This window comes from Planomicrobium stackebrandtii (assembly GCF_030814955.1).
GTDB classification, from domain to species: Bacteria; Bacillota; Bacilli; order Bacillales_A; family Planococcaceae; genus Planococcus; species Planococcus stackebrandtii.
In genome coordinates, this window is sequence record NZ_JAUSWB010000006.1 from 56,987 (window position 1) to 113,979 (window position 56,993).

A 56,993-nucleotide genomic window follows, 5' to 3' on the forward strand; every position below is an offset into this window, starting at 1 on the left:
TCGATGTCCGCAAAGAAGGATTGGAAAGCAATGCGTCGAATAGATATACGATACACGGACAATTGTTTTTCGCTTCTTCCCAGGACTTTGTTTCCGCATTCGATAAAGTCGAAGCTTCCGAAGGGATTGTATTGGACTTTTCAGATGCGACTGTCTGGGACGATTCAGGCGTCGGGGCAATCGACCGGGTCATGAACAAACTGCAAGCGCAGGGACAAATTGTTGAAATTGTCGGTTTGAATGCCTCCAGCCAGAAACTCGTCGATAAGTTAGCGACATACGGCCAGGCGGGCAAGAGCACACATTAAGGGGGTTGCTCCATGTACGAAAAAATTTTAGTAGCGGCTGATGGCTCCGATCATTCAAAAAGAGCTGCTCACGAAGCAGTCCGCATGGCCAAAGCCAATCCACAGGCTTTCGTTACTTTGCTGTATGTCATCGATTACGAAAAAGCTCGAACCGAAATTCTTCACAGCCAAAGCAGTGATGAAGTCCACTTCGAACGCCGCAAGCATCTAGTGCCGCTCGAAGAAATCTTTCGTTCTGCGGGCGTTGATTTTGAAACCAAAACACTGCACGGCGTTCCTGGACCGACCATCGTTAAGCACGCCAATGAAACCGGCTATGATGTCGTCTTGATCGGCAGCCGCGGATTGAACGCGCTGCAGGAAATGGTGCTTGGCAGCGTCAGCCATAAAGTGGCCAAACGTGTTCAAGCTCCTGTCATCATCGTCAAATAAACTCAGCCGCTTTTCGTGAATCTGCGAAAGCGGCTGAGTTTTTGGTTTATGGTCGTTCAACGGGATTTGTGGTCGCTCCTTCGGATTTGCAGTCGTTCAGAAAAATTTACTGTCGCTCAGCTGAATTTGCAGTCGCTCAACAGATTTTATCGCCGTCCACGAAAAAACTCCCCCTGCATCGATCACAGGCAGAGTCCAAATCTATTGCATCAAGACGTAACCGAGGCCAAATAATAAAAGCCCACTCGCTAAAGTAGCTAGAATGTAGCTGCCACCCTGCAGCCAGTTGCCGTCTTCAAAATCTTTGACGGCATCCAAGGCCATCGTTGAAAAAGTGGTAAAGGCTCCGAGAAAACCAGTGATCCAGAAAGCCCACAAACTGCCGCTTCCGATAAATGCACCAAGCACCAATGAACCGACGCTGTTGACCAGCCAAGTTGCGGCTTTTGGCTGCCATGACCTGCTTTCAACCAGCAAATAGAACAGATAACGTGTGACGGCGCCCAAAAATCCGCCAATTGCGATACCGATCATGACGCCACCCCTCTTCGGCCAATCCACAGTCCTGCGGCCGCTGAGGCAATACAGGCCACTGTCATGCTCCCGGCAAACGCCAATCCTACCCAAACGGATGACTCCAAGTAATGAAACCAATCAGCGGAGAACGCAGAAAAAGTGGTAAACGAGCCAAGCAGGCCTGTCGATACCAGCAGCCGCAGCTCTGCCGACTTGCGGGCTAAACGGACAGCCGCAACTCCTATCAAAAAACTACCAGCTATGTTAACGAGCCAAAGTCCAAGCCCTCCTGCAACTGCCATATATACTCCTGCACGCAGCAACGCGCCAGCCATTCCGCCAAATCCTACCGCCAATATCCGCTTCATCCCAAACGCCCCGCATCTGTTTTTCTTCAGTATAACTTATTAAAAAGAAACGTGTTTTTCACTTGAAGAGATAGTATTCTTCAATTCTAGGGTTTTTTGCATTAAATTTAAAGGAACCCCTGTCACCTTGGCATAAAAAGGTTACAGGGGTCCCTAAGGTTCATACTCTGTCTATGGTAGCTTTCGATAATAGATTATATGTAAAATACTTAATCCAAAATAGAAGGTGTTGACCTATAAATTTTTATATTCAATGCTGATAATGAAGTATTTAAGTTCAATCTTTAAAATACGCCCATCACAAGAAGAATATTGTCCGGTATGAATTAATGATGACAGCTTCTTGTAATACGAAAGCAGTGAAACTAAAAAAGATGACACTGGTACAGTGGTAAACCCACATTATCAGTGTCATCGTATTGGAATAAAGACTTGAGTGTCCTTTCTTCTTAAATTGTTCAAAAATTAGGGCTCATTTTAAAAATCCATTGTTTTTGTCATGTATTATTCAGCCACCGAACGAAGCAATTTAATAAGCGGTGCTTTCGTTTCAAAACCTATCCCTGGAACGTCAGGCAAACCCACATAGCCATCTACAACCGGAATATCATCGGCAAATCCTCCGAATGGTTCAAAAATTCCCGGATAAGACTCATTGCCTCCTAGACCCAATCCTGCTGCAATATTCAGCGACAATTGATGCCCACCATGTGGAATGCAACGGCGAGAAGACCATCCGTGTTCCTTTAACATATCCAATATTCTCATATACTCCACAAGTCCATAACTCAGTGCACAGTCAAATTGCAGATAATCCCGATCTGGCCTCATGCCCCCGTATCGAATGAGGTTTCTGGCATCCTGCATAGAAAAGAGGTTTTCCCCGGTTGCCATCGGGTGTTTATAATGCTTGGAAAGCTCCGCTTGAAGCTCATAATCCAGCGGATCTCCTACTTCCTCATACCAAAACAAATTATAGGGCTCTAATTTTTCTGCATATCGAATCGCTGTCTCCAGATCAAAACGGCCGTTTACGTCCACCGCCAGAGATTGGCCGGATGGCACCACTTCCAGTACAGCTTCGATTCTTCGAAGATCTTCTTCTAAACCGTTCCCGATTTTCATTTTCACAACTGAATATCCCAGGTTCAAATAGCCTTTCATTTCTTCTTGGAGCATTTTATCGTCTTTTCCTGGCTGATAATAGCCGCCTGCCGCGTAGACAAATACTTTATCGTCCGGCTTTCCATCCCCATAACGTTCAGCCAGCAGTTGATAAAGGGGCTTTTCTTCTATTTTTGCAACGGCGTCCCAAATTGCCATATCAAGCGTTCCCACCGCAACCGATCGTTCCCCGTGGCCGCCTGGCTTTTCGCCCGTCATCAAGATATCCCAGATTTTATGAGGATCAAAATTTGACCCTTCATCATTTAGAATATCATTAGTTTCCGCTTCTAATAAACGAGGGATAAACCGTTCATGAAGAAGTCCGCTTGGAGCATAGCGGCCATTTGAATTGAAGCCATATCCTATAACCCTTTTGCCGTTTTTAAATACATCTGTGACGATTGCTACGACAGAAACAGTCATTTTAGAAAAATCAATATAAGCATTGCTTATACTCGATTTAATAGGTACTGCTTTTTCTTTGATATCGATTATTTTCATCCTTAAACCTCCTATTTGGCATTTGTCATCTATTTATAGAATAATTAATAAATTTATTAATGTCAATATAAAGCTTAATTTTAATTAAAATAACGAAAATAGTTATTTAATAAATTTTTTAAATTTCATATATATAAAAAAGACGCTTCTTGTTAAGAAACGTCTTGCCTTATTTTTTCTTCTTATTCGTAGGCTTGCTTTCGATGATCCCTAAGATTTCCTGTCCTCCACGATGCCTGTGGGAATGCATTAGGAGTTGAGCTGCTTTGCTGTCTTGGGCTCGCATGGCAGCTACTATTGCCTGATGTTCTTTAATCGATCGAACAGGAAGCTTTCGCTCATTAATGGTAAACAACCTAGCCCGATACAATTGATCAGAATGACTATCCATTATATTTTGCAGCCGTTCATTCTGGGAATACTCAACGATTAAATTATGAAATTGATTATCTACATCTATATAGGCCTTTAAATTATTTTCGTTCAGATGCTTTTCTTGAAGCGCAATAAGGGAATCCAGAATTCCGAGATGCTCTTCGTCAATATTTAATGTGGCTAACTCAGCAGCTACTCCATCAAGAGCTTCAGCTATTTGACAAATTTGCTCAATATTTTCTTTTATGATTGGTTCAACACTAAAGCCTTTTCGAGGGGTTAACCGAATCCAGCGATCCATCTCCAATCGAATCAATGCTTCTCGTACGGGTGTGCGGCTCATTTCCAACATGTCGATAATTTCACGTTCCAAAAAAGCTTCATCAGGTTGAAGCTGAAGATTTCGGATCGCTTTTTGAATTATGATATAAGCCTGTTGTGGTAAACGGTCTTCGTTTGCTTCTTCTTTATATAGCAATAAGGTCTTTTTTAAAGCAGTGTTATCGCTGCTTCGTCTATCTTTTTCTTTCATCAGACTCACCAAATTTCAATTTAATAAAAGTGCAGATTTTATATAAATTATAGCAGATGCCGGCCTAAATGACCGCGGTTTTACTAGTAACTCTTGTGTTGTTATAAAACGTTTTATGAAAAATAATTCCGGTTTGGAATCTTCTTTTGCAGTACCTGCGCTAGTATTCGCCTCTTCTCTCTACGTATTCAATAAGCTTCTGATAATCTGATGATATGTAAACTAAGTAGGAATGTATTTATTATGATTATCAATATAGAAGCCCTTTTTCTTGAATTTCGAGAGGGACGCCTGATTCTCTCAGTAAGTTTTTGACGGATTCTCTTGCTACACTCGAAGGCACAATAAACTTATATTGCTTATTGTTATTTAAAATAAACACCAATCTCCCATTGTCTGGTAAGGCGGAATGGAAAGTAGACTTTTCGCTAAATTCAACGTGTTTGATGTCTACTATATTGAGTTGAAAGTTTCTTCTCTTCTGAAGTAGTTCTTGTTGATTGTTTTGAAAGACCTGGTCAATCTTTTTTTCATTACGATTGGCTAGTTCTTTGAAAATCATATCCCGCAACTCGTATACAAGACCTAACATGGGAAACCAAACGTTGTTGTCCTCGTCGAATTTATCTTCAATGTTAATAAAGATAAATTGGTTTTCTGTAATAAACACTTTATAGCTTCTGTCGAATGTAAATGTGCTTGGTTTTTTAGATAAAAGGATTTCTGCATTTTTTTCTCCTTTGATATTTTGTTAATTTATCGCTTTGCTTTTCTAAGATTCCCCATGGTCGTCATTTGCGCTTTTTTCTTTTTTAATAAAGCTGAAAATTTAATAACTGTTTCTTCAAATATACGCAAACAATAGAGAGATAGCTAGATAATTTTGGAAATATTATCTTTCGTAAAAGTACACCTACATAAACGAAAAAAGAAGATGCTTAGGACCAGCATCTTCTTCACTTTGCTTTTTAGACTTCCGATAAATAATCTGCGATATGTAAATTCTTAGCCACTACACGATCTTAAAGCCTTAGAATATAGCCTTTTGAATGTATCATTTTTTCTAACAAATTAACTTTCACATGTAGTACTGCTAACTTCTTTAAAGTGGGAGAAATGAATGTAACTTAATTACACTTATGTTACATTTAGATTCAATAAAAAAGTTGCTTTATTTTACTGGCTGGTTCTCTTTTTTTGGATTTTTGTATAAGTTAATAAAATAATATTAGCAATTATGGTAGCAATAAAAATATTGAAAATATCTCGTGGATCAGCTCCAAATAGAAGGAAAATAGGAAGTGCCACAATCCATACACCGATGAACATTAGAACTAACTTTATCACTAGAAATCGACCTCCTTACACTTTCTTTTCTACCCTCTTTTGCAGTCAATAAGAGTATTAAAGACAAGTTTTTGAATGTAACTTAATTAGACATATGTTACATTCAGATTTAAATTTTACCAACAAAAAATGCCTCTCAAAAAAGGCATTTTTTCAGCGATATTTATGACCATTTTTCTTCATCGTCTACCCATTGTTTATTCTTTAAGTCATACGGTGTGCCTTCGTCGTGAAAAACAAAATATGATGGCAAATCCAATGAAGCCCCACCTGCGGTTTCCCAGCATTGACGGAACCAATCTGCAAATGCTTGTTGTTCTTGTGGAACTAGCGTTTCTTCATTTTGTTCGTAAAAGTCAAAAAACGCTTCCTGCTGATCATTGTCCAACTGATAATATTCCACTTCTGGCAGGACCTCTTCACTTCCAGCAAAAACTGTTTGGTCATTTCCTTCGTTGAAAACTTCATTGGCCTCTTTATCCATGGAGAACATGACTATGGATAGTTCGAATCTTGTAGGTTCGATGGATGGAGAAAAGTCCAATAGCTCTATGTCGGAAGAAAAATTGTATGTAGAAACTTTTTTCATATTCGCTATTACTGAATCGGATTCTTTCTCCAGATTGGCTTTGATCGAACGGATATACTCGTCGACTGAAAACATAAATAACCCCCCTTAAAATTAATTGAAAAGCATCGATTACGACATTGATTTACCGATTTAAACTACTAAATATCATAACACCGGTAATTGGTAAGAACTACTTATTTTATAAATATTCCAATTTTTTAAAAGCTACTGATCAGTGGAAACCGAATGTAACTTATTTGCTAATAAGTTACATTCAAAATCAATAAAAAATAATTTTTAAAGTTATATCAATAATTGAAAATAAATAAGTAACTTTAATGCTTTAGATATGTCTAATCAATCATAAAGGGGGGATTCCGTTGAAAAAATGGTCTCTATTATTTATATTAGTGGTTTTCACTTTGTCTTTTGTTGGTGGGTGTTCTTCAGAAAACATCGAGAAATTAGATGTTTACGAAATGGAAAGCTTTTCGGTTATCAAAAAGGAGTCATTAACTTCATACACAGACTCTCAAGTGGTTAGCCAGTTAGTAAAAGCGTTCAAAAAAGCTAAAAAAGAGCCAGGAATAGTTGACATGGCTGATCCTGACTATAAAGTTGAATTCGGTGAAGAATCATATTATCTCTGGATCAGTAAAGAACAGGGAACGATAATGAATCTAGATGATACTAATTTCATCTACACCCTTTCACAAAGTTCGTCAAAAAAAATTTACGAGCTATTAAATTAACAAGTTTTTCAGTACAGTGAAATCAAAGTTTTGAATGTAACTTAATTCACATTAAGTTACATTCAAATTCGGGTTAGGAATAGTATATTTGCACGTGGTGAAATTAAAAAAGGCCCTTTTTAAAAAGACTTTTTTTGTACTGCTATTTTTTGAAAAAAATCCTACTAACTACTGAAATTATAAATGTCACAGCAATAATGCCTAAAAGAATATTGGTAATCATTAACGTGTCAGTTAATCCTTCGAGCTGGCTTTGAATTCGAAGTAATTGATTCTGAGTCTTATCACCGATCGAACCCACACTACCTACTAAGCTATTCCAATCCTGTGTTGTAATTTCATCCATGATTTCTTCCCCCTTTTTGCTTTAAATAAGTGTAGCATACTTAAATTAAGATGGTTTTAAAAACCTAATAATAGAAATTAATGGATATTATTTAAAATATATTTGAAATAATTGCAACACTTAAACTATTCTAACAGAAAAGGAGTGGTATTATTTTTAAAGTGAAGAAAACCTTGTTTTTGGTAGCCTTAGTTTTTGGATTGTTTTTAGCAGCCCCTTTGTTCTCAGCAGCGAGTACTTCTACAGACAGCGATTCGTTTAAAGAAAGAATTAATGGGGTTGAGTTTGAAATTCCATATAATGAATCCGAAGTCTATGTCGAAAAATCGTTAGAAGGATTGGTTAGTAAGATTGAAGTATTTGAAGAAGGTTCTGGAGAATTGTTAGATACTTTTGCCGTAGAAGATGAAATAGTGGCGAATAAAAACGAATTTTCCGCAATGAGCACTACGGTCTTAAGAAATGTAACAAGATATAGAACAAGCAGTGCTGATAATGGTCTAGAGACTTGGATAAGAAGTGTAATTGAAGTTTATAATTCAACTAGTTTTTCACAAATTCAAAGCGTTCATGACACTAGATGGTTTACTGGTTCAGGAGGACATACGCTAGAAAATGCTTCAGCTTATGCTGTCTCCACTACAGGAGATTTCCCAACAACTAGTATTAATGTTTACGGAGATGTGACCCTCCAAGTGGCTACTTCGGCAACGGTTTCAGGAGGATGGGAAGCAGCAGAGTTCTCAATTGGCGGATCGGTTAGTGGAGATAACTATTACCGTAAAACAGTCGATCTTTCCTTCTCTTACTCACTTTACTAAAATAAAAAGCCGTGTCCTGAAAATCCGGATACGGCTTTTTTGTGCTTCATTTTCTCTTGTCATTTCGGTCTTTTGTGAAGACCATTCCCAGTGCATCAAGCCAGTTCGTTATTTCGCTGTCCGGCTGATGTTTTTCCAGAAGCGTCAAAATCTTGTTCAGTTTAATGGCCGTAAATCCAAGAAATATCTGTCCTTACTAAACAACATCTAGGTTTTGAATGTAACTTAACTGCACATAAGTTACATTCAAATCCTAGTCTTTGCTGGTTATTTTCCGTCTAACTCAGCTGCCCATTCTTTAAACCACTCGGAGGGTAATTCTAATTTCGAAAGGTCCGCTTTCATTAGTTTTTCATGGGAAGAAAAACCGTGGTCATACAAATCCCATTGACACTCAATATCTCGGGCAATTAAAAAGGTTAATTCATCCTGATCATCTAAATCTTCTTCTTCCCAAGCCATTGTTAAATTATCACACCACATGCAAAAATCAACTTGAGAAAATTGGTTTTCTTTCTTGCAAACTTCATCTAAAAGAGTCTTAAGATTTTCATATGAATACGGAAGATTGATGCTAGTGTTATTCCAATTCCACTCCATAAAGTAATCCTCCTCTTTTAGTACGGTTCATCAGCAGTGCAACTTTATGATTTTCATTTTTTACCAATAATAACTTGGCTTTGTTATTGAATCACAGAGCTTTGGAAGTACAATTTTGTTCAGAAATTAACCTTACTACGATATTCCTCTTTGTGCGTCCATTATTCGGGTTCAGTGTTTCGATTGTGTGGCTTTTCTTTAAAAATCACCTCACCATGTTCTATATGAAAGATCCCATCCGATTTCTTCAAGGAAATTATCGAATGGAGGAAGTTTTTTCTTCAATTTCCGGTTTGGCAGAAGAATCTCTTGCCGGAATTCCCCGAATAGGATGGGGTCTATTTCCGGGAATTCTTGATCCAGTCCAAGTTTACTTCTTTCATCAATAACGCCTAGAGAATCGACCGTATAGGCTGTCATGATTGGAAACTCTTGCTGAAGGATATGGAAATTAGAATAAAAAGCACGGATGTAGCCATGTAGCTCGAAATGAGGTTCAAATGGATTGTAATCACCTGAATATTTTCGTTCATGCTGCGGCATGAACGATTGGGCACTCCCAGTCTCCCAAACACCGACCATGATAGCAAAGGCCGCGACTGCTGCTCGCCGGGTTTCATCATTCGAATCCGTGAAATGAACGTCATATCGATCAAACTCGAATACCCACGCGCCGTGGAAATAGGTCGGTTCAAAGACTTTCAATACCGCCTCTACTTTTTCTACAATCGTTTTCCCATCTTCTGAGAGTTCAACTTCTTCAGGAACATTGGGAACAAGACTGCCCGCAATATTTTGAACATCCAGATTGCTTCCGACATAACGAATCACTCGTTGGTTCAAGAAGATTTCCTGATCTTCGGCAGAATCCAAAAGAGCATGTGTCATCCAACGCATCGCCTCTCCTGGGTTCCCCAAGTCGTACATGGTAAACGCATAGAAGGCTTTTAGAAGACCAACATCCCAAAACCGCAGCATCCCTTCCATTAAAATCTTTTCAGATTCCGTAAACTTGCCGAGCTGTCGGTACAATGAGCCGATTTGAACATAAGCATTTACCGCTTCCTTTTTGGGCAAACCAAGCTCGAGTGCCCGTTGGTATAAAGAAATTGCATCCTTTTCTTGTTTTAAAATATCGCAGCTCCATGCGCACTCATGATGCAGCATTGCATGTTCCGGATGCTGTAAAACAAGTTCCTTAAGAAGCTGATTTGACTCCAGCAGGTTACCATCCCGACGAAGTTCCAAAGCAGTTTTCAGCGATTCTTCCATTCGGCTCAATCCCTTCATCGTATCTGAGAACTTCTGTATATTATACACAATTCCCACTGTAATCTTAGCCGCTTACATTCGGTTTATAATTAACGTATATCTAAAAGTCTGTTTAATAGAAATTTAAATTGTGTGTTAACAAGTTTTCTTGATAACCATTAGTAAAAGTACACGATTACAGACAAAATGGAGAGAAGAGAGGCATTGATTAACCTCTCTTCTCTCCATTCGTCTATGAATTTTTTCCGGTAACGTCAGGATATGTGAACTTTCTTTCACCAATAGCATATCCATAGTTTCGATGTTTAATTTAAAAGAAAACCTTATCTTTACTCTCCCTCTAAATTAATGTACAGCTAAGAATAAATAAAGAAGTAAAAAAAGAGGCAAGCCTTCTCCTACTGACCTTAACCTTCAAGTTCTTAGACAATTAAGAGAACCTGTGGTGTTTTTATGTCCATGCTTCATTTAAAAGCTTTACACCTTCCTGGATTTCACCACAGGAAAGATTGCTGAAACCAAGTTTAATCATGGCTTCTGTGGGATGGTTTTTGATGAAATAGATGGAAGTCGGATACACTCTAACCCCATGCATGGAAGCACGCTTTATCAACCATTCTTCCGAACAATTTAGATGCACCTTCACTAAGACGTACAACCCCGACTGTTCCCCGATAATGGATAACTTTTGTTTAAAGTGTTTTGTTAATGCTGAAACCAGGCACTGCATTTTTCGCTTATACACAAGTCGCATGCGTTTAATATGGCGGTTCCATTCACCCTCTTCCATAAATTTGGCCATTGCCAGCTGGCTGAGGAGTGAAGCGGTACTCTCGAACTGAAGAAATTGATTTTTATAATGATTTACTAGGGACTGCGGCAGCACCATATAACTTAGGCGGATTCCCGGAAGAAAGGACTTCGAGAAATTCCCCAGGTAAATGACTCTCGTTGAATCAATGGAAGCCAGTGCTGGGAAGGGTTGTTGCGTATAGCGGAACTCGCTGTCATAATCATCTTCGATAATAAATCCATTTTTGCTGTTCGCCCAATGAATAAGCATCTGCCGCTGCTGAATGGACATGCTTACCCCTAATGGACTTTGATGGGACGGGGTTACATAAATTAAATTCGACTTCAATTCTTCCAAATGCGAAAAATTAGCCCCTGTCTCATAAACCGGTAATGTTTCAATCGTGAAACGATGAAAGCGAAACGCTTCCTTTGCCCCGTCATAACCCGGGTCTTCGATAATAATGCTCTTTCCCTTTTCCTTTAGGATTTTCCCTAGTTGAATCAACAGTTGTTGGGTACTACTGCCGATAACAATCGCACTTGGCTCTATTTTCACGCCGCGCGATTGGAATAAATAAGCGGCGATTTTCTCACGTAAACTCAATTCACCAAAGGGTTCCCCGTATTGAAAGCTCTCCTGCAATGTTAACACTTGATTGGATATTCTTCTCCAAGTTTTCAAGGGGAAATGGGTTTGATCCACGGCTCCTGCTTTGAAATCAATTTTGACTGGCGTTGCTGTCTCTTCCTGCTTTTTATTATGTGCAATGAAGGGGCTTTGAACTAAAATTGGCTCTAATTCATTTACAAAATACCCTTTTCTCCCTTCTCCGCGGACATAGCCTTCCGCTACAAGCTGCTCATAGGCCATCAAGGTCGTATTACGGCTGACTTGCAAGGACTCTGCCAATTGGCGAATGGAAGGCAATTGTTCATTTTCCTGTAGGTCCTCCTGTTCAACCAATACTTTAAATCGCTCGTATATCTGTTTGTATTTAGGAGAGTGACTGTCTAAAGCAAAAATGATATTTTTCATACTAAATCACCCCTGACATGTCTAAATTATTTTATTTGTACCTTTTTATATGTCACGTCTTATCTTACTATGGAGACTAACCGATAGCCATAAGCTTTAAAAGTAATTTGAAAAATATTCAGGGTGAGAATGTAGAGGGATGAGGGGATTCGATGGTAAGTATCGCAGAGTTGAGCGCATTTATTCTGGTTGTCTGCGGATTGTTTTTAATCCCGGGTCCTGCTGTCTTGTTGCTGATCACCCGATCGGCTCATCAAGGAACCAAAACAGGTTTTATAACCGGCCTAGGCATTGCAACGGGAGATTTTCTTCATGTGTTAGTAGCCGCTGTTGGAATCTCGGCTATTCTGTTGACTTCTCCTGCTGCTTTTACGATCATAAAAGTTGCCGGAGCAGCGTATTTGATCTATATGGGCATTCAGGCATTAGTGGTGAAAGCATCATCCATAAAAACAACTGATATTGTACAGGCGTCACTGCTTAAAGTCTACAGGCACGGCATATTAGTAGAAGCTTTGAATCCGAAAACAGCCCTTTTCTTTTTGGCTTTATTTCCGCAATTTGTCCATCCGGAGAGTGGATCAATCATCACGCAATTTTTACTGTTAGGGGTTATTTTTGTGGCCTTAACGGTTGGTTATACAACGATTTTAGCCGTCTTTACAGGAAGCATTGGGCATTTCATCAAACGTGGGAGTGGAATCAACAAGTGGGGCCAAAAAGCTTTGGGTTTGCTTTATATCGGTCTTGGCTTGCAAGTAGTTTTCCTGAATCCATAATCTTTTTATCAAAGTTAGTAGAACCTCTCCGAAATTTTTCAGAACATCAATTTCAGACAAAAAGGAGCATGCCATCATGTACATTCCAAAATATTATAAGGTGAACGATGTTGAAGAGATCCGCGAATTTGTTCAACTGAATTCCTTTGGAACGCTTGTCACAAATAGAAAAGGAAGACCCATTGCGACCCACTTGCCCTTGCAGTTAATAAAGGAAGACGAGGAGTACTATATAACCGGACATATGGCATACGGTAATCCGCAGTGGCGGACATTCGACACCTCTGAAGAAGTCTTGGTTATGTTCCAAGGTCCGCACGCTTACATCTCTTCCTCCTGGTATGAACAGGAAAATGTCCCAACCTGGAACTACCAGGCTGTTCATGTATATGGACCTGCCACCATTTTAGACGAAGAAGCATTGAAACAGGACCTGACAAAGCTGCTGGAAAAATACGAGAAACATCGTGAGAACCCGGTTCTTTGGGATAAACTCTCTACTTCTTTATTGGAAAAAGAAATAAAGGGGATTGTTGGATTTAAGATTAAGATAGGAGAAATTCAGGCTGCCTATAAAATGAGCCAGAACCGGAATGAATCGGATTATCGGAATATCGTTGAGCAATTACAACATGAGAAGAATCCTGATTCAAGTCAAATGGCGGAACTGATGAAAAAAAGATTATAGAGTTACCTGTAAGCCAATCTTAAAAATACAAAAAGCTATTGTTCTAAGAATAATCTTTTTCAGAGCAATAGCTTTTTTGTATTGTCCTGATAGATTGAAAGTAGAATTAATCGTAACTGTTAATCTCAGTTAGTTTATAACTTACAGTAGAACCGTTCGTAAAAGTACACCTTTACGAACGCTTCAAAACATCTGAAAATCGGCACAAAAAAACGTTCGTAAACGTGTAAAAACACTTTACGAACGTTCCCTTATTTGCATACACTTTTACGAACGGTTTTCGGTATAACTTACTGAGCCTTTAAAATTAATGTCGCCCCTTCAATATCCTCCATAATTTCGGTTTCATGGAATCTGCCTTCTGCCCAGTCATCCACTTGGTTGTGGAAGTAATCTGATTTCATATGTCCACTTAGTCCAGGCCCGACAATATGATAGGCACTTGATAAATCAGCAAGATCCGCCACAAAACGCCAGGAGGCTCCGTGATCGACTTCGCCTTCTGGTGTGGATGCTGCGGCCTGAACGGTAATGTTGGATCCCCCGATCGGTACAGGGCTCGGGTTAAGGAACTCGGCAAAAATTGCAGAGGCACCTGCAAGCGGATGCGGGAATGTCAATTGATGGTGGTCTCCCCATGCCCATTTGGCTGTGTCATTTCCCTGTTCTTCTTCAATTTCCGCAATTGCTGCCTCTAGTGAATCGACAAGCCATTTTTCGGCGCCGCCATATTCCGTAACCCAAACGCCTTCTTCCCCGGCAAATGCACTTCGCATCATTTCATCCGTAATGTGATTTTTGCCCGCCAGCATATCGAAAACGTCTTCTGGAAATTCATCTGCCAATAGCGTTTCCGGCAGCTGCTTCATCCATTTATGGAAAACCAGCGGTGCGGCCTGATCTTGACTGTCGACCTGATCCCACCCTTCAAGCATGGTGAGGACCTCATCGTATTCATTGGTTTCATTGCGCACAGTGGAAATCATATCCCCTAAAAACTCAGCTGCATATAAATTTTGCTGGTCCATCTGCAGCTCCATCATATCCTGCGCTGTCAGATCATCCGATGCTTCCAGCACTTCGGCAATCCTCTCGTAGCGATAGGGCTGCGCCCAAAAATCGGTGATGTGATAAGGGTAGGACTCATCAATCACTTCGTTGTTCGCTGTAGCAATAAACCCGCTTTCCGGATTGACCGCAGACGGCAATTCATCAAAAGGCACATAACCTTCCCAGCCGTATTCTGCAGAATCTCCCGGAACCGGCAACTGGCCGTCCCCGGATTTGCGGATTGGGATGCGGCCGTTCGCTTTATAAGCGATTGTGCCATCTGTAGAAGCAAAAACAAAGTTTTGGGCAGGAGCCTGGAAATCTTCCAGCGCCAGTTCAAACTCTTCCCAATTGGATGCTTTATTAAAGTTCAGAACGGCCTGCAGTTCGAGTGTCGGCTCCAGAGCGGTCCACTGCATCGAAAAGACAGCATCTGTTTCCTCTTCGTCGTACAGGACATTCGAAACGACAGGGCCATGCCTTGTTACTACCACTTCAAAATCTTCCGTTTCCCCGTCCTTTACTTTGATCGGTTCATCTCTGACTTCTGCCTGTTCCCACTGGCCTTCATACTGGAACTGTGTCGGATCTTCGGGATTGGGCGTTTCGATGTAAAGATCCTGAACGTCGGGGCCGACATTGGTGACGCCCCAGGCGATTTCCTCGTTATGCCCCAGAATGATCCCGGGAATGCCAGCAAAAATAACGCCGCTGACATTTTGTTCAGGCGACTCCAAATGCATTTGGTACCAGATCGACGGCGTGCTGAGTCCAAGATGCGGATCATCCGCTAGCAATGGTTTTCCGCTTGCCGTTTTGTCTCCTGACACCACCCAGTTGTTGCTGCCGTTAAATTCAGGCGGAATAACCGAAGCATCGAATTCCCCAGCTACCTGGACTGGCTGCTCCTTGTTTGCTGCCAAAATCGCCGGTGCAATTTCCGGGTAAGAGATAAACAGCTCACGGGCTTTGTCTTCCGGGAATTCATTCAATGCCCAGTGGCGGACTGCAAGTGTATTCCAGTGGCCGCCGAGGTCATAGGCCATGAACTTGCCGATTGTCAGTGAGTCGACAGGTGTCCACTCCTCCGGCTCATAGCCAAGCAAGGCAAACTCAAAGCTTAACTTGCCATTGGCTTTTGCCTCTTCCATATAGGCGTTAACCCCTTCTGCATACCACTCTAAAACCTGTTTGGCTTCTGCGTCATAGCCATCCCATGATTTTTCCGCAGCATCCCCCAAACTGAAGGTCCGGAAAAACTTATCGGTATCGACTGCATCTGCGCCGATCACCTCTGCCAATTGGCCGCTAGCCTGTCTGCGGGACAGGTCCATCTGGAACATCCGGTCCTGTGCCTGGACATATCCCTGTGCCCGGTAGAGATCAGCATCTGTCTCTGCCTGGATATGCGGCACGCCAATAACATCACGGATGACCGACACATCGCTGTCGAGTATCGCGACTGCCGCTTCGCCTTCAATAACCGGCTTGGACTTCCCTATGTAAACGTTTACAAAAATGAGTGCCGCTGCCGCAACTGCGACAAGAACGCCCAGAACAACCAAAAGCCATTTTAGCCACCTTCTGCTTTTCACTTTCTCCCCCATTGCCTTGCCCCCTTCTTCTTATGATGTTTCATTCGACTGACGAAGGATAAATCCCTTTTTTTAAAAGCACAAAATCGTATACGCCAATTCAGTTCTCCACAAAAAAAGATGCCCCGGCTAAGGGACATCTTTTGGAATCAAACTTGATCTTCTCCGACAATTTTCACTTCCAGCTCTAAATCAATACCGAACTTCTCTTGCACAGCCGCTTTGACCATTTCAATCGTTTTGATATAGTCATTGGCCGATGCATTGTTTTTATTCACAATAAAACCGGCGTGCTTCGTAGAGACTTCTGCTCCGCCAAAGCCCCGCCCCTGAAGGCCGCTGTCCTGAATCAGTTTTCCGGCGAAATTGCCGGGTGGACGTTTGAAAACACTGCCTGCAGAAGGAAATTCCAGCGGTTGTTTCGTTTCCCGCTGATACGTCAATTCAGTCATCTTGGCATCGATAACCGTTTGCTTGCCGATTTCCAGCTCGAATTCGGCCGACAAGACATAAAATCCTTTTTTCGTGATGATGCTCTTCCGGTAGTCAAGCTCCAAATCTTCTTTGGATAAGACCAGCTTCTCGCCTTCTTTAGAGAGAACAGTCGCTTGAATAATAACATCTTTTATTTCTCCACCGTAAGCTCCTGCATTCATCGCCATGGCACCGCCGATGGATCCCGGAATGCCGCAAGCAAATTCAAAACCGGTCAGTTGGTTGGCTGCCGCAACTTTTGATACCTTTTTGATGTTCGCTCCACCCTGGGCATAAACTCTTGTACCCTCTATGCGGATCGCCTGCAGACTTTTTAAAGTCAGGACAATTCCACGAAATCCTCCGTCCCGGACGACCATATTTGATCCGTTTCCGAGAAGCAGCAAAGGAATGTTATTTGTGTATGCATATTTTACTGCAAAAGCAGTTTCATCTTCAGTTGTCGGTGACACAAAAATATCAGCCGGCCCACCCATTTTAGTTAATGTATGAAGGTGTAGCGGTTCATCCATTTTGACGTGATCATCTGTCAAAAAATCGCGTAAATCCGTCAACCATTGTTCTTTCGTCATCTAAAGCAAATCCCTTCTAAACTTATAGCTTCTACTAGTATCCAATTTTCATCCCGATTTGACAAGCAATATAGCAAGGTTCAGGCCAAAAGTCCAATAAAATAATGTCTCGAATTCGAGAATTATTAATTAATAACTATTGACTTTGAGATTTATTGGCGTTATATTTAATTCAGAACAATATTTCTAGGAGGAATTTAACATGAAAAAATGGACAGTAGACACAGCACACTCAGAAATCGGATTTTCTGTAAAACACATGATGATCTCGAAAGTAAAAGGCTCTTTTACATCTTATGAAGCAGTCGTTGAAGCAAACGAAGAAAATCTTCAAGGCGCGTTGATCGACTTTAAAATTGACGTAGCAAGCATCAACACTAACAACACAGACCGCGACAACCACTTGCGCTCTGCTGATTTCTTTGATGCTGAGCAATTCCCATACATCACATTCAAAGCCAATGACATTGTTAAGAACGATGGCGAATACGAATTGACTGGCGACCTTACGATGAAAGGCGTTACGCGCCCGGCTACTTTCGAAGTAGAATACGGCGGCAAAGGCACGAACCCATGGGGCGTTGAAGTAGTGGCGTTCAATGTAGAAGGCAAAGTAAACCGCAAAGATTTCGGCCTTACTTGGAACCAAGCACTTGAAACAGGCGGCGTAATGGTCGGCGAAGATATCAAAATCACATTGGAATTAGAAGGCAACCCAGCATAATAAAGAGACATTCAAAAAGCAGTGCGAGGAAAATTCCTCGCACTGCTTTTTTTTAGTTTTATACGGTCTCTTTTGGGCAAATGCCACTCTGGCTGTGCGGCAAAGTACGCCGCTTCGCCAGCGCGTCTTATGCCTGGCAGAGCTATACGGGCGCTTTCGCTTTTCAGTATTCCTATTCTATTTTCTTCAGCGGCTTAACCGCTGGCCCATTCAATACATCTCCTGTATAGGAGAAGCGGGAGCCGTGGCAAGGGCAGTCCCAAGAACGCTCGGCGTCATTCCAGTTGACTTCGCATCCCATATGGGTGCATGCCGTATCCACAAGATGGACTTGGCCGTATTCGTCCCGGTAGCCGCCAGCCTTTTTCTTGCCGACTTTAACCAGCGAGCCTTCGTCTTTGCCAAGGTCCTCAACGGTTTTGGAAGCTCTTTTCAGTTTCCCTTTGACCAACTCTTTCGCAACCGAAGCGTTGTCTTTCGCAAAACTCGCAACATCCACCGCTTTCATTTTAGGCCGGGTTGGACTGAAAACAGGTGCGTAGTGATTTTCCTTGCCCAGAATTTGATCAGTTAGTAGCATGCCAGCCAATGCGCCGTTTGACATTCCCCATTTGTGGAAACCGGTCGCCACCAGGATCTTGTCATACCCCGCGGTGATGGTGCCGATATAAGGAATCTGGTCGAGCGTTGTCATATCCTGTGCTGACCAGCGGTACGGAATCTCCTGGATGCCGAAATGCTCTTCGCCAAACTTCTCAAGATTGTGGTAATGTTCCATTGTCTCGCTCGAACTTTTTCCGGTTGCATGGCCGTCACCGCCAATCAGCAGCAGCTTCTCCCCATTGTCTCCCGGCACATAGCGCAGGGAACGGGACGGCATATCACCGCTGATATACATATCATTCGGAATCTTGCCATTCACTTTGGCTACAATGGCATACGAGCGTTTGACCGATAAGCGCGAAAAGTACATACCGTCAAAATCATTGAATGGATAGTGCGTAGCTACAATGACTTGGTTGCACGACAAATGCGACAGGTTTTCAGTTTGAATAACCGGATCGTTTTTGCTCAGAATCTTCACGGCACGGGTCTGCTCATAAATTTTGCCGCCCAGCCGTTCAATTTCTTTCACCAATCCCGCCAAAAATTTCACTGGATGGAATTGGGCCTGGCCGCGCATGACCACCGCTTCTTTTACTTGAAACGGCAACTCTACTTCGTCTTTTGCCAGCTCGCCGTCGATACCCAGCTGTTCGTAAGCTTCTGCCTCTTTCTCAACCAGCTTCGCTCCTGCAGCTGTATTGGCATAGACGAATGCATTGTGATGAGAAAAATCACAGTCGATGTCAAGTTCATTGGCAGTGTCTTCAATGAATTTCAAGCCGTCCATGTTTGCCTGGTAATACAGTTTTGCTTTTTCCTCGCCCACCAGCTTGACCAAAGGATAATAAAAAAGCCCATGCTGTGCCGTTATTTTCGCGGTTGTATTGCCTGTTACCCCATCAACCAGTTTCCCAGCATCGATTAAGGTTACTTTCCTGCCGGCTTTCGCTAGTAGATAAGCACTGATAATACCGACCATGCCCCCGCCAACAACTGCAATATCTGTAGATTCGTTTGCCTGTAAAGCAGGATAACTTGGAATATCCTTGTATTCTCTCCAATATGACTTCTGCTCTCCTGGAACTCGACTCACGTTATCACTCTGCACCATGCCATTCCTCCTCATATAAGCTTTTAATAAATGTCTACCCCTATTGAAAAATCTTAATCAAATTATTGGATCCTCAACTTCCCAATTATTTGGATATACTGTCCAACTCGAATGAAATACTGTCCAACTTTCAAGAATACTGTCGGCCATTGCTAGTTTACTGTCCACCTGGCAGATTTACTGTCCAACAGAAAAAAAGGACCGCCCTTTAAGGGCAGTCCTTCATCCGAAAATTTATGCGTTTACTTTTACTAATGAATTTGCAGATTGCTCTACGCGCTTCATGCCTTCAGCAACGATTTCTTCCGCGCGATCCGGATACATATTGTGTCCTTCGATGATTACTTCTTCGATGTCAGTAATACCGAAGAAATCCATGATCAAACGGATATAGTTAACGCTCATTTCAGCAGGAGCCATTTCAGGTGTTGAATAAACTCCGCCGCGCGCATTCAAGATAATGACTTTTTTCTCAGGCACTAGACCGACCGGGCCTTCAGCTGTGTATTTGAATGTAACGCCTGCACGGTAAACGTAATCGATAAACGTCTGCAATGGTGCAGGAATTGTTTTGTTCCATAATGGGAACGCAAATACAACGACATCCGCATCCATGAATGCATCCATAGCTTTGTTGGCAGCAGTCAAAATGCGTTGCTCCAACTCTGTCATTTCTTCAGCTTGTGCCGATTTTTGCATTGCATTGAAGAAATCCTGGCCGAAATACGGCATATCTTCTTTGAATACGTCGAATGTATGAACATCTAGTTCTGTGCCCATTCCGATTGAATCCATAAATACCTCGTACATTTTGCTTGAAACCCCTTCAGATGCAGGGCGGTTATTTGCTTTTACTACTAAAACATTTGTCATTAGGTTAAAACTCCTTCTGTAATTATATTAAAATTATTTATCTCAAATTAAAAGCACTTTCTCATCTTAAGAAAAAGCAGAGTAAAAGTCAATTACTCTGCCTCAGGCTTAAAGTCCGTCACATGAATCCCCTGTACAATAGCTGGTTTTCTTTTTGCCCATCGGCTTAAGCTTTGGGCGAATTCCTTCTTCTTCAGCAATTTGTTCAAGTGACTCAACAAATGCTTCCAATGGCTGGGCACCTGAAATCGCATATTTGCGGTTAATGACAAAAAACGGTACGCCTTGTACGCCGATTTGGCCGGCTTCAGCAATATCAAGCTGGACCTCAGCCATGAATTGATCGGATTCCAGCACTTGTTCCGCCTCATTACTTGATAGTCCAACCGCTTCCACAATATTCAGTAAAACCCTGTGATTGCTGACGTTTTTTGCTTCAACAAAATACTGATGCATAAGCTGTTCAGTCAGTTCTGCATCTTTGTCCTTGGTTTCAGCCCATTTAGCTAAACGATGGGCCGCCAATGTATTGGCTTCCATCATGTTATCGAAATCATATTCCAAACCAACAGAACGGGCATGCTGCGCCACTCCCTCAGTCATTTCTTTTGCTTGTTCCATAGTTTTCCCAAATTTTTTCGCCAGACTCTCATAAGTCGAAACAACAGAATCGGTCGGAGTATTCGGATCCAGCTGATAAGCTTTAAATGAAACCTCCGCCTGGCTTTCAAAACCTGATTGAACCAACGCCTTTTCCAAAGTCCGCTTGCCTATATAGCAGAATGGGCATACATAATCTGACCAAACTTCAATTTTCATAGTTATCCACCTCGCCATTAACTATAGCAACGAAAACAACAGCGCTCAATTTTTTTGCCTGTGAAAAGAAAAGCTGAGGCGCCTGTCCTGAATCGACGGGCTTAAGGCATACCGGCGAAGTGGCGTTTTTTGCCACACAGCCGGGATGACTTAAGACCCCGAGATTCAAGGCGCCAAAGCTGGACAATAAGAAAAGCGGAGGCGATCGAGCTAGACCTGACGGGCATAAGACGCGTTGGCTGTGCGGCATCTTTTCAGCCGCATAGCCAGCGTGGCTTATGACCCCGAAGGTCTGATCGCCAAAGCTGGACAACCAGAAAAGCGCAGGCGCCCATGTAGCTCTGACAGGCATAAGGCAGACCAGCAGAGTGGCGTTCTTTGCCACGCCGCTGGGTTGGCTTATGACCCAAAGAGCTGGGCGCCGGAGTCTGGACAACAAGAAAAGCGCAGGCGCCTGTCCTGAATCGACGGGCTTAAGGCAAGCCATTAAACCATAAAAAAACTGACTCCCCATAGGGAATCAGTTTAATGCTTCTGTAATGACAGGAACAATTTGTTTTTTGCGTGATACAACACCCGGCAGCAAGACGCGGTTGTTGACTACACTAGATTTAAAGGCGCCTTCGATAATGCCTGCTCTTTCGCCAAGAACAATGGCGACTGAGTTATTGTTGAGAATATCCGTAACAGCAAACACAAAGAGATCTAAGCCTTTGGCAGCGATGGCGTTTGCCATCAACACTTCAAGCTCTTTTTGACGGACCATGACTTCTTCCACATCAATGGCATTGACTTGAGCAACTTCAAATCGGCGGTCGCCGGCTTCAAATTCCTTGGAGTCCAATGAAATTAAATCCTCTAATGTTTTATTGCTTAAATCAGCTCCCGCTTTCAATAAGTCGAGGCCATACTTTTGCACATCAATGTTAGCGATGTTTGCCAGTTCTTTGGCTGCTTCAACATCTTGCGGCGTACAGGTTGGCGATTTGAAAAGAAGTGTATCCGAAATAATGGCCGAAAGCATCAAGCCAGCGATATTCATCGGCACTTCCACGCCGTTTTCTTTAAATAGTTTCAAAATGATGGTCGTCGTGCAGCCAACCGGCTCCGCACGGAAAAAAAGTGGATCTGTGGTTTCAAAGTTGGCAATCCGGTGGTGGTCCACCACTTCAATCACCTGAACTTCATTGAGGTCTTCTGCACTTTGCTGGCGTTCATTGTGATCCACCAAAATTACCTGTGAAGCTTCCTTAGCGACCTGGTTCACCAGGCGCGGCTGATCGAACTCGAAGGTTTTCAATGCGAATAACGTTTCGTTGTTTACTTCCCCTAAGCGAATCGGTTCAGCAACCATGCCCATTTCATTTTTTAAATAAGCGTATGAAATGGCCGAACAAATGGAGTCGGTGTCCGGATTTTTATGACCCAATACTAAAACATTTGACATCAATAATAGCCTCCTGGAAAACTTAGTTTCTGTGCTTATTCTAACATAAGTACAGCAATTGAAAAAATCGAACTGCTAAACAATAAAAAATAAACCTAAAAGAGTATAAAGTTTATAGAATTATCTGTATTTTATAAATTCGTTGTGTACTTTAGCACATGCTAATGGTATAATATGACTAACTAATTCAAAGTTAGGTGGAAGGAAGAGATGCCTGTGACTATTTTACTGGAAAAGAAATACATTCCTCTGGCCGATTATTTCTCCGGAGCGACGAATCCCTCAATAAAGCTAACATTTTCAGAGATCGAACAAATTATGGGACAGAATTTGCCCAATGCCGCCTACTTAAATAAAAGCTGGTGGAAAAAGACAAAAGCGCCGGCAAAGCACTTTCATGCCTGGGTAGACGCTGGTTACTTTGTCAGCGATGTTGAACCTGACCGCTTTGTGGTTTTTGAAAGGATCGATCTTTCAAATGGCAGCGGCTCAGGCCAAGATGAAGAAGATCAGGACATCCTGCTGATCCGAACTGCTGAGCACGGAGATGCACGCTCTCTCGCTGCTTTGCAGAAAACAGTGGAATCCGAGTCCGAGTTCATGCTGTATGCTAAAGATGAACGGACACAATCCACTCAAAAAGTCCGTAAACAAATCATTGAATGGAAACAAAGCGGCCATTCGACTATCATCATCGCTATCCTTAACGGTCAGCATGTCGGCTTTTTGATGATTATGGGCAACGATGCTAAACGAGCTGCACATAGGGCTACTATCGATTTAGGCCTTCAAAAAGAAGCGCAAGGCAAAGGAATTGCCAAATCATTGCTTGATAAAGCAGTTGAATGGTCTAAGGATAAAGGCATCAGCCGGCTTGAACTGTCGGTCGTCGAAGAAAACACACCGGCACGCAAACTGTATGAAAAAGCCGGTTTTGAATCTGAAGGCATCCGCCAAAAATCCATGATGATAAACGGCAAACCACATAACGAAATTTATTTAGCGAAGTTTTTGGATTAGAAAAAAGGAGTGTGCCTCGGCATACTCCTTTTTCAATGGATTTAATTTTCGGAAAGCCATGCGACTCAACATTTTCTCCAAAACAAAACCCGAACCAGCCTAGCTGATTCGGGCTTTATTTTTATTAAGCTAATTTTTCCAACAAACGCAAGGATTCGCGATTGAACGCCGGAAGGTCATCCGGCTGGCGGCTCGTAACCAGTTGGTCCTGGCACACCGCCACTTCTTCATCGACTACAGTAGCTCCTGCATATTCCATATCGACTTGAATCGATTTAAAGCCTGTCGCTTTACGGCCTTCCAGCGCTTTGGCCGTTATCAATAATTGAGGTCCATGACAAATTGCAAAGACCGGTTTTTTCGCATCCATGAACGCTTTTGTAAATGCTACAAAACGATCATCCGCACGTAATTGGTCTGGAGAAAATCCGCCTGGCAAGAATAGTGCATCATAATCATCCGGGCTGACATCGTCAATGCCTTTATCTATGGTGACAACAGCTTCGCCTTGTTTGCCCGTTACTTCTTTGCCCGCTTCTTTTTCGATAGTGAAGACTTCGTGACCCGCATCATTAAACGCTTTCGACGGATCTGTATATTCCACATCTTCGAACATGTCTGTAATTAAAGTTGCGATTTTTGCCACTTTCTACCACTCCTTCTGTTTAATCATTCTCTTTCAGTATTCCACCAAAAGATGACATTAAACACAGAACTAGCGAAATTTCGAGACAAAGGGATTTTCTGTCTCCCAAAAACGATATGGATAGTCGACCGCTTCAAGCGAATTCCCAATCCCGACTCTCGGTCCGACCGATACGGCATGAACGGGATCTCCTTGCGCAATATAAAGCGGCTTCTCAGAAAAATGGCTGCCATAGTGATCCATGGTGATGGCCATTGCCTTGGTCAGTTTTCCAGGTCCACTGGTCCAATTCTTCATCGGCATATGCTTGCCGCGCCGTTCCGCCATCAGCTCTATGCCTTCTACCGGTTCAACTGCACGAATCAAAATCGCCCGTGGAGTATCTACTGGTCCGCTGACGACATTGATCAATGTATGGGTGTGCATTTGGTAGGTATAAACGAGCCCGGGTTTGCCGAACATGATTTCAGTGCGTTTGGTGCGCCGGTTGCCAAAACTATGGGCAGCCCGATCTTCCGCACCCATGTAAGCTTCAGTTTCCACGATGCGCCCCGCAACAATGCCTTCCGGCAATTCATGAACCAGGATTTGGCCAAGCAATTTCCGGGATAGCTCCAATGTCGGAGCATGGAAAAATTCAGCAGTGACTGGTGTAAACATAACATCTCCTCCTATCGGCATTATACCGAATGGGTGGCAGTCACCGCATTGATAAGCGGTTCGATTTCCTGGATTCTATTATCGTTGAAAGCTTCCACAATGGCACTTCCGACAATAAAGCCGTCTACATCATCACGCAGCATGTCGACGTGGCTGCTTTTTGAAATTCCAAATCCAGCGTAAACCGGAACCGGGCTTTTCTCCCGGACTTTGCGCATAAAGGCTTTAACATCTTCCGACATTTCATCGCGTGATCCGGTTATGCCTTTGACCGTTACTGCATAGACAAACCCTTCCGCTCCGCTGAGAATATCAGCCAGCCGCACATCGGTCGTCGTCAAGGTCACCAGCTGGATCAATTTGATGCCCTCTTTATCTGTATGGGGCTGCACCAATTCTTTATGTTCATAAGGAAGATCCGGGATAATGACAGCCGAAACTCCAGCCTTGCTGCATTCAGATGCAAAACGTTCCACGCCAAATTTCAGCACCGGGTTCAGATAAGTCATAATCAGCAGTGGAATTTCAACCTGGAAAGTCCAGCTTTTCATTTCTTCCAGCACTTTCTGCAGTGTGACGCCGTGTTTCAAGGCACGGTTGCCTGCCGCTTCGATCGTCGGTCCGTCCGCTACCGGGTCAGAGAATGGGATGCCGATTTCAATGGCCGTTACTCCCGCTCCCTGTAAATACTGCACTTGCTCTTTCAAACGGCCAAGGCCGCCATCGCCTGCCATGATGTAGGCGACAAACGCCTTATTTCCTGAATTCTTCAGCTGTTCCAGTCGTTTCATGACAGTCCCTCCAGTTTTTCAGCATACGTCGCCATATCCTTGTCGCCGCGTCCTGATACGCAAATCACCAGAATCTGATCGGCAGTCATCGTCTTGGCTTGCTTTTCAGCTTCTGCAATTGCATGTGCCGATTCAAGCGCAGGAATGATTCCTTCAAGGCGGGACATGCTGATGACCGCATCAAGCGCTTCTTTATCTGTAATCGAACGGTATTCGACACGGCCGATATCCGCTAAATAAGCATGTTCCGGCCCAATTCCCGGGTAATCGAGTCCCGCAGAAATAGAGTGCGCTTCCTGTACCTGCCCCGCATCGTCCTGAAGCAATTTCATCATAGCGCCGTGGAGTACGCCTTCTGTCCCTTTTGTTAAAGTCGCAGCATGCCTGTCCGTATCAACACCTTGACCGGCTGCTTCAACGCCAATCAGCTGAACGTCTTTATCTTTAATGAATGGATAAAACATGCCGATCGCATTGCTGCCGCCGCCTACGCATGCCAAAATGGCATCAGGCAAACGACCTTCTTTTTCCAAAATTTGACGCTTTGTTTCATCGCCGATGACGCTTTGGAAATCGCGGACCATCGTCGGGAATGGATGCGGCCCAAGAGCCGAACCGATCAGGTAATGCGTATCTTCTACATTCGAAACCCAGTAGCGAAGGGCTTCATTGACCGCATCTTTTAAAGTTGCACTGCCTTTTGTAACACTTTCAACACGCGCTCCCAACAGCTTCATGCGAAAAACATTCAGTTGTTGGCGTTTGATGTCTTCTTCTCCCATGAAAATAACGCATTCCAAATCAAAAAGTGCACAGATCGTCGCTGTCGCTACACCATGCTGGCCCGCTCCAGTTTCTGCTACAATTTTTCGTTTGCCCATGCGCATGGCAAGCAAGGCTTGGCCAATTGCATTATTCACTTTATGGGCGCCGGTATGATTCAAGTCTTCGCGCTTCAAGTAGATTTTTGGTCCACCCAATGATTCTGTCATGCGTTGCGCAAACGTCAGCGGCTGTTCGCGGCCAACATACTCGGATAAATAATGGTGGTATTCTTTTTGGAATTCAGGATCTTCTTTTACCTCGTTATAGGCATCTTCCAATTCTTTGACGGCTTTCATCAAGGTTTCCGGTACAAATTGTCCGCCGTATTTGCCGAAAAATCCAACCTTCTCTATTGTTTGTTCCATCGAATCATCCTTTACTTGTTTTATGAATTCCTGTATTTTTGCCGTGTCTTTGCGGCCGTCTGTTTCGACGCCACTTGAAACATCGACCATATAAGGTGTTGTTTGCGTGATGGCTGCATGAACATTTTCCGGCTTCAAGCCCCCTGCTACAATTAGGCGGGATGGATCAATATCGGCTCCATCGAGCAGGGACCAATCGAACACTTTGCCGCTGCCTCCACGATAATCGGTACCGGGAGCATCTACCAAAACATAATCAGCAATGGATTTCTTCAATTGATCTGTATCTTCTTTCCTACGGATGGAAAACGCCTGGATAACCGGGACTTGAATCGCTCCGACCAGCTCGTCCGGCTCATCGCCGTGCAATTGGACCATCGTCAACGGTACTCGTGCAATGGCGTCTTCGATTTCTTCTAAAGAAGCATTAACAAATACACCAATTTTATCGGTATCTACCGGAATGTGTTTGGCCAGTTCAGTCGCCTGTTCAATCGTCACCTGGCGTTTGCTTGGAGCAAACACAAAACCGATAGCATCTGCCCGCTCTGCCGCTTTGACATGCTGTTCTTCTTTCAAACCACAGATTTTTACTTTGGTCATCGGATTGCCTCCTCACTTGTCGCCTGGCGAATCCAATTGCCCGGATCTTCAGACCGCATCAATGCCTCGCCCACCAAAATTCCTGAAGCGCCGCTGGCAAAAGCGAACTTCGCATCTTCTTTTGTATTCATCCCACTCTCACTGATCAGCACCCGTTCGCCGTCAAATGGAAATTTCTCTGCCAATTGCGCGGTCCGTTCAACCGATACATCAAACGTCTTTAAGTTGCGGTTATTGACGCCGATCAGCTTAGCATCCAGCTCTAAGGCTGTATACAGTTCTTCTTCGTCGTGGACTTCCACCAAAACTTCAAGTCCTTTAGAAATGGCATATTGGTAAAGACTATGCAGCTTCTGCTTTTCGAGTGCCGCCACGATCAATAAGATGATGGTGCCTCCAGCGTGTTGTGCTCGGTCAATCTGAATTTCGCTGACCATAAAGTCTTTGCATAAAACAGGAATCGACACTGCTTCTGCTACTTTGCGCAGGTCATCAATCGATCCTTTAAAGTAAGTTTCATCAGTGAGAACTGAAATGGCGGCTGCTCCCGCTGCTTCGTATTTTTTCGCCTGTGCCACAACATCCACTCTTGTCTGGATATCCCCTTTAGACGGGGAAGCGCGCTTTATTTCTGAAATCACGCCGTTTTTTTCCTGCAGATGCTGCAGCAGCTTTGATTTTTCCGGGAAAGCGATGGCGCTTGGCTCCACCGGTTTATAAGTTTTTATTTCTTCATATTTAGTGGCAATAATTTTATCCAATATGGTCATACAAATACCTCCGCTGCTAACCGGTGCAAGTCGAAGACGCGCGCGGTTTCGCCTGATTTGATTGATGCTTTTGCCTGCTGCACACCTTCCGCAACGGTTTTAGCCTTGCCACTGACATACAGGACGGTTCCCGCATTCAGTGCCACTGTATCCAAATAGGGACTGTCGGTTCCTGATAAGACGTCCATAAAGATTTCAGCGTTGCGCTCCGGGTCTCCTCCTCGAATCGCTTCGATTGGGGCAACTTCCAAACCGACTTCATTCGGATGGATCGTCATTTTGCGCTTGCCCTGTTCATCGAAAACAATCAGTTCATTAGTGCCGGCAAGCGACAATTCGTCCAATCCACCTGCCCCGTGAACCAATGCTCCTTTTTTTCTGCCTAGCCGAATGAGCGCATCGGCCATCGGCTCCAGCATGTCGAGACGGTAAACACCGGTCATTTGAACCGTGATCGGCAATGGATTTGCCAAAGGCCCAACCAAGTTAAAGATAGTCGGAGTGCCAATTTCTTTGCGGATTCGGCGCAAGCCGCCAAGTGCCGGGTGGATAGCGGGTGCAAATAAAAGCGCAATCCCAGTCTGATCCAGCATCGCTGGAATTGAGGCAATATCCGATTTTGTCGAAATGCCCAATGCTTCCAATACATCGGAACTGCCAGTCTTGCTGGAAACACTGCGATTGCCATGCTTGGCAACAGTCAATCCACAGCCAGCCAAGACAAAAGCCGTCAATGTGCTGATGTTGAAACTGTAGGAACGGTCTCCGCCAGTTCCGCAAACATCAACCAGTTCCCCCTCTACCTCCGGAAGTTTGACCGCTTTTTCGCGCATCGCTTTGACCAATCCGACCAATTCATCAGCCGTTTCGCCTTTTCCGTGCAAATCGGATAAAAAACTTTTCACATGCTGCTCATCTATTGTACCGTCCAGAATTTCCAACGATTTTTCATACATCAATTGTTCACTCATATTCTCTGCTCTGCTCATCCTAATCTCTCCTCATCATGATTTTGAATGCAAAAATCCCCGCAACCAGATAATTAATCTGATTGCGGGGACGGGTTAAAACCGCGGTACCACCACGCATTAATGCAATAAATTTCTGCACTCACTTAAACAGGCTCTTCGCCTTTCCCTTTAACGCAGGGCTTACGTCTCCCTTACTCGCTTCCGCTTTCAGGACAGCTCTCCTAAGTCCATTCGCGCAGTTCACCCAATCAGCTTCCACCAGCCGCTGACTCTCTAAATGGATCTCCCTGCCTACTCGTCTCAATCCTCGATTTATACACTCTTCTATTCTAGTCTTCTCTAGGCTCTTCTCTCAAAAGGACTTGCTTCTCGTACAACAAGTTGACCCTTATCTTAAAAGGTTTTGTTTATTCTGTCAAGTAAAAGAAAAGCGGAGGCGCCCGTGGAGGTCCGACGGGCATAAGACGCTCCGGCGAAACGGTGTTTCTTCAGCCGTACAGCTGGAGTGACTTATGACCCTAGGACCTGGGCGCTGGAGTCTGGACAATGAAGAAATGCGGAGGAAGTCGTGTAGCCCGACAAAGAAAAACGCAAGCACCCATTTCCCTCTGGCACCTGCGTTTGAACAAATATTAATCACTGATAATAGCCATCCAGTTCTTTTCGCAAAGCTGCTTTGAGGAATTTCCCGACGGAAGTTTTCGGCACTTCTTTCAAAAAGACCACATCGTCCGGAACCCACCATTTGGCGAATTGGCTCTCCAGATAGGTCAGCAATTCCGCTTTCATCGCCTCATCTTCAGCATGCCCTTCTTTTAGGACGACACAGGCAAGGGGCCGTTCAAGCCACTTTTCATGAGGGATTGCGACAACTGCTGCTTCGAAAACGGCGCCATGGGTCATCAGCGCATTTTCCAGATCAACCGAGGAAATCCATTCGCCGCCGCTCTTGATCAAGTCTTTTGTTCGGTCCGTCAACTTGATATAGCCGTCCGGCTCAATGACGGCAATGTCACCCGTATAAAGCCAGCCGTCTTTAAAAGCGTCTTCGGTCCGTTCGTCCTTATAATATTCATTGGCGATCCATGCACCTTTGACATTCAGTTCGCCCATCGTTTCGCCGTCCCAAGGAGCCTCACCGTTTTCGTTGACGATTCGCACTTCCAGCCCCGGCATCGGCAATCCTGCCATTGACCGGCGTTCGATGCGCTCATCCATCGTCATATCGGCCATTGCAGACGTTGTAATAGCCAAACTGACAAGCGGTGAAGTTTCCGTCATGCCATATCCGGTCACAAACGGCACAGCGTATTTTTCTTCAAATGCCCGGATCAACCCTTTCGGCGAAGCTGATCCGCCGCAGATGATCATCCGCAGCGTTTCAATGTTGCGCGGGTTGGCTTCCAGCTCTTTGAGAACGCCCAGCCAGATAGTCGGGACACCGGCAGTCAACGTAACTTTTTCCGATTCGATCAAATCCAGCAGCATGCCAGGAGCAAACCCTGGTCCCGGCAATACTTGCGTAGTGCCGAACAGGACACTTGCAAACGGCAGCCCCCATGCATTGGCATGGAACATCGGGACGATGGATAATGCAATATCGCGTTCAGACAAGCCCATTGCATCGGACATGCCGAGTGCATAACTGTGCAGCACCAATCCCCGGTGTGTGTAGACGACGCCTTTCGGATTGCCGGTCGTCGCCGATGTGTAGCACATGCCAGCCGGCGTATTTTCGTCCAGATCTTCCGGGAATTCAAAACTGCCATCCTCTGCCGCCAGCAATTCTTCATACGAGTAAACATTTTCAAGCGACGTGTCCGGCAAATCCATCCCGTCTTTCATGACAACAAAATGCTTGACCGATTTCAGCATCGGCGCCAGTTTTTCAATCAACGGGAACAAGTCGTGGTCGACCAACAAGATTTCATCTTCGGCATGGTTGATGACGTAGGCAATATGCTCTGGTGACAGGCGGATATTAATCATATGAAGAATGGCACCCGCTCCCGGCACCCCAAAATACAGTTCCAGGTGGCGGTGATGATTCCAGGCAAAACTTCCGACTTTCGTACCGTGCTTCATACCGATTTTGCTTAAAGCAGCAGCCAATTTGCGTGTGCGTACCGCAAACTCTTTATAGGAAATACGGTGAATCATATTTTCTCCGGTTCGTGAAACAATCAATTTTTCCGGAAAGTAGCGCTCTGCTCTTTTTACGAAAGATGATAATAATAACGGCGAATCCATCATGTCACATCTGACTCCTTTTTCGTTTTATTTCGCTCAATGAAAAACGGGTGCTTGTGCCGCTCATGAGCCTTTAATACAGGCGCGAGGCAGGCATCCACTTGGAGCGAAGCCCCGTACCATTCCTGCCAGTCTTTTGATTTGAAAAATGCTGCGACTTCCTGGTGTTCTGGACTTCCCAATGGCTTTTCTCCCCACTTTACCCAATCCGGCCGGTGGGCAAAGTGGCAAAAAACCTGCCAAAACTTGTCTTCTAATGCCCCTAAAGTTATGTAGCGCCCGTCTTTTGTTTCGTAAATGGCGTAGCTGATCCGGGCGCCGCCGATTTCCGGGATGCCGCTATCTGAAACACCGGCTTCGTGGTAGATGTCATGATTGCCGAGAAATTCCGCCATGACTTCAGCCAAAGCAATATCCAAGTATTGCCCCTTTCCAGTGCGGAACTTTTTCAATAGCGCAGCAAGCAGCTGTTCTGAAGCGATCAAACCTCCAGTAAAATCAGCGAAGGTATTCGTTGGATGAATGGGCCTGCCAGAATCATCGCTTAATTGCTCCAAGGCACCTGACAAAGCCATATAGTTCAAGTCATGGCTTCCCAATTCCGCCATTTCACCTGTTTGGCCATAACCTGATAGCGAGCAATAAACCAAATCCGGCTTAACCGTTTTTAGGCTGTCATAATCCAGACCCAGCTTCTTCATGACACCCGGCCGGAACGTCTCAATCAACGCATCTGCACCTTTGACCAAATCCATCATTTCCAGACGGCCTTCCGGAGATTTCAAGTCGATATGAACAATCGTTTTGCCACGATTGTTCGCCGCATGGACGTGCCCTCCACTCATATAGCGGGCAGGGTCGCCGTCTGGCGGCTCTATTTTAATGACTTCTGCACCCAGTTCAGCAAGCCGCATTCCCGCATAAGGCCCGGGAACATAATAAGTGACATCCAGGATCCGTACACCTTTTAGTGCATCTTTCATTTACAGCCCCATCCGCTTGGCAATAATGGTTTTCATGATTTCATTGGAACCGGCATAGATTGCAGCTACCGGAATATCCCGGTACCGGCGCGCAATTTTATATTCTTCCATATATCCATATCCACCGTGCAATTGCATGCATTCTCCAGAAATCTTTTTGGCTGTGTCAGTCAGCCAGTATTTTGCCATCGATACCTTGGAAACAATATCTTTTCCAGCCATATGGTCTTCAATCAATGATTCCAAGAATGAGTGGCCCAGTTCGATTTCCGTCGCCATTTCCACCAGTTTGAACTGCGAATTCTGAAACGAGCCAATCGGCTTGCCGAATGCTTTTCTTGACTTTACATATTCCAACGTCATTTCAAGCATATCCTCAGAAGCCACCTGTGCCGCTAATGCGACTACCAGACGCTCCTGCTGCAGTTTTTCCATCAAATAGGTAAAGCCTTTATTTTCTTCGCCGATTAAATTCGAAGCAGGGACGACGCAATCCTCAAAATACAGTTCGGACGTATCCTGTGCATGAAGGCCTACCTTATCGAGCTTGCGCCCTTTCGTAAAGCCAGGCGTCCCTTCTTCTACCATCAAAAGAGAAATTCCACGGTGCTTCGGCTCTGCCTTTGGATCGGTTTTTACGACCACCAGCACCAACGTCGAATTGATGCCATTGGTGATGAAGGTCTTCTGGCCATTGACAATATAGTCGTCACCCTCCCGCACAGCCGTAGCCGATATATTCGCGAGATCAGATCCGGCTCCCGGTTCTGTCATGGCGATGGCTGTGATGTGGTCGCCAGAAATGCAGCCCGGCAGCCAGCGCTGTTTTTGTTCCTCATTTCCATACGCTTCAATATAAGGGACGGTAATATCATTGTGCAGTCCGACCCCGGTCAGACTGGCACCTACTCGTTCCATTTCTTCTCCGATGACAACTGCGTAACGGAAATCAAGGCCAAGGCCGCCATATCGCTCTTCTACCTGCGGACTCAAGAAACCCATATCGCCAAGCTTTTTCCAGAACGACTTGGGGATTAGACGATCCCTTTCCCACTGGTCATAGTACGGGACCGCTTCTTTTTCTAGAAATTTACGCAAGGATTTTCGAAACATTACATGCTCTTCTTCTTCAAAACGGTATTTCGCCATCCTGTTCATCCCCCTTATTTCGGCTGCATCCGGATTGCTCCGTCGAGTCGGATTGTTTCGCCATTCAGCATCGGGTTTTCCGTAATGCTTTCCACCAATAGTGCATATTCGGCAGGTTTTCCGAGGCGCGCCGGAAACGGCACTGCTGCAGACAATGAAACGATTGCCGCATCTGGCAGCCCTTCCACCATCGGCGTCTCCATCAAACCGGGTGCAATCGCCATGACTCGAATCCCGTCTCTGGCAAGTTCCCGGGCAATCGGCAGGGTCATGGACACCACACCGCCTTTTGATGCACTGTAGGCCGCCTGTCCAATTTGCCCTTCGAAAGCTGCAACAGATGCCGTCGAAATGATGACTCCCCGTTCACCTTCTTGGTTTGGTTCGTTTTTCTGCATAGCAGCTGCCGCAATGCGGATAACATTAAAACTGCCAATCAAGTTTACTTTGACAACTTTTTCAAACTGCTCTAATGCCATCGGCGTACCTTTGGATAGCACTTTTCCGGGAGTGCCGATGCCCGCACAATTGACCACTAAGTCGATGCCGCCGAATTGTTCGAGCGTTTCGCTGATATTCTGTTCGACCTGTTTCGCATCCGTCACATCGGTTTCTTTATAGATAACCGACTCTTCGCCCAATTCTTGAATTAGCACCCTTGCCCGCTCCGCATTCAAATCAAAAATAGCCGCTTTACCCCCGCTTCCTGCTATACGCCGCACCGTTGCTTCTCCAAGCCCTGATGCTCCGCCCGTAACCACTGCTTTAACCTGTGAAAATTTCATCGTCATCCCCCTTAAGTCTCCAACCATTTTAAAGTCTTTCAATAATAGTGGCGTTTGCCATTCCCATGCCTTCACAGATTGCCAGCAGACCATAGCGGCTGTTGGAGCGTTCCAGTTCGTGCAGCAAGGACACCAGTAATTTGGTTCCTGTCGCACCAAGCGGATGGCCAAGCGCAATGGCGCCTCCGTTGACATTCAGCTTGTCGGGATCTCCCTCAATATCATGCAGCCATGCAAGCGGGACCGGCGCAAATGCTTCATTGACTTCATAGCGGTCTATGTCGCCGATTGTGAGACCTGCTTTTTCCAGTACTTTTTTCGTAGCCGCTATCGGACCTGTCAGCATTAAGGTTGGATCAGACCCGACCACCGTGCGAGCCAGTATCCGCGCTTTCGGCTTTAACCCCAGTTCCCGTGCTTTCTCAGCCGACATTAAAAGGACGGCAGAAGCACCATCACTCATTTGGCTGGCATTGCCTGCGGTAATCACACCATTCTCATCAAAGACAGTTTTCAGGCCACCCAGAACTTCCATCGTCGTTCCAGGACGCGGACCTTCATCAACAGCAGCAATTTGTGTTTCACCATTTTCTCCTTGAATTTCAATCGGCACAATTTCCCGCTCGTACCGTCCCGCCTGAATAGCATTTTGGGCTCGCTGATGGCTTTGCACCGCATAAGCATCAAGCTGTTCCCGGTTGAATCCCCATTTTTCAGCGATGCGTTCTGCGGACAATCCCTGGTTGATAATTTCGTATTGATCTGTCAGCTTCTCGCTCGGCGTTGCCCCTTGCATATTGGAAAACATCGGCACGCGTGTCATGCTTTCGACACCGCCCGCGATGACAATGTCCATGTCTCCCGACAAAATTGCCTGCGCCCCGAAATGTACAGCTTGCTGGCTCGATCCGCATTGACGATCAATGGTAACGCCCGGCACATGATCCGGAAAGCCGGCAATCAATGCCGCGGTGCGCGCAATATTGCCCCCTTGCTCACCCGCCTGCGAAACACAGCCCAAAATAATATCTTCTACATCACCTTTATCCAAGCCGGCACGCTTTACCAGTTCTTCCAGCACCAAAGCCGCCAGCTCATCTGGACGCGTTGAGGCAAAGAAACCTTTTCTCCTTCCAACAGGTGAACGAACTCCTTCTATAATTACCACTTCTCTCATACTCTTCACCTCACCACTTATTTTTGAATCCACTTTCATTTAGCTGAATTGAATGACTATTCACTCATTAAGATTATTGTACAAGAACCCTATGGCAAATGCTACAAGAAAAGCGCAGGCAGCCGTTAAGCTCCGACAAGCGCTGGAGGCCTTACCGGTAATGGCGGTCTTAGCCGTTGCCGGTAAGGCTGAAGCGACTCGAGGGGCTGGCTTGCCGGAGTCTGGACAATTAGAAAAGCGGAAGCACCCATGTAGCTCTGATGGGCATAAGACGAACCAGCGAAGTGGCGCACTTTGCCACACAGCTGGAGTGGCTTATGACCCTAGGACCTAGGCGCCGGAGTCTGGACAATCAGAAAAGCGCAGGCAGCCGTTAAGCTCCGACAAGCGCTGGAGGCCTTACCGGTAATGGCGGTCTTTAGCCGTTGCCGGTAAGGCTGAAGCGACTCGAGGGGCTGGCTTGCCAGAGTCTGGACAATCAGAAAAGCGCAGGCAGCCGTTAAGCTCCGACAAGCGCTGGAGGCCTTACCGGTAATGGCGGTCTTTAGCCGTTGCCGGTAAGGCTGAAGCGACTCGAGGGGCTGGCTTGCCGGAGTCTGGACAATCAGAAAAGCGGAAGCGCCCATGTAGCTCCGACGGGCATAAGACGAACCAGCAACGCACTGGTCTGTACCACGCTTCAGTATTCTTGAACAAAAAAATTCCGCAGCTTTAGCCGCGGAATCGTTTCTTACTCTTCAATTAGCCCTTTTTCAATCAGGAACTCACGAGCAACATCGCTCGCTACTTCTTGGTCTACATCAATCCGCGAGTTCATGGCCAGCATTTCTTCTTCACTGATTTGCCCTGCCAATCCGCTCAATACTTCCTCAAGCTCCGGGTATTCTTCAAGTGTTTCCATTCGCACGACAGGCACCGCGTCGTATTTCGGGAAGAACGAAAGATCGTCTTCTGTAGTGGCAAGATCAAATAATTCAATGCGGCTGTCTGTTGTGAAAGCCGGAATGACATCGACTTCTCCACTTTGGACAGCTTCATACATGATGGCCGGATCAAAACTTTCCGTAGCTGAAAACTCAAATGGATACGTGGCGACGAGGTCATCAAAACCATCACCTTGACGTTCATAGAAAGGATGCGGTGCACCGAAACGCATAGTTTCTGATTTCGAGAGTTCCGCTAAATCCGAATACGTTTCTGCATTATAACCGCTGTCTTTTGAAAACGCCAAAGTATAGCCATTTTCAAAACCAAGCGGCTCCAGCCAAGTAGCCCCTAAAGTATCTTCATAGCCTGCTCTGACAATCTCCAGCACTTCTTCCGAGGTCTGTCCAGGCACTGATTCTTCCTTCAAGACATCTTTAAGTCCTGTCCCCGTATATTCCACGTACATATCGATGTCGCCATCCTCCAAAGCAGGAGTTAAAATCGCCACTTCTCCCAGGCCATCTTCGTACTCCACCGTGTATTCGGAATTCGCTTCAATATATTGCCCGAGAATATGAGGCAAAATATACTGCTCTGTCCATGGCTTGCCGCCGATTACCAGCGGTTCCGATTCACCTCCACCTGATCCGCATCCTGCAATGACCGCTGTTCCCGCCATTAAAATACCTAATGCCGCTTTCTTCATTCTAATTTCCCCCTATGTTTTTAAGCCTTTTGGTGTCGCTCTTTTTTCAATCCACTTCAAGATTTGATCAAATCCAATTGCCAGTAAAGCAACAGGAAGCGCACCTGCCAGTACTAACGAGTTATTATACGATTGCAAGCCACGGTAAATGATGTCACCCAAGCCGCCTGCCCCAACAAATGTGGCAAGTGTCGCGATTCCGACCGTCAATACCGTCGCTGTCCGAACCCCTGCCATGATAAAAGGCAATGCTAAGGGCAACTCAATTTGGCGCAAAATTTGCATCCGGGTCATACCCATTCCCCGGCCGGCTTCGATGGTCGAACCATCGACACCGACGATTCCAGCATAAGTGTTCCGCAGAATCGGCAGCAGCGCATAGATAATGAGTGCGATTAACGCAGTTGGAGAGCCGATTCCCAAAATCGGTACCAAAAAGCCGAACAATGCAAGGCTTGGTATCGTCTGGAAAACTGCCGTTACCCCAATAATCGGTTCAGCGTAACGGCGGTAGCGCGTAATAATAATTCCCAAAGGCAATGCAATGGCAATGCCGATTGCCACCGCCACAAATGACAGGTAGATATGTTCCAATAATGCACTGATAATCATATCTTGCCGGCTGACAAGGGTATCCAAAAAATTACTCATGCGAGTACCCCCGTTTCCTTAGCGAGAGCTGCTTTCAACAAATCACGGTCATTGGCATACGCTACAATTCGGCCATCCTGAATGATGGCCAAGTGATCTTGGCTGCTTCCATCCAGCTGAAAAAAAGCTTCTTCAATAGTGGAGTCAGCTGAAATCTTCTCAGCGTCTCCTGTCCATCCAGTAGAGAACAAGCCTAAAAACTCCAGCAATTTCCTTTCGCCGAATGTACGTTTTTGATTGATGCGCTCTACACCGATAAAGTTTCGGACAAATTCGTTTACGGGGTTGTCAACCAGTTCCTGCGGTGTTCCTGTCTGCTCAACTTGCCCGCCTCGCATTACGATAATGGAATCTGCAATTTTCAACGCCTCATCCATATCGTGTGTCACAAAAACGATGGTTTTCTTGATGGTTTGCTGGAGATTCCGGAGTTCGTCCTGTAGTTGTTCCCGGCTGATCGGGTCAAGTGCAGAAAAAGGTTCATCCATCAGTACAATGTTCGGGTCTCCAGCAAGTGCGCGAACTACGCCTACACGCTGCTGTTGTCCGCCGCTTAATTCAAGCGGATAGCGATCCATGTAAATGGCTGGATCCAGACCGACTAATTCAAGCAGTTCACGTACACGTTCTTCTTTTTTGGTTTTTGGCCACTCCAGCAACTTGGGTACCAGCGCCACATTGTCCGAAATCGTCATATGCGGAAACAGCCCAATACGCTGAATAACATAACCGATGGATCGCCGCAATTGAACTTCATCCATTCCGTTAATCGGCTTTTCATCAATATAGATGCTTCCGGCAGTCGGTTTTTCTAACTTATTGATCATTTTCATTAAAGTGGTTTTGCCGCATCCGCTAGGACCGATGATGGCAGTCAATTCATGAGTCGGCAGAACGAGTGAGATGTCTTTTAGCGCTTCTGTTCCATCAGGAAAGCGCTTCGTGACATTTTCAAATCGAATCATAGCATCCACTCCTTTCTGATTCTTTCAGCCTAGCTTTTTTATACCCTCTGGCCGACTTCTTTACTCCTTAAAGTTTTCACGGAATAATTACTGCTCTTCAAAAACCAGATGAACCGGGTTGGCAATCTGCACGAAGCCAATTTCCCTGTATATTTTATTGGCTGTGGCATTGCTCAGATCGGTGTAGAGCATGACAAAATCAAACTCCAGCAGCAGTTCGTCCGTGACTTCCGCGACCAAGGTCCGTGCATATCCCTTGCCACGGCATTCTTGGGGTGTGAATACGAAGGAAACTGTGATGCCATGTTTGGAAGGGCGCGCTTTTTTCATACAGGAAACGACCACTCCATCCACTTCCCACACGTAGACTTCCTTTCTTTCCAGAAATTCGGCAATCCGGTGTTTTGCTTGGGCCTGAGTAGAGCGTTTAATTCCCGTGTCCACTTCAAAGAGCCTATACCATTCCTCAAGAAGTTCCGAATCTTTTTTACTGGCAATTCGCCAAGTTCCATCGCTTTTGCGCAATCCTTTATTGACTGCATCAATACGGTATAGACCCTGGTCCATCAATACTGTTACCTGTTCTTCTGTCTGCTTAGTCCAAGCTTCCGCGAACATCCGGCTTGTTTGCTGTTCCCCGACCACTCCACTAATCTCTAATCCAAGATTCTGTAAATGTTCAGCGATTTCTTTTTCGATTCTGGGTATGCGCCGGAAAATCACCAGTTGCAAAGCATGCGGCGGCGTCATCAGACAAGCGCCGACAATTTCACCTTCGACTTCGGCAATAGCTAAAAAATACTCCTCATACCGGTTGGCTTGAATTTGGCCAAGAACCCCCAGGAACAAGCTGTATATGTCTTCATTCTTATAAAGCAAAGGTGCAACTCTTTCCGTAAACGCTGCTGAATCCGAGTAGATAAGCAATTCCATTTTTTCACGTCCATTTCTGTCGTAATTCCTCTTCATAAGTATTAGCTATATTATGGAAAATCTCCTGCCCATATCGATATTTCCTTTAATAAAAAAACAACGTTCTCCGAAGTTAAATCGGACACGTTGTTTTTCAATCGAATTATTCCAATTCCATTTGCTTTGTTTCAGTTCCTAAAAATGCCACTGCCATTGCTCCAATAAGGATAGAAACACAGAAAATCCCAAAAATCACATTGATGCCGATGTTGGCCGTGAGCATCGAACCGACTAAAAGCGGTCCGAGAACTCCGCCAATTCGTCCAAAAGATGCAGCCATGCCTGTGCCAGTTCCACGAATGACTGTCGGATACTGCTCTGGTGAGTATGCATATAAAGCTCCCCACGCGCCCAAGTTGAAGAACGACAGGAAAGCGCCTGCAACTATCAGTAAAGTGATGGTTTCCGCATTGCCGAACGCCAGAGCGCTGGCTGCCGTTCCGATCAAATACGTGACCAAAACGAATTTCCGGCCGGCGCGCTCGATTAGCCAGGCTGCCGAAAAATAACCCGGCAATTGGGCCAAAGTCATGATCAGTACGTATTGGAAACTCTGGATCAAAGTAAATCCTTTAAGCACCATGACACTTGGCAGCCATAGGAACATCCCATAATACGAAAAGACGACTGTAAACCATACGATCCATAGCATCAAAGTAGGACGTCTGTATTTTTTTGACCAAACTTCTTTGATATTGGTGGAAACTGATCTTAGCACATTCTTTTTCGCAGAAAACTGCGGCGAATCAGGCAAGTTGATGCGTAGGTACAATGCATAAAATGCCGGTAAAGCCGTTAACAGCAAAGCGACGCGCCAGCCATAGGACGGAATGATGAAATACGAAATAACTGCAGCAACCAGCCACCCAGCTGCCCAAAAACTTTCCAAGAGGACGACGACACGGCCCCGTTCTTTTGCCGGCACACTTTCTGAAACTAAGGTGGATGCTACCGGCAGCTCACCGCCCAATCCCATTCCTACGAAAAAACGCAGGACCAAAAACGCAGCAAGCGTCGTTGTGAAGGCAGAGATTCCGCTGGCAATTGAAAACAGCAGCAAAGTGATGATGAAGATTTTCTTCCGGCCCACACGGTCTGCATAAATGCCGAAGACAAATGCACCGACCGCCATCCCGATCGAGTTGACACTGCCAATCCAGCCCATTTCACTGGAAGTTAAACCCCAATCTTCATGCAAGGCTGCAATAACAAAAGCTAAAATTCCGACATCCATGGCATCGAAGAGCCAACCCAGCCCCGCGACCCACAATAACTTATTTCTTGAAATAGTACTTGGACTTTTCTCAACTACGGTCGACATTGTCATTCTCCTTGTCTTTACACATGTATAGTACTGTCTTTACACCACTATACGCTTATGGCGAATTAGTGACAAGCCCCGTAGGAAAAGTCTGTTTTTTCTAATAAATTGTAATTGACGATGGTGAAATAGCAGCGATCAAAGATGATCAATTCAGCTTATATCTATAGGCAGTTCCAAAGAAATCAACTTTTATCCATCTATGAAGATTAACCGGAAGAATTATTTGTGGTGGAAATAATCGCTGCATTGATGCTGACCATCATCGCTGCTTGCTGTGCTTGCATCAAGGTTTCCAGCGAGGTAGAGAACGTCATGGCAGAGATATCCTGAACTTCTAAATTATCCACCATCGCCTGCTGAACAGCGGTCGAAAAAGCCATGTCCTTGTACCAACGGAAAATCTTGGTTTTTTCCAGTTCACGGGTGTTTTCTGCAATCTCCCTCAGTGCCACGCCATCCACTTGTGTCACCGCTAAAAAACCAAGAACAGGATATTGTGCCAGACGGATTTTTATTTTTTCATCTTTAAAAAATTGGTGGATCGCCAGTACCCGCCCCACCATTTTGGGATCATACGCAGGAGAATCAAAAGTCATAATTTGCGACAGCCATTGCAGGTCATTGCCCATGGTAAAGCCTTGCTCGCGAAGATCGCGGTAATACATATTCATGGTCGCTGCCCGCTCTTCAAGCAGACCTTCTCTGCTGCCTAGCAACGCTGCGTATGGGATGTCTTCGTTTGACGTCAGGAACTTGTGGTGCTTTTTCATCTCTTCGTACAATCCCTTTGTCCGTTCGGCTTCTTCCGGTTTCTGCATCAGCAGAGCTGCCAAGTACGTATAGGAAGTTTTCCAAAATCCCGCGTTATTCAACTCTTTCTGATTTTGATTGACCAGCTTCAATGAACTTTCCGCATCTTCCTCTTTCATCACCATAAAAGCTGCTGCTATATGGAGCAAGTGGGAGCGCAGAGGTGAAGTCCACCCCTCGGTCTTTTTAATGACCTCAACTGCTGCTTCATGCGCTTTCGCATCGAATGTCTGGTTACGCGATAAATATATATTCGCAACAGCCAATGCAATTCGTTTGTCTACGGCCCATCCCGTTACTTTTGACACTTCCGAGAAAGTTTGTTCGATCTGTTTAATATCCATAGAAAAAGCCTCCTTTTCTCTCTATTACGAGAAAAGGAGGCTAAAAGTTCCAAGATTAGACGATTAATACCAAGCTGACAGCCATTACCGCCATACCCGCCACCAGTCCGTAGATGGACAAGTGGGCTTCGTCGTAGCGTTTCGCAGCAGGCAATAGTTCATCCAGTGAGATAAAGACCATAATGCCAGCTACTCCAGCGAATATAATTCCAAACAGGGTGTCGCTGAGAAATGGCATCAGGAACAGCCACGCCGCAATCGCTCCGATCGGTTCTGAAATCCCTGAAAGAAAACTGTATTGAAAAGCCTTTTTCCGGCTCCCGGTTGCATAATAAATCGGAACCGAAACAGCGATCCCTTCCGGAATGTTGTGAATTGCTACCGCAATAGCGATGGCGATACCAAGGGTAGGGTCCTGCATCGCTGACATAAATGTCGCGATCCCTTCCGGAAAATTGTGAATGGCGATTGCCAGTGCCGTGAAAATACCCATCTTCCGCAGCCGTGCATATTCATCATTTGTCGGACCATCATCCATGTCCTCAACCGTTTTGACTTCATGCGGATTGCCTAATTGGGGCAAAATCCGATCCAATACCGCCATGAAAATCATGCCGCCGAAAAATCCAGCCAAGGTCAGCCAGTAGCCCATGCTTTCGCCATGGGCACCGGTCAAGGAGTCTTTTGCTTTAACAAAAATTTCAATCATGGAAACGTAAATCATCACTCCGGCTGAAAAACCCAATGAAATCGATAGGAATTTTGTGTTGGTACGGGATGCAAAAAATGCGATCAAACTGCCAATCCCAGTGGCCAGCCCGGCAAAAAGAGTTAATCCAAGCGCAAATAAGACTGTACTGTCCATAGACATGCCTTCCTTCCAATTCTAGTGAATATGGTTATTGTACGCCAAAAGTTTCCTTTGCGCAACTTTTTTTAACATGGAAAGATTTTCTACTATTCATTTATTTTATCTTACCAAGAAGGCCTTTCAGTTTCTGCCAATCTCCATCTTTCAATGCACGGACAGGCGGATTATAAAACACACTGGCCGGATGAAATGTAGGAAAAACATGATAAATTTCAGCAGTTTCTTTAAAGACCCCTTCCTCCTCATTCCAATATAAAATCGGCGTCTCCATTAAAACGCCGTGAAGTTCAGTAACTTTTGCCTTTGGGCCGATCAACCGCTGCAGCCCAACATTGCCTAAAGTCACAATCAGCGGGGGCCAGACATCCTGAATCTCCGTATCCAATATTGGTGCATGTGCAATAATTTCCTTTTTGGTCGGTGCCCGGTTGTACTTTCTTTCAACGGTCTCTCCATTGCGCTTTTTCTTGGTCCCCCACTTATAAGGCCTGCTTCGCACCGCACTTGTAATATAGACATCTTCCCTTGCTAAACCAACACTTTCAAGAGATGCCATCAACTCTTTTCCAGCCCGTCCCGTAAAAGGAATGCCAGTTTCCACTTCGTTTTCTCCCGGCGCTTCTCCTACCAGCATAATAGCCGGATTGGCAGGTCCGCTTCCCCAGACAAATCCCTCGACAGGATGCCCTTCTATTCTTTTTTTTCCTAGTTCAGCCAGCTCTTTTGAAATTTTATACATCCAGTTTCACCTCAACTATTTATTTTCATGTAAGGAAATCTAACATGAAATGAAAATAACTCTTGCATTTTCAGAAAATATAAACTAATATGTTAACAAACCTAACATTAAGGAGGAAAAGACATGAAAAAGATTGAAACGATTATTCGGCCCTCGGTTTTCGCGGATGTTCGCCAAGCTTTGGCGCTTGAAGGAATAGACGGTTTGAGTGTAACGGAAATTGCGGGAATCGGAAAGCAGGAAGGCCGAGTCGGTTTGTTCCGAGGCAACGCCTACACAATGGAATTTTCTCCAAAATTGAAATTAGAAATGGTAGTGGATGACGACAAAGTCGAAGATATCATCCAAGCTTTACTGGAATATGCCTCAACCGGCCAAGTCGGAGATGGCAAAATTTTCATTTTGCCGGTTGAAGAAGCGATAAGAATCAGAACAAAAGAACGCGGCGTCGTCGCGATTGGATAAGGAGGAGATTTGATGGAAGCAGTTCAAAGTTCAGTAGATATGTTATGGGTGATGCTCGGGGCTATGCTGGTATTTTTCATGCACGCAGGATTTGCCATGGTGGAGTCAGGCTTTACACGATCTAAAAATACCCTGAATATTTTAATGAAAAACATGATCACTGTTGCACTTGGGTCGATTCTTTATTTTATCGTCGGATACGCTCTTATGTTTGGCCCGTCAGCTTTCGGATTAATCGGCACAGAAGGATTTGCTTTATCAGGGGTTGAAGACATTGGATTCTTCGTCTTCCAGGCTGTTTTTGCCGCTACTTGTGCGACGATCATTTCGGGAGCTGTAGCTGAACGGATGCATTTATCCGCTTATATTTTGTTGACAATCGCTATGACTGCAGTCATTTACCCTGTCGTTGGACATTGGGTATGGGGCGGTGGCTGGCTGTCACAAATCGGCTTTATTGATTTTGCTGGATCAACGGTGGTGCATTTAACCGGTGCAGTAGCTGCATTTATTGCCGCTTGGAAAATCGGACCCCGCATCGGAAAATACAGCGGCAAGTCGGTCAATACAATTCCCGGCCACAGTTTACCGCTTGGCGCATTAGGGGTTTTCATCCTTTGGCTCGGCTGGTTCGGATTTAATGGAGGCAGCACCTTGGCAGCTGACCCTGCTCTCGTACCTCCCGTAATCGCTAATACGCTATTGGCAGCATCTGCCGGGGTACTCGCCACCGCCGGATATACACGCTTGCGCTATGGCCGCATCGATGCTTCGTTAACTATGAACGGCGCGCTTGCTGGACTGGTCGGCATTACCGCAGGTGCAGCAAACGTTTCTCTTGTTGGCGCAATTGTCATCGGTTTGATAGCCGGGGTCATCATGACCGAAGCTATCCGTTTGCTGGATTCCAAAATTCGTGTCGATGATCCGGTCGGAGCTATTTCCGTTCACGGTATTGCAGGTATCTGGGGGACGCTTGCAGTCGGCTTGTTCGATACTACTGGCGGGTTGCTTTACGGTGGCGGAGCAGAGATCCTCGGACTCCAGGCAGTCGGAATTCTGGCGGTAATTGCCTGGGCTTCCATTTCCACTGGATTGGTATTGTTCGCTATCGGCAGCATTGTATCTCTTAGAGTTACTGCTGAGGAAGAAGAAGTCGGCTTGGACTTTTCAGAGCATGGCTCTCAGGCATACTCCATGCAGGATGTCCTGCTCGGTTCACCGACTGGCAGCAACGACTCATTTGCGCACCGGCTGAACCAGCTGGGCGATGCACCTACTTCCCAAAAATCAACTTCCTAGCCAAAGCGAAAAAGAGGAATTTCCGGTTACTCCGGAAATTCCTCTTTTTCTCGTTCTGCAGCCCTTTTTCGGAACTGTCGTTCACGCAGTTCATACCAGACGGCTATTGCCACAAACCAGGCATAGCCAGCAAAAAGGCCAGCAGTAATATCAGAAAAGTAATGTTCTCCCCCCGCCACTCTCGATAAGGCAACAAGTACGGACAGCGCAACAGCGGCCAGCCATATGAAAGCTTTGATCTTTCGTGAGGCACTGGCTTCCGAGAGAAAATAAGCCAGCGTAAACAAGTACAACAAGCCAACCATCGCATGATTGGATGGGAAACTGAAAGATTCCAAACCATGCTGCAAATCCGGACGCGGGCGCTCGAACCATTCTTTCATTAGCTGGTTCAGCACATTTCCCACGCCAACAGCCAGAAAGACGAACAGCATTCCGCGGTAGTTTTTTCGGAACAGCCACAGATAGATGAGCAGCACCAGACTTACACCCGCTATCATCCATGGTTCTCCTATAAATGACATGCTGTCGAGCAGCCTCTGACCGCCTAACAGCTCTGCCGCTTGCTGATCGATTTGAATAATCGCTTTTTCAGGGTAATTAACAAGTATGGCAAAAAAACCGAGCAAGGTCGCTATTGCCAATGGATAAAAAAGATGCCTCATGACATACACCCTCTTTCCTTATTACTTACAGTTTATCATAAGCAAAATGAAAAGCCCGCTCGCCATGTCAGCGAACGGGCCCAATTTCCAATTTAGTTATTGAAGCTCCAGCACACCATCTACCATTTTATAGACTTTGTCGCAATAATCGACCAGACGAATATCGTGCGTCACCACAATTGTCGTTGTTTTTTTGCTTTTTGTTTCTTCCTTCAATAATTCCATTACTTCATACGCGCGGTCGGAGTCCAGAGATGCCGTCGGTTCATCCGCTAGAATAATGGATGGATTGCTGTACAGTGCTTTGGCAATCGCCACCCGTTGGCGTTCGCCTCCAGAAAGATCCGACGGGTATTTCCCACGAAGGTCACCAATTCCTAAATCCGTGTATAGCTGTTCCAGCTGTTCTTTGCTCATATTGTCTTTTTTCACTTTATCCAACAGCTTCAACTGCTTTTCCACGGTCAAGAACGGCACCAAATTGGAAGCCTGCAGAATAAATCCGATTTCTTTCAACCGAATTTTAGAAAGCTGTTTTTCATTTAACGTGGAAATGTTTGCGTTGTTGATCAAAACCTCTCCATTTGTCGGAGACAAGAGTCCGCCGGCAATCGTTAAAAATGTGCTTTTGCCGGATCCTGAGGGCCCAATGACCGCAATGAGCTCTCCTTGTTCTGCATGAAAATTCGTTTCTTTTAATGCATCTACTTTCTTGTGTCCTGTACCAAACGTTTTTTTTACCTGCTTCATTTCCAATACTGCCATGAGTTAACCTCCAATCGCTTTTAATGGATCAATTTTCACAATCGTCAGCACAGAGAAGACTGCGCCTAGAATAGCTACCACAATCAGAACCATCCCGTAAATGAGCATCGTCGGAATATCAAACGTTACCGGAACCGCACTTGGCAGAAAAGCACCTGTAAGAAGCGTCAGCCCGAGGCCCACTACTACACCAATCGCCGCTAAAATAGCTGTTTGTGCTATAACCGAGCGCGCCAGATAGCCGCTTGGAATTCCCTGTGCCTTCATAACGCCAAACATGCTGATTTTCTGGACAGTCAGGACGTAAAGGAATATCGCGACGATCACTGAGGAAATCACAAACAGGAAGTAAATCATAAAGTTTAACGTCAAACTTTGTTCTGTATAGCCAGGAAGGCTTTCAATGAAAGTTTCTGTCTCGATCACTGCCAGGTCCTCCTCATCGGTCACCGCGGCAAGATCAGCTGTCCGCACCACAAATCCGCTGATTTGGCGATCAGTTCCAGCTGCCTCTTCTCCAAACTTTACGCGCTCGAACGTTTCCACATCTGTATAAAGAACTGGCGCAGCGTTAAAACGCGCTTCATCTGTGAAGCCGACAATTTCCAGCGTTTCTTCTGTTGAAGATAAACTCAAAGTATCCCCTAGCCTGAAACCATCGTCTTTGAGAGAATCCCCGGCAATCACTTCGTTACCGCTGGTGAATGCCGATCCTTCTGTTACTTCCGGCATAATAAACTCACCGCTGTCGATTCCAAAAATCGACACGTTGGCTTTTTGGTCACCGGTTTGGGCAATGGCATTCAGCTGTCCGAGAACAGCCGTTTCATCAGCATCGATGCCGTCTACTAAATCGGCAGCAAAAGAAGATTGCGTCAAGCTTTGATCCGATTCCTCGGTCAGCACGATGGCATCCGCGTCCCATTTGTCCACGGCTTCTCTGTTTAGACTCGCCAGCCCATTTGCTAGACCGGATAAAAAGAATACCAGATAAGCGACCAGCATCAACACGCCAATTATCAATGTAAAACGCAGTTTATTTTTCATAATTTCGTTCCACGCCAAAAACATCTTTTCACTTCCTTTTCGTTGATTTAGATAAGTTGAACTAAAGATTCTGACTTGCTCCGTATCTTTTATGAATACAGCGAAAAATTTAAGTTTGCTTTGATTCCACTCCATCTCTTAGCGCCGGCGCGTCCAGTTCTTTAGTTTGATGCCTATAATTTTTATTACTTCCAATTATACTGCACTCACTTATACAATTCCTGTATAAACCTTATATAAATATAGTATTTATTGCGAATTTGTGAAAACTCATGAGAAAAGGCGAACCATTGAGGGTTCGCCTTTTCTTATCTTACAGCGTGAACGTGATAGGTGTTTTGAGATGATTCGATAATATGATCGGGTTTCGGTTTGCCGATATTGGCTTTGTGCCCTGCAATATGTTCAGGATTCTTCTCCCAATTTTTCCAGTCGCTTTCCGATTCCCAGCGCACATAGACGATCACTTCTTCATCGCCTCTGCGAACATTTTTCTTCAAAACAGTACGGTCAATATAACCCGGCTGTTTTTCAAGCTTGCCTTCGCCTGAGAAGCGAGCTAGTACAAGTTCCGACAATCCTTCTTTCACTACGATCCGTTTCATTTGCACAAACATGTGATCAGCTCCTTCATTCTTTTCCGTTTGACAATCAGTGGACAAATCAACAATCAGCGAGGATAGAGAATCCTCGCTGATTATTGGTCACTCTTTATTCAAATGCAGTTTGTACATCCGTTACCATCTGCGTGACAGACTGCAATCCGCCACCTGACAGGTACCAGAAGTCTGGATCCAAGTAGATGATTTTATCGTTTTTATAAGCTGTTGTTTTTTGAACCAATTCATTTTCAAGAGAGTCCGCAGCACTTGCTTCGTTTCCGACAGCTGCGTTGCGGTCAACAACGAACATCATATCCGGGTTAGTTTCCAGGATGTATTCAAAAGAGATGCTTTGCCCGTGTGTTGAAGCTTCAATGCCTTCATCAGCTTGTTGAACACCGAATACATCATGGATGATTCCGAAACGTGAAGCCGCACCATAAGCACTTACTTTGCCTTCGTTGGCAAGAGTGATCAATGCTTTTTCATCCGATTCGCTTACTGTTGCTTTTACTTCTTCGATTTGTGCATCGATTGCCGCCAACTCTTCAACGACTTGGTCTTCTTTACCAAAGATTTCGCCAAGAGTGGTCATGTTTCCTTCGAATGACTCCATATAATTGTCTGTATCTACTGCCATATGGATCGTTGGCGCAATATCAGAAAATTCTTCGTACATTTCAGCCTGGCGACCAGAAATAATGATCAAATCCGGCTCCATTGCATGGATCGCTTCAAAATCCGCTTCTTTTAAGGTACCGACATTTTCATATTTCTCTGCGTTGCCGTATTCTTCTTCAAGGTAAGCAGGAACATTTTCTTGAGGAACTCCCGCAACAGCATCAATTTCTAATTGATCCATGGAGTCAAGAACACCAAAGTCGAATACTACTACTTTTTCAGGATTCTTGTTGAATGTCGTTTCTCCAAGTTCGTGCGTTACTGTCATTTCTTCCGTTTCCTCTGCTCCAGCATTTGCCGTATCGGATTCAGTTGTTTCTTCAGTTGATCCACAAGCTGCAAGGAAAGCGACCATCATTAAAGTCAATGCTGCTAATAACCATTTTTTCATATTGTTTCGAGCTCCTCTTTTTTAAGAATTGAAATATACACAAATTCGGCAATCGTTCATCTGCTGTATCGGAATATCCATGTCATAGATTTCTTTTAATGCTGCGCTTTGAATAATTTCTTCCGTCGTTCCATCTTTCACCACGCGGCCGTTTTTCAAAGCCACAATCCGATCCGAATAGACAGAAGCAAAGTTGATGTCATGAAGAACAATGACGACTGTTTTGCCGAGGTCATCGACCAAGCGCCGCAGAATCTTCATGATTTGGACAGAATGCTTCATATCCAAATTGTTCAAAGGTTCATCTAATAGAATATAGTCAGTATCCTGTGCAATAACCATCGCGATAAATGCGCGCTGGCGCTGCCCTCCTGAAAGTTCATCCAGATAGGAATTTTCCATTTCCTTTAAATCCATGTAATCGATTGACTGGTCCACCATTTTTTCATCTTCATCATTCAGGCGGCCTTTTGAATAAGGAAAACGGCCAAAAGAGACGAGCTCGCGAATTGTCAAACGGACATTCATATAGTTGGACTGCTTCAAGATCGACACACGCTTCGAAAACTCATTGGACTTTAACTTTTTGGTATTGGTTGAATCAATGAGCACTTCGCCGGTATCGGCATCCAACAGACGGCTGACCATCGAAAGCAGGGTGGATTTTCCGGCTCCGTTCGGCCCGATAAAAGATGTAATCTGGCCGCGCTGGATATCAACTGAGACATTTTCCACAACTTGTTTCTTTCCGTACAGCTTTGTCAATTCACGAACTTGGATCATTTAGATCGACTCTCCTTTAATAGTAGGTAGATGAAATAAATTCCACCGATGAAATTGATGATGACGCTCAATGTCGTATTGAAAGTGAAGATCCGTTCCACTACCCACTGGCCGCCGACCAAGGCGACTACACTGATGACAATAGACCCCGTCAATAAAACCGAATGTTTGTATGAGGTGAAAAATTGATAAGACAAGTTCGCGACAATCAAACCGAAAAACGTAATCGGTCCGACCAGCGCAGTGGCAATCGCAATCAAGACCGCCGATAGCACCAGCATCTGTTTTACCAATGCGTCGTAGTTCACGCCAAGATTGATCGCTGTATCACGCCCCAGCGTCAGAACATCCAAAGATGAATTTTGTTTCCAAGCAAATGCAATCAACAGGGTGATGATGACGAGGGAGGTCCACACCAAATCTGAATTGACATTATTAAAGCTGGCAAACATCCGGTCTTGGATGATTGAAAATTCATTGGGATCGATTAAGACTTGCAGGAAAGTTGTGATACTGCCGAAAAACGTTCCACAAATGATGCCGACCAACAGGAGAAAGTAAATCGGCCGATCGTTCTTTTTGAAGAGCAAGCGGTAGAACAGCAAAGCGAAGATTACCATTACAGCAATCGACAGCAAGAAATTCACTTGCTTGTTCACAATCGTTACATGATCTGATCCAAGGAAAAAGATCAGCAGCGTTTGAAGCAGCATGTAAAGCGAATCCAAGCCCATAATACTTGGCGTCAATATCCGATTATGGGTAATCGTCTGGAAGACAACCGTCGCATAGGCGATAGCGACTCCAGTCAACACCATAGCAAACACTTTTACACCGCGTCTCGGCAATGCATAATCAAAACTTCCGTTCAAATCCTGGAATAGATAAACTCCACAAGCGGCTAAAGCTAAGCCGATTAATATGAGCATTTTATGTAGGTCACGCATACGACTTCCTCCTAAACAACAAGAAGAGGAAAATAAAGCTTCCGATAACGCCGACCATCAAGCTGATGGAAATCTCATACGGGTAAATCATCACTCTTCCCAAGATATCGCACACCAGCAAGAAAATAGCTCCAAGCATTGCAGTATGCGGCAATGTTTTTTGTAAATGATCTCCTTTGAAGATCGACACGATGTTCGGGATGATCAACCCAAGGAATGGGATAACCCCTACCGTCAAGACAACCGTCGCTGTGATCAGAGCCACGAGCACCAATCCGATGTTGACGACACTCCGGTACTTCATCCCCAGATTTTTGGAGAAGTCCTCGCCCATACCCGCCACCGTAAAACGATTGGCGTACATATAAGCGATGATAAAGACCGGAATACTGATGTAGAGAAGTTCATAACTCCCCTTCATCACCATCGAAAAGTCACCTTGCAGCCAAGCAGACATGTTTTGGATAACGTCCGCCCGATAAGCGAAAAATGTTGTGATGGAAGACAGGATGTTCCCGAACATCATACCGACCAAAGGAATGAATATAGCATCTTTGAATTTGATGCGGTTCAGTATGTGCATGAAAAGAAATGTGCCGGCAAGCGCAAAAGCAAAAGCCACTGTCATTTTTTCCAGCATCGAGGCATTTGCGAACAATAACATCGACACGAGAATCCCAAGCCGAGTGGCGTCTAATGTACCTGCCGTTGTCGGAGACACAAATTTATTGCGGCTTAACTGCTGCATGATGAGTCCTGCCATACTCATCCCTGCACCTGCCAGCAAAATCGCGACCAGTCTTGGCAGACGGCTGATCAAGAATATCTGTGTCTCTTCCGATTGGAAGTCAAGCAAATCAACTATGCTGATGCTGCTCACTCCGACAAACAAGGAAACGATCGACAGTATGATTAATGTTGGTATTAAATAACGTTTCTTCATTACTGTCCCTCATCTGTCCTCAATAAATCATTATTGATTATTCGATAGTGATAATCATTATCACCGACTTACATGTTTCAGTATAGCATGCTGAAAAGAAGAGTCAACGAATAGTTGAGAATTATTTTCATTTAGCTGAGAATGATATTCTTTTGTCAAAAGTTTGTCAAATTAATGGAAGCAGAAAACGAGCACGCCAATGTGGCGTGCTCGTTGTCTGTACTTATAAAAGTTGCCCTTATGCGTTAACAGTGGCATCTATTGCAGCTATTAAATTACTTTTACCAATCAGCCTTCAATTTCCTGTGCCTGCTCCAGCACTTCAGCCGGTACTGTGATCGCGTCAATTTCGTTGTATTGGCTATAATCAGCCTGCACGTCCGACTTGATGTTCATCGTTTCTCCTTCGATGTTCAAATCCATGTCCATCTCCATGTCCATACTGTTCGTCAGAAATGTTTCCTTGTCTATGTTGATGATATAGTTTACCGAATGAATGGTCATATCTTCGAGGACCATCTGAGCCTCAATCTCCATTTGCCCCAAAGTTTTTTCCAGCTGTTGATCCATCAACTCTTGGAACTTTTCCCCAGACGCATCAAGAGTCAAAATGTATTCCTCTTCAGTCTGTTCAAACGTAAAATCATCCTGGAATTCCGCCAGTTCTTCGAGCTGTTGAGCAGGATCGGCAGTTTGCTGATCAGCCAAGCCCTTTAAATCTTCGATGCTTTCATCCGGCATCTTCAGCCAAGTTGCCATCGTCTCTTCATACATAAACATGCCTTCATCCGTGTAATACATTTCCATGCTCATGGGGTTGCTGTTTTCAATATCCTCGGATTCGATAGCTGTTTCGGCAGTTTGATGAAATGCTAATGGTTCAGTAGTCATATCCATTGCAGAATCCATTTTCATATTGATTTCCATACCCTCAGTCCCCATGACCATTTCCTGATCGGTTAAGATATCTGCGTGCAGACCCGTTACATCCTCGGAAGCTTCCACCGATTTCGCGTAAACTTCTTCAACTGTCAAATCGCTGTCTTCCCCTTTTGCTGCTTCGTCTCCTGACGCCGGTTCTGCTGTTTCGCCGCAAGCGGAAAGGCCCACGGTTAAAGTCGCCGCGCTCATAAACATAATCCATTTCTTCAAAACGTTCACTCTCCTCTAAGTCGTATTGGTTACTGTTCTTTTTCAGCGCTCAACGAGATCATAAACTCATTGAGGTGAGTCTTCTTATTCTACGAAAAACATTGGAAAAAGTTTCATATTCCTTGTTTACCCAAATTCCATTCGTTTATTTCTTCAACTTAGATTATACTTTTCATTGTGATAAAAAAAACGAGGTGGATCTTTTGAGATTAAAACATTTTTTCAGCTACTATAAGCCGCACAAACGGCTGTTTATTATTGATTTTTCCAGTGCCGTCCTTGTAGCAATTTTGGAACTTGCGTTTCCCGTCGCTGTCCAATGGTTTATCGACGATCTGCTGCCGAGCGGCGATTGGGGTACCATCACCACAATCAGTTTCCTGCTGTTGGCGGTTTTCCTGTTAAGTACGTTTTTGCAGTACATCGTCAGTTATTTGGGACATAAACTGGGCATCAACATCGAAACAGATATGAGGGAAGAACTGTTCACCCACGTTCAGCGGCAGTCTTTCCGGTTCTTTGATAACACCAAAACCGGCCATATCATGAGCCGCGTCACCAATGACCTGTTCGACATCGGCGAACTTGCCCACCATGGCCCGGAAGATTTCTTTATCGCCATCATGACGTTTTTCGGAGCATTCGGCATCATGTTCTGGATCAATCCGAAACTTGCCCTTGTCACGCTGATTGTCATTCCATTCCTGGTTTGGCTCATCACGTTCTGCAACATCAAGATGAACCAGGCATGGGGCAGCATGTACGGGAAAATTGCGGACGTCAATGGCCGTGTAGAAGACAGTGTTTCAGGAGCACGCGTTGTTCAGTCGTTTACAAACGAAGAGTTTGAAATCGAACGCTTCAAAACAGACAACGACCGTTTCCGCCTAGCCAAGCTGATTGCTTATAAAGTAATGGCAGCAACACATTCAAGCATCTACATGATGACTCGCCTCTTGACTTTAGTCGTCCTTGTTTATGGAGCATGGCTCAACTTCCAAGGCGAATTATCCTACGGTGAGCTTGTCAGTTTCGTTCTTTTCCTGAACGTATTGATCAAGCCGATCGATAAAATCAGTGCATTGCTTGAGCTTTATCCGAAAGGCATGGCCGGCTTTAGCCGCTTCCGTGAACTGATCGAGCAGGCGCCTGACATCAATGACCGAAAAGGCGCGGTCGCGATCGGAAGCCTAACCGGCAATATTAAATTTGAAGATGTTCATTTCGGCTACGATGACAACAAACCTGTGTTGTCAGGTATTGATTTGAACTTGCGTGCCGGAGAAACCGTTGCATTTGTCGGCCCTTCAGGCGCTGGAAAAACGACTATTTGTTCATTGATTCCAAGATTTTATGATATTCAGGAAGGCAGCATCTCCATTGATGGCATGGATATCCGTGACATGACCAAGCATTCGCTGCGTTCGCAAATCGGAATCGTCCAGCAGGATGTCTTCTTGTTTACGGGAACAATCCGTGAAAACATCGCTTACGGCAAACGAGATGCCAGCGAAGAAGAGATTTTAGCAGCCGCCAAAAAAGCACATTTAGAGGATTTTGTGATGAAATTGCCGCAAGGCTACGACACCCAGATCGGGGAACGCGGACTGAAATTGTCCGGCGGCCAAAAACAACGCCTGGCTATTGCCCGCATGTTCCTGAAAAATCCACCGATCCTTATTCTGGATGAAGCAACATCTGCACTTGATACGCAAACAGAGCGGGTCATCCAAGAAGCTTTAGCCGAGCTTGCAGAAAACCGCACAACCTTAATAATCGCCCATCGCCTTGCTACAATTCGCGATGCCGATCGCGTCATCGTTGTAACAGAAGACGGGATTGCAGAGCAGGGTGGCTATAGCGAGCTGTTGGAAAGCAACGGCATTTTCGCCAACCTCCACCGCATTCAGTTTCAGCAATAAGACCATTTGAATTGGGATGGTTATATAAATAGAGTAGTTTAAGAGCAAGCTAAAAAGGAGCATCTCATAAAAAATGAGATGCTCCTTTTCTTTTTAGCTGCCGACGACAAATTCCTGGTAGCGGTCGTAATCTTCGTGGCTCAATTCTACTTTCAGCACTGTGCCTTCTTCTTCGTATTCCGTTTCAAGAATACTGGCTTGTTCATTCAAATAAGCGACAATGTCGCCGCGATCAAATGGGATGACCATCCGGCATGTGACGTAATCTGCGAAAATTCTTTTCCTGACGACTTCCAGCAATTCGTCGAGTCCTTTGCCTTCTTTTGCCGCAATCCACACGCCATCTCCGGTTACTGCCGGATAACGGACGCCTGCAAGATCTGATTTATTGTAAACATACAGCGTTGGCACATTCTCCACTCCAACAGCCTGCAAAGTCAAATTTGTCACTTCCATCATATAGCGGTGTTCTTCGTTGGAAACATCCACTACATGCAGCAGCAAGTCCGCATTTCGCGCTTCCTCCAGTGTGGAACGGAACGCTTTTACCAAGTGATGCGGCAGTTTGCTGACAAAGCCAACGGTATCTGTCAGCAGGAAGCTTTTATTGTCTTCCAGGCGGATCTGGCGGACAGAAGTTTCGAGTGTTGCGAACAGCATATCTTTTTCAAATACCTGCTTCTCTTCGTTTTGTCCGGTTTTCTCCAACAAGCCGTTCATGATTGTCGACTTTCCGGCGTTCGTATAGCCGACCAGCGAGACGACAGGCATGCCCTTTTTCGTGCGCTGCTTGCGCTGCGTGACTCGTTGGTCTTTAATATGCTCCAGTTCTTTGTGCAGTTTTGAAATCTGTTCTTCAATTTTCCGGCGATCCAGCTCCAGCTTGGTTTCACCAGCTCCGCGGTTGGCTACGCCTCCGCTGCTGCTTCCCCCTTGGCGGCCAAGCGATGCACGCAGGCCAATTAAGCGTGGCAGCATATATTGAAGCTGCGCCAGCTCGACCTGGACTTGTGCTTCACGTGTTTTTGCACGCCGCGAAAAAATATCCAGAATCAGCATGGTCCGGTCAATCACTTTGCATTCCAGGTCTTCTTCGAGGTTCCGGATCTGCGATGGCGACAACTCATCATTAAAGATCACGAGGTTTGCATCTGCCTCTTCATAGAAAGCTTTGATTTCTTCCACTTTACCGCTTCCGACATAATGTGAAGGGTTGATGCGATCCAAATTTTGTGTGATTTCACCGGCTACTTCCACATTGCAGGCTTCTGCTAAATTATGCAATTCTTCCATGCCATATGCGAAATGAAGATCTTTTTGAAGCTGGACACCGACAATGACCGCTTTTTCTTGTAATTCATCCATTTATCATGTCCTCCTAATTCAGGAAAGAAAAATTCCTTTTCGATTCCCCTATTTTACCACAGTTCTTCTGAAGCCCCACTACAGCTGGGGCAACCAATACTGCCCTTGTTCGAATTCCACCTTATTTACACCTTGTGCAAAATGAACTTCCTCAAGACGTT

At 44.9% G+C, this 56,993-nt stretch carries 58 protein-coding genes and 1 other annotated feature (2 of these 59 running past the window's edge); of the genes, 11 read left to right on the forward strand and 47 right to left on the reverse strand.

Annotated features, from left to right (window positions below; all coding sequences use genetic code 11):
* A protein-coding gene (locus QOZ98_RS12010) for a SulP family inorganic anion transporter (RefSeq protein ID WP_308787673.1) crosses the window boundary here: on the forward strand, positions 1-308 show its 3' end. 1,159 nt of this gene lie to the left of the window's left edge; 308 of the gene's 1,467 nt are visible here — the last part of the coding sequence; the start codon falls outside the window, past its left edge; its stop codon occupies positions 306-308.
* A gap of 12 nt (positions 309-320) precedes the next feature.
* The gene (locus tag QOZ98_RS12015; protein WP_142827298.1) at positions 321-740 is read left to right on the forward strand and encodes a universal stress protein; all 420 of its coding nucleotides are present in this window, start codon (positions 321-323) and stop codon (positions 738-740) included.
* A 201-nt stretch (positions 741-941) separates the two neighbouring features.
* Here QOZ98_RS12015 and QOZ98_RS12020 read toward each other — a convergent pair whose 3' ends face one another.
* The 6 genes from QOZ98_RS12020 to QOZ98_RS12045 all read right to left on the reverse strand — a co-directional run bounded on the left by QOZ98_RS12020 (position 942) and on the right by QOZ98_RS12045 (position 6,210).
* The gene (locus tag QOZ98_RS12020) at positions 942-1,274 is read right to left on the reverse strand and encodes a fluoride efflux transporter FluC (RefSeq protein WP_308787674.1); all 333 of its coding nucleotides are present in this window, start codon (positions 1,272-1,274) and stop codon (positions 942-944) included.
* Complete coding sequence (locus QOZ98_RS12025; RefSeq protein ID WP_308787675.1) at positions 1,271-1,624, reverse strand: fluoride efflux transporter FluC; 354 nt, start codon at positions 1,622-1,624, stop codon at positions 1,271-1,273. The genes QOZ98_RS12020 and QOZ98_RS12025 overlap by 4 nt, the downstream gene beginning before the upstream one ends.
* A 504-nt stretch (positions 1,625-2,128) precedes the next feature.
* Positions 2,129-3,292 (reverse strand): mandelate racemase/muconate lactonizing enzyme family protein, encoded by a 1,164-nt coding sequence (locus QOZ98_RS12030; protein ID WP_308787676.1) that lies wholly within the window; start codon positions 3,290-3,292, stop codon positions 2,129-2,131.
* Between the two features lie 169 nt (positions 3,293-3,461).
* Entirely contained in the window at positions 3,462-4,199 is a 738-nt protein-coding gene (locus QOZ98_RS12035; protein ID WP_308787677.1) for a GntR family transcriptional regulator, read from the reverse strand.
* 250 nt (positions 4,200-4,449) lie between these two features.
* Positions 4,450-4,869, reverse strand: a complete 420-nt coding sequence (locus tag QOZ98_RS12040; protein WP_308787678.1) for a hypothetical protein — start codon at positions 4,867-4,869, stop codon at positions 4,450-4,452.
* Positions 4,870-5,709: 840 nt separating this feature from the next.
* Complete coding sequence (locus QOZ98_RS12045) at positions 5,710-6,210, reverse strand: hypothetical protein (RefSeq protein ID WP_308787679.1); 501 nt, start codon at positions 6,208-6,210, stop codon at positions 5,710-5,712.
* Between the two features lie 287 nt (positions 6,211-6,497).
* Between QOZ98_RS12045 and QOZ98_RS12050 the strand changes: the two genes are divergently transcribed.
* Positions 6,498-6,869, forward strand: a complete 372-nt coding sequence (locus QOZ98_RS12050; RefSeq protein ID WP_308787680.1) for a hypothetical protein — start codon at positions 6,498-6,500, stop codon at positions 6,867-6,869.
* A gap of 142 nt (positions 6,870-7,011) precedes the next feature.
* Here QOZ98_RS12050 and QOZ98_RS12055 read toward each other — a convergent pair whose 3' ends face one another.
* A complete protein-coding gene (locus QOZ98_RS12055) occupies positions 7,012-7,215 on the reverse strand; it encodes a hypothetical protein (protein WP_308787681.1) in 204 nt (67 codons plus the stop codon).
* Between the two features lie 161 nt (positions 7,216-7,376).
* On the opposite strand from QOZ98_RS12055, the gene QOZ98_RS12060 reads away from it, so the two are divergent.
* Positions 7,377-8,036, forward strand: a complete 660-nt coding sequence (locus QOZ98_RS12060) for a hypothetical protein (RefSeq protein ID WP_308787682.1) — start codon at positions 7,377-7,379, stop codon at positions 8,034-8,036.
* Between the two features lie 267 nt (positions 8,037-8,303).
* On the opposite strand, the gene QOZ98_RS12065 is transcribed toward QOZ98_RS12060, so the two are convergent.
* The 3 genes from QOZ98_RS12065 to pdxR form a co-directional block, all read right to left on the reverse strand.
* The gene (locus QOZ98_RS12065; protein WP_308787683.1) at positions 8,304-8,636 is read right to left on the reverse strand and encodes a hypothetical protein; all 333 of its coding nucleotides are present in this window, start codon (positions 8,634-8,636) and stop codon (positions 8,304-8,306) included.
* Positions 8,637-8,846: 210 nt separating this feature from the next.
* On the reverse strand, positions 8,847-9,926 hold the full coding sequence (locus tag QOZ98_RS12070; protein WP_308787684.1) for a tetratricopeptide repeat protein: 1,080 nt from the start codon (positions 9,924-9,926) through the stop codon (positions 8,847-8,849).
* A gap of 433 nt (positions 9,927-10,359) precedes the next feature.
* Positions 10,360-11,739, reverse strand: coding sequence for a MocR-like pyridoxine biosynthesis transcription factor PdxR (pdxR, locus tag QOZ98_RS12075; protein ID WP_308787685.1), 1,380 nt, complete (start codon positions 11,737-11,739; stop codon positions 10,360-10,362).
* A 152-nt stretch (positions 11,740-11,891) separates the two neighbouring features.
* Between pdxR and QOZ98_RS12080 the strand changes: the two genes are divergently transcribed.
* Entirely contained in the window at positions 11,892-12,518 is a 627-nt protein-coding gene (locus tag QOZ98_RS12080; protein WP_308787686.1) for a LysE family translocator, read from the forward strand.
* A 76-nt stretch (positions 12,519-12,594) separates the two neighbouring features.
* Complete coding sequence (locus tag QOZ98_RS12085; RefSeq protein ID WP_308787687.1) at positions 12,595-13,206, forward strand: FMN-binding negative transcriptional regulator; 612 nt, start codon at positions 12,595-12,597, stop codon at positions 13,204-13,206.
* 290 nt (positions 13,207-13,496) lie between these two features.
* On the opposite strand, the gene QOZ98_RS12090 is transcribed toward QOZ98_RS12085, so the two are convergent.
* Both QOZ98_RS12090 and murB read right to left on the reverse strand, forming a co-directional pair.
* Positions 13,497-15,863: a penicillin acylase family protein gene (locus QOZ98_RS12090; RefSeq protein ID WP_308787688.1), complete on the reverse strand. Its 2,367-nt coding sequence runs from the start codon at positions 15,861-15,863 to the stop codon at positions 13,497-13,499.
* A 137-nt stretch (positions 15,864-16,000) separates the two neighbouring features.
* Positions 16,001-16,918 carry a UDP-N-acetylmuramate dehydrogenase gene (gene murB, locus QOZ98_RS12095; RefSeq protein WP_308787689.1) on the reverse strand — a complete coding sequence of 306 codons (918 nt, stop codon included), beginning with the start codon at positions 16,916-16,918 and terminating at the stop codon, positions 16,001-16,003.
* Between the two features lie 202 nt (positions 16,919-17,120).
* Between murB and QOZ98_RS12100 the strand changes: the two genes are divergently transcribed.
* Positions 17,121-17,642: a YceI family protein gene (locus tag QOZ98_RS12100; protein WP_308787690.1), complete on the forward strand. Its 522-nt coding sequence runs from the start codon at positions 17,121-17,123 to the stop codon at positions 17,640-17,642.
* A 172-nt stretch (positions 17,643-17,814) separates the two neighbouring features.
* Here QOZ98_RS12100 and QOZ98_RS12105 read toward each other — a convergent pair whose 3' ends face one another.
* The 5 genes from QOZ98_RS12105 to QOZ98_RS12125 all read right to left on the reverse strand — a co-directional run bounded on the left by QOZ98_RS12105 (position 17,815) and on the right by QOZ98_RS12125 (position 22,498).
* Entirely contained in the window at positions 17,815-19,359 is a 1,545-nt protein-coding gene (locus QOZ98_RS12105; protein ID WP_407676711.1) for an FAD-dependent oxidoreductase, read from the reverse strand.
* Positions 19,360-19,593: 234 nt separating this feature from the next.
* Entirely contained in the window at positions 19,594-20,232 is a 639-nt protein-coding gene (locus QOZ98_RS12110) for an FMN-dependent NADH-azoreductase (protein ID WP_308787691.1), read from the reverse strand.
* 108 nt (positions 20,233-20,340) lie between these two features.
* Positions 20,341-21,051 carry a DsbA family oxidoreductase gene (locus QOZ98_RS12115; protein ID WP_308787692.1) on the reverse strand — a complete coding sequence of 237 codons (711 nt, stop codon included), beginning with the start codon at positions 21,049-21,051 and terminating at the stop codon, positions 20,341-20,343.
* Positions 21,041-21,403, reverse strand: a complete 363-nt coding sequence (locus tag QOZ98_RS12120; protein WP_308787693.1) for a hypothetical protein — start codon at positions 21,401-21,403, stop codon at positions 21,041-21,043. The genes QOZ98_RS12115 and QOZ98_RS12120 overlap by 11 nt, the downstream gene beginning before the upstream one ends.
* A 168-nt stretch (positions 21,404-21,571) precedes the next feature.
* Complete coding sequence (locus QOZ98_RS12125) at positions 21,572-22,498, reverse strand: manganese-dependent inorganic pyrophosphatase (protein ID WP_308787694.1); 927 nt, start codon at positions 22,496-22,498, stop codon at positions 21,572-21,574.
* Positions 22,499-22,708: 210 nt separating this feature from the next.
* Between QOZ98_RS12125 and QOZ98_RS12130 the strand changes: the two genes are divergently transcribed.
* A complete protein-coding gene (locus QOZ98_RS12130; protein ID WP_308787695.1) occupies positions 22,709-23,518 on the forward strand; it encodes a GNAT family N-acetyltransferase in 810 nt (269 codons plus the stop codon).
* Positions 23,519-23,642: 124 nt separating this feature from the next.
* On the opposite strand, the gene QOZ98_RS12135 is transcribed toward QOZ98_RS12130, so the two are convergent.
* From QOZ98_RS12135 to QOZ98_RS12225, 19 genes are all read right to left on the reverse strand, one after another.
* Positions 23,643-24,164, reverse strand: coding sequence for a type 1 glutamine amidotransferase domain-containing protein (locus QOZ98_RS12135; RefSeq protein ID WP_142827310.1), 522 nt, complete (start codon positions 24,162-24,164; stop codon positions 23,643-23,645).
* Between the two features lie 69 nt (positions 24,165-24,233).
* Complete coding sequence (locus QOZ98_RS12140; RefSeq protein WP_308787696.1) at positions 24,234-24,824, reverse strand: DNA-3-methyladenine glycosylase; 591 nt, start codon at positions 24,822-24,824, stop codon at positions 24,234-24,236.
* Positions 24,825-24,844: 20 nt separating this feature from the next.
* A complete protein-coding gene (gene trpA, locus QOZ98_RS12145) occupies positions 24,845-25,615 on the reverse strand; it encodes a tryptophan synthase subunit alpha (RefSeq protein ID WP_308787697.1) in 771 nt (256 codons plus the stop codon).
* Positions 25,612-27,408: a tryptophan synthase subunit beta gene (trpB, locus tag QOZ98_RS12150; protein ID WP_308787698.1), complete on the reverse strand. Its 1,797-nt coding sequence runs from the start codon at positions 27,406-27,408 to the stop codon at positions 25,612-25,614. Before trpB ends, trpA begins: the two co-directional genes overlap by 4 nt.
* Positions 27,405-28,178, reverse strand: a complete 774-nt coding sequence (gene trpC / locus QOZ98_RS12155; RefSeq protein WP_308787699.1) for an indole-3-glycerol phosphate synthase TrpC — start codon at positions 28,176-28,178, stop codon at positions 27,405-27,407. The genes trpB and trpC overlap by 4 nt, the downstream gene beginning before the upstream one ends.
* Entirely contained in the window at positions 28,175-29,167 is a 993-nt protein-coding gene (trpD, locus tag QOZ98_RS12160) for an anthranilate phosphoribosyltransferase (RefSeq protein WP_308787700.1), read from the reverse strand. Before trpD ends, trpC begins: the two co-directional genes overlap by 4 nt.
* Before the next feature lie 63 nt (positions 29,168-29,230).
* Positions 29,231-29,466: a binding site (T-box leader), on the reverse strand.
* A 319-nt stretch (positions 29,467-29,785) separates the two neighbouring features.
* Positions 29,786-31,402 carry a long-chain fatty acid--CoA ligase gene (locus tag QOZ98_RS12165; protein WP_308787701.1) on the reverse strand — a complete coding sequence of 539 codons (1,617 nt, stop codon included), beginning with the start codon at positions 31,400-31,402 and terminating at the stop codon, positions 29,786-29,788.
* Positions 31,399-32,382 carry a CaiB/BaiF CoA transferase family protein gene (locus QOZ98_RS12170; RefSeq protein WP_308787702.1) on the reverse strand — a complete coding sequence of 328 codons (984 nt, stop codon included), beginning with the start codon at positions 32,380-32,382 and terminating at the stop codon, positions 31,399-31,401. The genes QOZ98_RS12165 and QOZ98_RS12170 overlap by 4 nt, the downstream gene beginning before the upstream one ends.
* Entirely contained in the window at positions 32,383-33,531 is a 1,149-nt protein-coding gene (locus QOZ98_RS12175) for an acyl-CoA dehydrogenase family protein (protein WP_308787703.1), read from the reverse strand.
* A gap of 14 nt (positions 33,532-33,545) precedes the next feature.
* Positions 33,546-34,316: a 3-hydroxyacyl-CoA dehydrogenase gene (locus QOZ98_RS12180; RefSeq protein WP_308787704.1), complete on the reverse strand. Its 771-nt coding sequence runs from the start codon at positions 34,314-34,316 to the stop codon at positions 33,546-33,548.
* Between the two features lie 28 nt (positions 34,317-34,344).
* Positions 34,345-35,493, reverse strand: a complete 1,149-nt coding sequence (locus tag QOZ98_RS12185; RefSeq protein WP_308787705.1) for a thiolase family protein — start codon at positions 35,491-35,493, stop codon at positions 34,345-34,347.
* Between the two features lie 730 nt (positions 35,494-36,223).
* Positions 36,224-37,126, reverse strand: coding sequence for a glycine betaine ABC transporter substrate-binding protein (locus tag QOZ98_RS12190; RefSeq protein WP_308787706.1), 903 nt, complete (start codon positions 37,124-37,126; stop codon positions 36,224-36,226).
* A gap of 12 nt (positions 37,127-37,138) precedes the next feature.
* Entirely contained in the window at positions 37,139-37,777 is a 639-nt protein-coding gene (locus QOZ98_RS12195) for an ABC transporter permease (protein ID WP_308787707.1), read from the reverse strand.
* On the reverse strand, positions 37,774-38,742 hold the full coding sequence (locus tag QOZ98_RS12200; RefSeq protein ID WP_308787708.1) for an ABC transporter ATP-binding protein: 969 nt from the start codon (positions 38,740-38,742) through the stop codon (positions 37,774-37,776). Before QOZ98_RS12200 ends, QOZ98_RS12195 begins: the two co-directional genes overlap by 4 nt.
* 87 nt (positions 38,743-38,829) lie before the next feature.
* On the reverse strand, positions 38,830-39,675 hold the full coding sequence (locus QOZ98_RS12205) for a GNAT family N-acetyltransferase (RefSeq protein ID WP_308787709.1): 846 nt from the start codon (positions 39,673-39,675) through the stop codon (positions 38,830-38,832).
* Between the two features lie 142 nt (positions 39,676-39,817).
* Positions 39,818-41,035: an MFS transporter gene (locus tag QOZ98_RS12210; RefSeq protein ID WP_308787710.1), complete on the reverse strand. Its 1,218-nt coding sequence runs from the start codon at positions 41,033-41,035 to the stop codon at positions 39,818-39,820.
* Positions 41,036-41,244: 209 nt separating this feature from the next.
* A complete protein-coding gene (locus QOZ98_RS12215; RefSeq protein ID WP_308787711.1) occupies positions 41,245-42,192 on the reverse strand; it encodes a DUF4003 family protein in 948 nt (315 codons plus the stop codon).
* Between the two features lie 55 nt (positions 42,193-42,247).
* Positions 42,248-43,057, reverse strand: coding sequence for a zinc transporter ZupT (gene zupT / locus QOZ98_RS12220; protein WP_142827325.1), 810 nt, complete (start codon positions 43,055-43,057; stop codon positions 42,248-42,250).
* Positions 43,058-43,157: 100 nt separating this feature from the next.
* A complete protein-coding gene (locus QOZ98_RS12225) occupies positions 43,158-43,802 on the reverse strand; it encodes a uracil-DNA glycosylase (RefSeq protein WP_308787712.1) in 645 nt (214 codons plus the stop codon).
* Between the two features lie 123 nt (positions 43,803-43,925).
* Here QOZ98_RS12225 and QOZ98_RS12230 point away from each other — a divergent pair, with 123 nt between their 5' ends.
* Together QOZ98_RS12230 and QOZ98_RS12235 are read left to right on the forward strand one after the other, a co-directional pair.
* On the forward strand, positions 43,926-44,267 hold the full coding sequence (locus QOZ98_RS12230; RefSeq protein WP_308787713.1) for a P-II family nitrogen regulator: 342 nt from the start codon (positions 43,926-43,928) through the stop codon (positions 44,265-44,267).
* Between the two features lie 12 nt (positions 44,268-44,279).
* The gene (locus QOZ98_RS12235) at positions 44,280-45,569 is read left to right on the forward strand and encodes an ammonium transporter (RefSeq protein ID WP_308787714.1); all 1,290 of its coding nucleotides are present in this window, start codon (positions 44,280-44,282) and stop codon (positions 45,567-45,569) included.
* A gap of 26 nt (positions 45,570-45,595) precedes the next feature.
* Here QOZ98_RS12235 and QOZ98_RS12240 read toward each other — a convergent pair whose 3' ends face one another.
* The 9 genes from QOZ98_RS12240 to QOZ98_RS12280 all read right to left on the reverse strand — a co-directional run bounded on the left by QOZ98_RS12240 (position 45,596) and on the right by QOZ98_RS12280 (position 53,545).
* Entirely contained in the window at positions 45,596-46,234 is a 639-nt protein-coding gene (locus QOZ98_RS12240; protein WP_308787715.1) for a phosphatase PAP2 family protein, read from the reverse strand.
* Positions 46,235-46,330: 96 nt separating this feature from the next.
* On the reverse strand, positions 46,331-46,999 hold the full coding sequence (locus tag QOZ98_RS12245; protein ID WP_308787716.1) for an ABC transporter ATP-binding protein: 669 nt from the start codon (positions 46,997-46,999) through the stop codon (positions 46,331-46,333).
* A 3-nt stretch (positions 47,000-47,002) separates the two neighbouring features.
* The gene (locus QOZ98_RS12250) at positions 47,003-48,070 is read right to left on the reverse strand and encodes an ABC transporter permease (RefSeq protein WP_308787717.1); all 1,068 of its coding nucleotides are present in this window, start codon (positions 48,068-48,070) and stop codon (positions 47,003-47,005) included.
* Positions 48,071-48,354: 284 nt separating this feature from the next.
* The gene (locus QOZ98_RS12255; RefSeq protein WP_308787718.1) at positions 48,355-48,663 is read right to left on the reverse strand and encodes an antibiotic biosynthesis monooxygenase family protein; all 309 of its coding nucleotides are present in this window, start codon (positions 48,661-48,663) and stop codon (positions 48,355-48,357) included.
* 94 nt (positions 48,664-48,757) lie between these two features.
* Entirely contained in the window at positions 48,758-49,720 is a 963-nt protein-coding gene (locus QOZ98_RS12260; protein WP_308787719.1) for a siderophore ABC transporter substrate-binding protein, read from the reverse strand.
* Between the two features lie 21 nt (positions 49,721-49,741).
* Positions 49,742-50,503, reverse strand: coding sequence for an iron ABC transporter ATP-binding protein (locus QOZ98_RS12265; RefSeq protein WP_215100184.1), 762 nt, complete (start codon positions 50,501-50,503; stop codon positions 49,742-49,744).
* Complete coding sequence (locus QOZ98_RS12270; protein WP_308787720.1) at positions 50,500-51,450, reverse strand: iron chelate uptake ABC transporter family permease subunit; 951 nt, start codon at positions 51,448-51,450, stop codon at positions 50,500-50,502. The genes QOZ98_RS12265 and QOZ98_RS12270 overlap by 4 nt, the downstream gene beginning before the upstream one ends.
* Complete coding sequence (locus QOZ98_RS12275) at positions 51,443-52,393, reverse strand: ABC transporter permease (protein WP_308787721.1); 951 nt, start codon at positions 52,391-52,393, stop codon at positions 51,443-51,445. The genes QOZ98_RS12270 and QOZ98_RS12275 overlap by 8 nt, the downstream gene beginning before the upstream one ends.
* 288 nt (positions 52,394-52,681) lie before the next feature.
* Positions 52,682-53,545 (reverse strand): DUF6612 family protein, encoded by an 864-nt coding sequence (locus QOZ98_RS12280; protein WP_308787722.1) that lies wholly within the window; start codon positions 53,543-53,545, stop codon positions 52,682-52,684.
* 203 nt (positions 53,546-53,748) lie between these two features.
* Between QOZ98_RS12280 and QOZ98_RS12285 the strand changes: the two genes are divergently transcribed.
* A complete protein-coding gene (locus tag QOZ98_RS12285; RefSeq protein ID WP_308787723.1) occupies positions 53,749-55,467 on the forward strand; it encodes an ABC transporter ATP-binding protein in 1,719 nt (572 codons plus the stop codon).
* A gap of 93 nt (positions 55,468-55,560) precedes the next feature.
* On the opposite strand, the gene hflX is transcribed toward QOZ98_RS12285, so the two are convergent.
* Both hflX and QOZ98_RS12295 read right to left on the reverse strand, forming a co-directional pair.
* On the reverse strand, positions 55,561-56,832 hold the full coding sequence (gene hflX / locus QOZ98_RS12290; RefSeq protein ID WP_142827339.1) for a GTPase HflX: 1,272 nt from the start codon (positions 56,830-56,832) through the stop codon (positions 55,561-55,563).
* 78 nt (positions 56,833-56,910) lie between these two features.
* Positions 56,911-56,993, reverse strand: the final stretch of a protein-coding gene (locus QOZ98_RS12295; RefSeq protein ID WP_308787724.1) for a VOC family protein. Its footprint extends 631 nt past the window's final position; 83 of the gene's 714 nt are visible here — the last part of the coding sequence; its start codon lies beyond the right edge, outside the window; the stop codon is at positions 56,911-56,913.

What these genes read in the sequence shown, in the direction of transcription:
- QOZ98_RS12015 (WP_142827298.1), top strand. Translation starts at nt 321, where the DNA reads ATGTACGAAAAAATTTTAGTAGCGGCTGATGGCTCCGATCATTCAAAA.
- QOZ98_RS12020 (WP_308787674.1), bottom strand. Translation starts at nt 1,274, where the DNA reads ATGATCGGTATCGCAATTGGCGGATTTTTGGGCGCCGTCACACGTTAT.
- QOZ98_RS12025 (WP_308787675.1), bottom strand. Translation starts at nt 1,624, where the DNA reads ATGAAGCGGATATTGGCGGTAGGATTTGGCGGAATGGCTGGCGCGTTG.
- QOZ98_RS12030 (WP_308787676.1), bottom strand. Translation starts at nt 3,292, where the DNA reads ATGAAAATAATCGATATCAAAGAAAAAGCAGTACCTATTAAATCGAGT.
- QOZ98_RS12035 (WP_308787677.1), bottom strand. Translation starts at nt 4,199, where the DNA reads ATGAAAGAAAAAGATAGACGAAGCAGCGATAACACTGCTTTAAAAAAG.
- QOZ98_RS12045 (WP_308787679.1), bottom strand. Translation starts at nt 6,210, where the DNA reads ATGTTTTCAGTCGACGAGTATATCCGTTCGATCAAAGCCAATCTGGAG.
- QOZ98_RS12055 (WP_308787681.1), bottom strand. Translation starts at nt 7,215, where the DNA reads ATGGATGAAATTACAACACAGGATTGGAATAGCTTAGTAGGTAGTGTG.
- QOZ98_RS12065 (WP_308787683.1), bottom strand. Translation starts at nt 8,636, where the DNA reads ATGGAGTGGAATTGGAATAACACTAGCATCAATCTTCCGTATTCATAT.
- QOZ98_RS12070 (WP_308787684.1), bottom strand. Translation starts at nt 9,926, where the DNA reads ATGAAGGGATTGAGCCGAATGGAAGAATCGCTGAAAACTGCTTTGGAA.
- pdxR (WP_308787685.1), bottom strand. Translation starts at nt 11,739, where the DNA reads ATGAAAAATATCATTTTTGCTTTAGACAGTCACTCTCCTAAATACAAA.
- QOZ98_RS12080 (WP_308787686.1), top strand. Translation starts at nt 11,892, where the DNA reads ATGGTAAGTATCGCAGAGTTGAGCGCATTTATTCTGGTTGTCTGCGGA.
- QOZ98_RS12085 (WP_308787687.1), top strand. Translation starts at nt 12,595, where the DNA reads ATGTACATTCCAAAATATTATAAGGTGAACGATGTTGAAGAGATCCGC.
- QOZ98_RS12090 (WP_308787688.1), bottom strand. Translation starts at nt 15,863, where the DNA reads ATGGGGGAGAAAGTGAAAAGCAGAAGGTGGCTAAAATGGCTTTTGGTT.
- murB (WP_308787689.1), bottom strand. Translation starts at nt 16,918, where the DNA reads ATGACGAAAGAACAATGGTTGACGGATTTACGCGATTTTTTGACAGAT.
- QOZ98_RS12100 (WP_308787690.1), top strand. Translation starts at nt 17,121, where the DNA reads ATGAAAAAATGGACAGTAGACACAGCACACTCAGAAATCGGATTTTCT.
- QOZ98_RS12105 (WP_407676711.1), bottom strand. Translation starts at nt 19,359, where the DNA reads ATGGTGCAGAGTGATAACGTGAGTCGAGTTCCAGGAGAGCAGAAGTCA.
- QOZ98_RS12110 (WP_308787691.1), bottom strand. Translation starts at nt 20,232, where the DNA reads ATGACAAATGTTTTAGTAGTAAAAGCAAATAACCGCCCTGCATCTGAA.
- QOZ98_RS12115 (WP_308787692.1), bottom strand. Translation starts at nt 21,051, where the DNA reads ATGAAAATTGAAGTTTGGTCAGATTATGTATGCCCATTCTGCTATATA.
- QOZ98_RS12120 (WP_308787693.1), bottom strand. Translation starts at nt 21,403, where the DNA reads ATGCCTGTCAGAGCTACATGGGCGCCTGCGCTTTTCTGGTTGTCCAGC.
- QOZ98_RS12125 (WP_308787694.1), bottom strand. Translation starts at nt 22,498, where the DNA reads ATGTCAAATGTTTTAGTATTGGGTCATAAAAATCCGGACACCGACTCC.
- QOZ98_RS12130 (WP_308787695.1), top strand. Translation starts at nt 22,709, where the DNA reads ATGCCTGTGACTATTTTACTGGAAAAGAAATACATTCCTCTGGCCGAT.
- QOZ98_RS12140 (WP_308787696.1), bottom strand. Translation starts at nt 24,824, where the DNA reads ATGTTTACACCAGTCACTGCTGAATTTTTCCATGCTCCGACATTGGAG.
- trpA (WP_308787697.1), bottom strand. Translation starts at nt 25,615, where the DNA reads ATGAAACGACTGGAACAGCTGAAGAATTCAGGAAATAAGGCGTTTGTC.
- trpB (WP_308787698.1), bottom strand. Translation starts at nt 27,408, where the DNA reads ATGACCAAAGTAAAAATCTGTGGTTTGAAAGAAGAACAGCATGTCAAA.
- trpC (WP_308787699.1), bottom strand. Translation starts at nt 28,178, where the DNA reads ATGACCATATTGGATAAAATTATTGCCACTAAATATGAAGAAATAAAA.
- trpD (WP_308787700.1), bottom strand. Translation starts at nt 29,167, where the DNA reads ATGAGCAGAGCAGAGAATATGAGTGAACAATTGATGTATGAAAAATCG.
- QOZ98_RS12165 (WP_308787701.1), bottom strand. Translation starts at nt 31,402, where the DNA reads ATGATGGATTCGCCGTTATTATTATCATCTTTCGTAAAAAGAGCAGAG.
- QOZ98_RS12170 (WP_308787702.1), bottom strand. Translation starts at nt 32,382, where the DNA reads ATGAAAGATGCACTAAAAGGTGTACGGATCCTGGATGTCACTTATTAT.
- QOZ98_RS12175 (WP_308787703.1), bottom strand. Translation starts at nt 33,531, where the DNA reads ATGGCGAAATACCGTTTTGAAGAAGAAGAGCATGTAATGTTTCGAAAA.
- QOZ98_RS12180 (WP_308787704.1), bottom strand. Translation starts at nt 34,316, where the DNA reads ATGAAATTTTCACAGGTTAAAGCAGTGGTTACGGGCGGAGCATCAGGG.
- QOZ98_RS12185 (WP_308787705.1), bottom strand. Translation starts at nt 35,493, where the DNA reads ATGAGAGAAGTGGTAATTATAGAAGGAGTTCGTTCACCTGTTGGAAGG.
- QOZ98_RS12190 (WP_308787706.1), bottom strand. Translation starts at nt 37,126, where the DNA reads ATGAAGAAAGCGGCATTAGGTATTTTAATGGCGGGAACAGCGGTCATT.
- QOZ98_RS12195 (WP_308787707.1), bottom strand. Translation starts at nt 37,777, where the DNA reads ATGAGTAATTTTTTGGATACCCTTGTCAGCCGGCAAGATATGATTATC.
- QOZ98_RS12200 (WP_308787708.1), bottom strand. Translation starts at nt 38,742, where the DNA reads ATGATTCGATTTGAAAATGTCACGAAGCGCTTTCCTGATGGAACAGAA.
- QOZ98_RS12205 (WP_308787709.1), bottom strand. Translation starts at nt 39,675, where the DNA reads ATGGAATTGCTTATCTACTCGGATTCAGCAGCGTTTACGGAAAGAGTT.
- QOZ98_RS12210 (WP_308787710.1), bottom strand. Translation starts at nt 41,035, where the DNA reads ATGTCGACCGTAGTTGAGAAAAGTCCAAGTACTATTTCAAGAAATAAG.
- QOZ98_RS12215 (WP_308787711.1), bottom strand. Translation starts at nt 42,192, where the DNA reads ATGGATATTAAACAGATCGAACAAACTTTCTCGGAAGTGTCAAAAGTA.
- zupT (WP_142827325.1), bottom strand. Translation starts at nt 43,057, where the DNA reads ATGGACAGTACAGTCTTATTTGCGCTTGGATTAACTCTTTTTGCCGGG.
- QOZ98_RS12225 (WP_308787712.1), bottom strand. Translation starts at nt 43,802, where the DNA reads ATGTATAAAATTTCAAAAGAGCTGGCTGAACTAGGAAAAAAAAGAATA.
- QOZ98_RS12230 (WP_308787713.1), top strand. Translation starts at nt 43,926, where the DNA reads ATGAAAAAGATTGAAACGATTATTCGGCCCTCGGTTTTCGCGGATGTT.
- QOZ98_RS12235 (WP_308787714.1), top strand. Translation starts at nt 44,280, where the DNA reads ATGGAAGCAGTTCAAAGTTCAGTAGATATGTTATGGGTGATGCTCGGG.
- QOZ98_RS12240 (WP_308787715.1), bottom strand. Translation starts at nt 46,234, where the DNA reads ATGAGGCATCTTTTTTATCCATTGGCAATAGCGACCTTGCTCGGTTTT.
- QOZ98_RS12245 (WP_308787716.1), bottom strand. Translation starts at nt 46,999, where the DNA reads ATGGCAGTATTGGAAATGAAGCAGGTAAAAAAAACGTTTGGTACAGGA.
- QOZ98_RS12250 (WP_308787717.1), bottom strand. Translation starts at nt 48,070, where the DNA reads ATGTTTTTGGCGTGGAACGAAATTATGAAAAATAAACTGCGTTTTACA.
- QOZ98_RS12255 (WP_308787718.1), bottom strand. Translation starts at nt 48,663, where the DNA reads ATGTTTGTGCAAATGAAACGGATCGTAGTGAAAGAAGGATTGTCGGAA.
- QOZ98_RS12260 (WP_308787719.1), bottom strand. Translation starts at nt 49,720, where the DNA reads ATGAAAAAATGGTTATTAGCAGCATTGACTTTAATGATGGTCGCTTTC.
- QOZ98_RS12265 (WP_215100184.1), bottom strand. Translation starts at nt 50,503, where the DNA reads ATGATCCAAGTTCGTGAATTGACAAAGCTGTACGGAAAGAAACAAGTT.
- QOZ98_RS12270 (WP_308787720.1), bottom strand. Translation starts at nt 51,450, where the DNA reads ATGCGTGACCTACATAAAATGCTCATATTAATCGGCTTAGCTTTAGCC.
- QOZ98_RS12275 (WP_308787721.1), bottom strand. Translation starts at nt 52,393, where the DNA reads ATGAAGAAACGTTATTTAATACCAACATTAATCATACTGTCGATCGTT.
- hflX (WP_142827339.1), bottom strand. Translation starts at nt 56,832, where the DNA reads ATGGATGAATTACAAGAAAAAGCGGTCATTGTCGGTGTCCAGCTTCAA.